Source organism: Labrys sp. LIt4, assembly GCF_017813775.1.
Classification (GTDB): Bacteria; Pseudomonadota; Alphaproteobacteria; order Rhizobiales; family Labraceae; genus Labrys; species Labrys okinawensis_A.
The window spans coordinates 1-57,191 of the sequence record NZ_JAGIPY010000023.1 but is presented as its reverse complement, the minus strand read 5'-3'; the positions used below and the strand labels follow the sequence as shown (position 1 = coordinate 57,191).

The 57,191-nt window shown below is 62.4% G+C and carries 53 protein-coding genes and 1 pseudogene (1 of these 54 running past the window's edge); 31 read left to right on the top strand and 23 right to left on the bottom strand.

Features of this window, described 5'->3' with window-relative positions; genetic code table 11:
- From J8I29_RS27305 to J8I29_RS27290, 4 genes are all read right to left on the bottom strand, one after another.
- Nucleotides 1–1,165 carry the 5' portion of a sugar ABC transporter ATP-binding protein gene (locus J8I29_RS27305; protein WP_209434068.1) on the bottom strand. It extends 404 nt beyond the left edge of the window, so 1,165 of the gene's 1,569 nt are visible here — the first part of the coding sequence; its start codon is at nt 1,163–1,165; its stop codon lies off the left edge, out of view.
- Nucleotides 1,166–1,349: 184 nt separating this feature from the next.
- Nucleotides 1,350–2,348 carry an autoinducer 2 ABC transporter substrate-binding protein gene (locus tag J8I29_RS27300; RefSeq protein WP_209434067.1) on the bottom strand — a complete coding sequence of 333 codons (999 nt, stop codon included), beginning with the start codon at nt 2,346–2,348 and terminating at the stop codon, nt 1,350–1,352.
- A gap of 90 nt (nt 2,349–2,438) precedes the next feature.
- Nucleotides 2,439–3,428 (bottom strand): ABC transporter permease, encoded by a 990-nt coding sequence (locus J8I29_RS27295; RefSeq protein ID WP_209434066.1) that lies wholly within the window; start codon nt 3,426–3,428, stop codon nt 2,439–2,441.
- Nucleotides 3,415–3,630, bottom strand: coding sequence for a hypothetical protein (locus J8I29_RS27290; RefSeq protein WP_209434065.1), 216 nt, complete (start codon nt 3,628–3,630; stop codon nt 3,415–3,417). The genes J8I29_RS27295 and J8I29_RS27290 overlap by 14 nt, the downstream gene beginning before the upstream one ends.
- A 179-nt stretch (nt 3,631–3,809) precedes the next feature.
- Here J8I29_RS27290 and J8I29_RS27285 point away from each other — a divergent pair, with 179 nt between their 5' ends.
- The 8 genes from J8I29_RS27285 to dhaL (J8I29_RS27250) all read left to right on the top strand — a co-directional run bounded on the left by J8I29_RS27285 (nt 3,810) and on the right by dhaL (J8I29_RS27250) (nt 12,870).
- A complete protein-coding gene (locus tag J8I29_RS27285) occupies nt 3,810–5,288 on the top strand; it encodes a sugar ABC transporter ATP-binding protein (RefSeq protein WP_209434064.1) in 1,479 nt (492 codons plus the stop codon).
- 44 nt (nt 5,289–5,332) lie between these two features.
- Entirely contained in the window at nt 5,333–6,337 is a 1,005-nt protein-coding gene (locus J8I29_RS27280; RefSeq protein ID WP_209434063.1) for an ABC transporter permease, read from the top strand.
- Between the two features lie 84 nt (nt 6,338–6,421).
- Nucleotides 6,422–7,414: a substrate-binding domain-containing protein gene (locus tag J8I29_RS27275; RefSeq protein WP_209434062.1), complete on the top strand. Its 993-nt coding sequence runs from the start codon at nt 6,422–6,424 to the stop codon at nt 7,412–7,414.
- A gap of 55 nt (nt 7,415–7,469) precedes the next feature.
- Entirely contained in the window at nt 7,470–8,243 is a 774-nt protein-coding gene (locus J8I29_RS27270; RefSeq protein ID WP_209434061.1) for a GolD/DthD family dehydrogenase, read from the top strand.
- 33 nt (nt 8,244–8,276) lie between these two features.
- Nucleotides 8,277–9,269 (top strand): dihydroxyacetone kinase subunit DhaK, encoded by a 993-nt coding sequence (locus J8I29_RS27265; protein ID WP_105864835.1) that lies wholly within the window; start codon nt 8,277–8,279, stop codon nt 9,267–9,269.
- A 12-nt stretch (nt 9,270–9,281) separates the two neighbouring features.
- Complete coding sequence (dhaL, locus tag J8I29_RS27260) at nt 9,282–9,923, top strand: dihydroxyacetone kinase subunit DhaL (RefSeq protein ID WP_209434060.1); 642 nt, start codon at nt 9,282–9,284, stop codon at nt 9,921–9,923.
- 142 nt (nt 9,924–10,065) lie between these two features.
- The gene (locus J8I29_RS27255) at nt 10,066–12,192 is read left to right on the top strand and encodes a bifunctional sugar-binding transcriptional regulator/dihydroxyacetone kinase subunit DhaK (protein WP_209434059.1); all 2,127 of its coding nucleotides are present in this window, start codon (nt 10,066–10,068) and stop codon (nt 12,190–12,192) included.
- A gap of 30 nt (nt 12,193–12,222) precedes the next feature.
- The gene (gene dhaL / locus J8I29_RS27250; protein ID WP_209434058.1) at nt 12,223–12,870 is read left to right on the top strand and encodes a dihydroxyacetone kinase subunit DhaL; all 648 of its coding nucleotides are present in this window, start codon (nt 12,223–12,225) and stop codon (nt 12,868–12,870) included.
- A gap of 236 nt (nt 12,871–13,106) precedes the next feature.
- Here dhaL (J8I29_RS27250) and J8I29_RS27245 read toward each other — a convergent pair whose 3' ends face one another.
- Nucleotides 13,107–13,535 (bottom strand): hypothetical protein, encoded by a 429-nt coding sequence (locus tag J8I29_RS27245; protein ID WP_209434057.1) that lies wholly within the window; start codon nt 13,533–13,535, stop codon nt 13,107–13,109.
- 440 nt (nt 13,536–13,975) lie between these two features.
- On the opposite strand from J8I29_RS27245, the gene J8I29_RS27240 reads away from it, so the two are divergent.
- The gene (locus J8I29_RS27240) at nt 13,976–14,176 is read left to right on the top strand and encodes a hypothetical protein (RefSeq protein ID WP_105864830.1); all 201 of its coding nucleotides are present in this window, start codon (nt 13,976–13,978) and stop codon (nt 14,174–14,176) included.
- 214 nt (nt 14,177–14,390) lie between these two features.
- Here J8I29_RS27240 and J8I29_RS27235 read toward each other — a convergent pair.
- A pseudogene (locus J8I29_RS27235) lies at nt 14,391–14,999 on the bottom strand (NADPH-dependent F420 reductase); the annotation flags it as partial.
- Nucleotides 15,000–15,015: 16 nt separating this feature from the next.
- A complete protein-coding gene (locus J8I29_RS27230; protein ID WP_209434055.1) occupies nt 15,016–15,750 on the bottom strand; it encodes an SDR family oxidoreductase in 735 nt (244 codons plus the stop codon).
- Between the two features lie 187 nt (nt 15,751–15,937).
- On the opposite strand from J8I29_RS27230, the gene J8I29_RS27225 reads away from it, so the two are divergent.
- Nucleotides 15,938–16,828: a LysR family transcriptional regulator gene (locus J8I29_RS27225; protein ID WP_209434054.1), complete on the top strand. Its 891-nt coding sequence runs from the start codon at nt 15,938–15,940 to the stop codon at nt 16,826–16,828.
- A gap of 358 nt (nt 16,829–17,186) precedes the next feature.
- Here J8I29_RS27225 and J8I29_RS27220 read toward each other — a convergent pair whose 3' ends face one another.
- A complete protein-coding gene (locus J8I29_RS27220) occupies nt 17,187–18,086 on the bottom strand; it encodes an SDR family oxidoreductase (RefSeq protein ID WP_209434053.1) in 900 nt (299 codons plus the stop codon).
- Nucleotides 18,087–18,132: 46 nt separating this feature from the next.
- Nucleotides 18,133–18,870, bottom strand: a complete 738-nt coding sequence (locus J8I29_RS27215) for an SDR family oxidoreductase (protein WP_209434052.1) — start codon at nt 18,868–18,870, stop codon at nt 18,133–18,135.
- 117 nt (nt 18,871–18,987) lie between these two features.
- On the opposite strand from J8I29_RS27215, the gene J8I29_RS27210 reads away from it, so the two are divergent.
- On the top strand, nt 18,988–19,890 hold the full coding sequence (locus J8I29_RS27210; protein WP_209434051.1) for a LysR family transcriptional regulator: 903 nt from the start codon (nt 18,988–18,990) through the stop codon (nt 19,888–19,890).
- Nucleotides 19,891–20,074: 184 nt separating this feature from the next.
- Here J8I29_RS27210 and J8I29_RS27205 read toward each other — a convergent pair whose 3' ends face one another.
- The 7 genes from J8I29_RS27205 to J8I29_RS27175 form a co-directional block, all read right to left on the bottom strand.
- The gene (locus J8I29_RS27205) at nt 20,075–21,076 is read right to left on the bottom strand and encodes a sensor histidine kinase (protein WP_209434050.1); all 1,002 of its coding nucleotides are present in this window, start codon (nt 21,074–21,076) and stop codon (nt 20,075–20,077) included.
- A 482-nt stretch (nt 21,077–21,558) separates the two neighbouring features.
- A complete protein-coding gene (locus J8I29_RS27200; RefSeq protein WP_209434092.1) occupies nt 21,559–21,939 on the bottom strand; it encodes a DUF6481 family protein in 381 nt (126 codons plus the stop codon).
- Nucleotides 21,940–21,975: 36 nt separating this feature from the next.
- Nucleotides 21,976–22,200, bottom strand: a complete 225-nt coding sequence (locus tag J8I29_RS27195; protein ID WP_209434049.1) for a hypothetical protein — start codon at nt 22,198–22,200, stop codon at nt 21,976–21,978.
- Nucleotides 22,201–22,335: 135 nt separating this feature from the next.
- On the bottom strand, nt 22,336–22,545 hold the full coding sequence (locus J8I29_RS27190; RefSeq protein WP_105864885.1) for a cold-shock protein: 210 nt from the start codon (nt 22,543–22,545) through the stop codon (nt 22,336–22,338).
- A gap of 389 nt (nt 22,546–22,934) precedes the next feature.
- On the bottom strand, nt 22,935–23,312 hold the full coding sequence (locus J8I29_RS27185; protein WP_105864827.1) for a response regulator: 378 nt from the start codon (nt 23,310–23,312) through the stop codon (nt 22,935–22,937).
- A 30-nt stretch (nt 23,313–23,342) separates the two neighbouring features.
- Nucleotides 23,343–24,371: a sensor histidine kinase gene (locus J8I29_RS27180; RefSeq protein ID WP_209434048.1), complete on the bottom strand. Its 1,029-nt coding sequence runs from the start codon at nt 24,369–24,371 to the stop codon at nt 23,343–23,345.
- 7 nt (nt 24,372–24,378) lie between these two features.
- Nucleotides 24,379–25,818 (bottom strand): ATPase domain-containing protein, encoded by a 1,440-nt coding sequence (locus J8I29_RS27175; protein ID WP_105864825.1) that lies wholly within the window; start codon nt 25,816–25,818, stop codon nt 24,379–24,381.
- A gap of 466 nt (nt 25,819–26,284) precedes the next feature.
- Here J8I29_RS27175 and J8I29_RS27170 point away from each other — a divergent pair, with 466 nt between their 5' ends.
- From J8I29_RS27170 to J8I29_RS27135, 8 genes are all read left to right on the top strand, one after another.
- A complete protein-coding gene (locus J8I29_RS27170; protein WP_209434046.1) occupies nt 26,285–27,331 on the top strand; it encodes an MsnO8 family LLM class oxidoreductase in 1,047 nt (348 codons plus the stop codon).
- Nucleotides 27,332–27,357: 26 nt separating this feature from the next.
- Complete coding sequence (locus J8I29_RS27165; protein ID WP_209434045.1) at nt 27,358–28,701, top strand: LLM class flavin-dependent oxidoreductase; 1,344 nt, start codon at nt 27,358–27,360, stop codon at nt 28,699–28,701.
- A complete protein-coding gene (locus tag J8I29_RS27160; protein ID WP_209434044.1) occupies nt 28,701–29,900 on the top strand; it encodes a M20 aminoacylase family protein in 1,200 nt (399 codons plus the stop codon). The genes J8I29_RS27165 and J8I29_RS27160 overlap by 1 nt, the downstream gene beginning before the upstream one ends.
- Nucleotides 29,897–30,508, top strand: coding sequence for a GNAT family N-acetyltransferase (locus tag J8I29_RS27155; RefSeq protein WP_209434043.1), 612 nt, complete (start codon nt 29,897–29,899; stop codon nt 30,506–30,508). Before J8I29_RS27160 ends, J8I29_RS27155 begins: the two co-directional genes overlap by 4 nt.
- 83 nt (nt 30,509–30,591) lie before the next feature.
- On the top strand, nt 30,592–32,391 hold the full coding sequence (locus J8I29_RS30340; protein WP_209434042.1) for an amino acid ABC transporter permease/ATP-binding protein: 1,800 nt from the start codon (nt 30,592–30,594) through the stop codon (nt 32,389–32,391).
- Nucleotides 32,392–32,487: 96 nt separating this feature from the next.
- Nucleotides 32,488–33,423: an ABC transporter substrate-binding protein gene (locus tag J8I29_RS27145; RefSeq protein WP_105864819.1), complete on the top strand. Its 936-nt coding sequence runs from the start codon at nt 32,488–32,490 to the stop codon at nt 33,421–33,423.
- Nucleotides 33,424–33,815: 392 nt separating this feature from the next.
- Nucleotides 33,816–34,895 carry an LLM class flavin-dependent oxidoreductase gene (locus tag J8I29_RS27140; protein WP_209434041.1) on the top strand — a complete coding sequence of 360 codons (1,080 nt, stop codon included), beginning with the start codon at nt 33,816–33,818 and terminating at the stop codon, nt 34,893–34,895.
- Nucleotides 34,896–34,955: 60 nt separating this feature from the next.
- The gene (locus J8I29_RS27135) at nt 34,956–35,987 is read left to right on the top strand and encodes a cysteine synthase family protein (RefSeq protein ID WP_209434040.1); all 1,032 of its coding nucleotides are present in this window, start codon (nt 34,956–34,958) and stop codon (nt 35,985–35,987) included.
- A gap of 162 nt (nt 35,988–36,149) precedes the next feature.
- On the opposite strand, the gene epsC is transcribed toward J8I29_RS27135, so the two are convergent.
- Nucleotides 36,150–37,112: a serine O-acetyltransferase EpsC gene (gene epsC / locus J8I29_RS27130; RefSeq protein ID WP_209434039.1), complete on the bottom strand. Its 963-nt coding sequence runs from the start codon at nt 37,110–37,112 to the stop codon at nt 36,150–36,152.
- Between the two features lie 266 nt (nt 37,113–37,378).
- On the opposite strand from epsC, the gene J8I29_RS27125 reads away from it, so the two are divergent.
- From J8I29_RS27125 to J8I29_RS27115, 3 genes are all read left to right on the top strand, one after another.
- Entirely contained in the window at nt 37,379–37,783 is a 405-nt protein-coding gene (locus tag J8I29_RS27125; protein WP_105864815.1) for a hypothetical protein, read from the top strand.
- Nucleotides 37,784–37,947: 164 nt separating this feature from the next.
- Nucleotides 37,948–38,895, top strand: coding sequence for a family 2A encapsulin nanocompartment shell protein (locus J8I29_RS27120; protein WP_209434038.1), 948 nt, complete (start codon nt 37,948–37,950; stop codon nt 38,893–38,895).
- 182 nt (nt 38,896–39,077) lie between these two features.
- Entirely contained in the window at nt 39,078–41,039 is a 1,962-nt protein-coding gene (locus J8I29_RS27115) for a family 2A encapsulin nanocompartment cargo protein cysteine desulfurase (protein ID WP_209434037.1), read from the top strand.
- A 61-nt stretch (nt 41,040–41,100) separates the two neighbouring features.
- Here J8I29_RS27115 and J8I29_RS27110 read toward each other — a convergent pair whose 3' ends face one another.
- Entirely contained in the window at nt 41,101–41,967 is an 867-nt protein-coding gene (locus tag J8I29_RS27110; RefSeq protein ID WP_209434036.1) for a sulfurtransferase, read from the bottom strand.
- Between the two features lie 160 nt (nt 41,968–42,127).
- Here J8I29_RS27110 and J8I29_RS27105 point away from each other — a divergent pair, with 160 nt between their 5' ends.
- From J8I29_RS27105 to J8I29_RS27095, 3 genes are all read left to right on the top strand, one after another.
- Nucleotides 42,128–43,732, top strand: a complete 1,605-nt coding sequence (locus J8I29_RS27105) for an ABC transporter substrate-binding protein (protein ID WP_209434035.1) — start codon at nt 42,128–42,130, stop codon at nt 43,730–43,732.
- Nucleotides 43,733–43,746: 14 nt separating this feature from the next.
- The gene (locus tag J8I29_RS27100; protein ID WP_209434034.1) at nt 43,747–44,097 is read left to right on the top strand and encodes a DUF3088 domain-containing protein; all 351 of its coding nucleotides are present in this window, start codon (nt 43,747–43,749) and stop codon (nt 44,095–44,097) included.
- A gap of 91 nt (nt 44,098–44,188) precedes the next feature.
- Complete coding sequence (locus J8I29_RS27095; protein ID WP_105864812.1) at nt 44,189–44,428, top strand: hypothetical protein; 240 nt, start codon at nt 44,189–44,191, stop codon at nt 44,426–44,428.
- Between the two features lie 71 nt (nt 44,429–44,499).
- On the opposite strand, the gene J8I29_RS27090 is transcribed toward J8I29_RS27095, so the two are convergent.
- The 5 genes from J8I29_RS27090 to J8I29_RS27070 form a co-directional block, all read right to left on the bottom strand.
- Nucleotides 44,500–45,480 carry an ABC transporter permease gene (locus tag J8I29_RS27090; RefSeq protein ID WP_209434033.1) on the bottom strand — a complete coding sequence of 327 codons (981 nt, stop codon included), beginning with the start codon at nt 45,478–45,480 and terminating at the stop codon, nt 44,500–44,502.
- Nucleotides 45,477–46,535 (bottom strand): ABC transporter permease, encoded by a 1,059-nt coding sequence (locus tag J8I29_RS27085; protein WP_209434032.1) that lies wholly within the window; start codon nt 46,533–46,535, stop codon nt 45,477–45,479. The genes J8I29_RS27090 and J8I29_RS27085 overlap by 4 nt, the downstream gene beginning before the upstream one ends.
- The gene (locus J8I29_RS27080; RefSeq protein WP_209434031.1) at nt 46,525–48,054 is read right to left on the bottom strand and encodes a sugar ABC transporter ATP-binding protein; all 1,530 of its coding nucleotides are present in this window, start codon (nt 48,052–48,054) and stop codon (nt 46,525–46,527) included. Before J8I29_RS27080 ends, J8I29_RS27085 begins: the two co-directional genes overlap by 11 nt.
- A 174-nt stretch (nt 48,055–48,228) precedes the next feature.
- Nucleotides 48,229–49,260: a sugar ABC transporter substrate-binding protein gene (locus J8I29_RS27075; RefSeq protein ID WP_209434030.1), complete on the bottom strand. Its 1,032-nt coding sequence runs from the start codon at nt 49,258–49,260 to the stop codon at nt 48,229–48,231.
- 376 nt (nt 49,261–49,636) lie between these two features.
- Nucleotides 49,637–49,849, bottom strand: coding sequence for a hypothetical protein (locus tag J8I29_RS27070; protein WP_209434029.1), 213 nt, complete (start codon nt 49,847–49,849; stop codon nt 49,637–49,639).
- 390 nt (nt 49,850–50,239) lie between these two features.
- Between J8I29_RS27070 and J8I29_RS27065 the strand changes: the two genes are divergently transcribed.
- The 6 genes from J8I29_RS27065 to J8I29_RS27040 are packed head-to-tail and all read left to right on the top strand — an operon-like array spanning nt 50,240 to nt 57,005.
- Nucleotides 50,240–51,994 (top strand): EAL domain-containing protein, encoded by a 1,755-nt coding sequence (locus J8I29_RS27065; RefSeq protein ID WP_348536184.1) that lies wholly within the window; start codon nt 50,240–50,242, stop codon nt 51,992–51,994.
- 41 nt (nt 51,995–52,035) lie between these two features.
- Entirely contained in the window at nt 52,036–52,560 is a 525-nt protein-coding gene (locus J8I29_RS27060; protein WP_209434028.1) for a ubiquinone biosynthesis methyltransferase UbiE, read from the top strand.
- A complete protein-coding gene (locus tag J8I29_RS27055) occupies nt 52,557–53,741 on the top strand; it encodes a class I SAM-dependent methyltransferase (RefSeq protein WP_209434027.1) in 1,185 nt (394 codons plus the stop codon). The genes J8I29_RS27060 and J8I29_RS27055 overlap by 4 nt, the downstream gene beginning before the upstream one ends.
- The gene (locus tag J8I29_RS27050) at nt 53,738–56,086 is read left to right on the top strand and encodes a SpoIIE family protein phosphatase (RefSeq protein ID WP_209434026.1); all 2,349 of its coding nucleotides are present in this window, start codon (nt 53,738–53,740) and stop codon (nt 56,084–56,086) included. The genes J8I29_RS27055 and J8I29_RS27050 overlap by 4 nt, the downstream gene beginning before the upstream one ends.
- Nucleotides 56,087–56,090: 4 nt before the next feature.
- The gene (locus J8I29_RS27045) at nt 56,091–56,651 is read left to right on the top strand and encodes an ATP-binding protein (protein WP_105864803.1); all 561 of its coding nucleotides are present in this window, start codon (nt 56,091–56,093) and stop codon (nt 56,649–56,651) included.
- Between the two features lie 3 nt (nt 56,652–56,654).
- Complete coding sequence (locus tag J8I29_RS27040) at nt 56,655–57,005, top strand: hypothetical protein (RefSeq protein ID WP_105864802.1); 351 nt, start codon at nt 56,655–56,657, stop codon at nt 57,003–57,005.
- Nucleotides 57,006–57,191 lie beyond the last annotated feature (186 nt).

The window sequence follows — 57,191 nt, the reverse complement described above, 5'->3', positions numbered from 1 at the left end:
TGATAATGCCGAGCGCGTTGCGCAGACGGTCCAGGATCGGCAGCGTTATGTTGTCCTGGATCGACTTTTCAAGAAACAGGCCCTCGGTAAGCCGGTCTTCGGGAACATAGCCAATGCCGTGTTGTATGGCCTGTAGCGCCGATTGGGGCGTGACCGTCTTGCCGGCGAGGCGTATCTTGCCGCTCAACGCCGGCTTTACGCCGGCCAGCGCCAGAGCCAGCTCGTTGCGGCCGGAATCCAGCAGCCCCGTGACGCCCAATATCTCGCCCTTTCTCACGCTCAGCGAGATATTTCGAAAAGCCCGGCCATCATCGAGAGTCTCGACCTCGAGCAGGACATCGCCGAGCTTTGGGTCGGTTCGATAGCGTGTCTCGCCGATCTCGCGGCCCGTCATCCACCGGCTGAATTCAGCCTTGCTGTGATCGGCGACGTCGAGTTCGGCGACCTTCAGCCCGTCACGCATGATGATTGCGCGGCCTCCGAGCAGTTTGCACTCGTCGAGCTTATGCGTGACGAACAAGACCGCGACACCTTTGGTGCGCAGCCGCTCGACGACGCCAAGCAGGTTTTCGACTTCCTGCCGGGTTAGCGATGTCGTTGGCTCGTCCATGATGACCAGGCGTGCTTCGGACGCGACAGCGCGGGCGATGGCGATCAACTGGCGCGTCGCGAGCGGCAGCGTATCCGTGCGACGCGTGAGAAAATCAGCGTTGGTCGGAAGATGCACCTCCGCCAAGGCCCGGCGCGCGGTTTCATGGAGCGCCGTGACGTTCAGCCTGCGGGCCAGACGCCCCGACGCCTCGACGAGTTGCTCGGTAAACGCGACGTTCTCGGCAACCGACAGATTGGGGAGGAGCGACAGGTCCTGATAGACCGTCTCGATGCCGGCCCGCAGCGCCCCGATCGCGTCCAGATCGCCGGCCCTGCTTCCGGTCGGCCGGCCATCGATCAGGATTTGCCCCTCATCGGCAAGCTGAGCGCCGGAAAGGATCTTGATCAGCGTGCTCTTGCCGCAGCCATTCTCCCCCATCAGGTGATAGATCTGCCCCGCCTCGATCGTCAGGCTGACATCCTTCAGCGCCATGACGCCGCCGAAGGATTTCCTGACGTTTCTGACCTCGAGAAACGGCGGCAAAGGGGGCGGCGCAGGATCGGTCGCGTGCATGGCAAATTCCCATAGCGTTTTGCGATTGGGCGGCGGCACCAAGAATCGCAAAGACGCGTCGAAACAAGGAGATAGAGCAAATAAGCGTTCACGCTTGAACGCGCTCTGTTCCAGAACTCCCGGCGCGTCCTCCGGTGCGGCATCGATGCCCGTCGGAAGACGCGTCGGCGAGCGATGCTCGTTGTCAGAACGGGAACTTCTTGTAGTTCGACTTGTCGACATCAACCCAGGCTTGGCCCTGCATGATGATGCCCTTGCCGGGCCCCTTGATGACGGTCATCTTTTCGTAGCCCGGCACGCCGAGATTGATCCCGTCCTTGATCTCCTCACCCTTCAGGACCATCTCGGAGACCTTGTTCATGACGTAGCCGGCATCCTTGGGATCCCAGAAGAAGATCTGATTGACGGCGCCGCTTTCCAGATAAGGTCCGGTATCCTTGGGAAGGCCGAGGCCATAGACGCAGACCTTGCCCTGAAGGCCGGCTTCTTCCACGGCCCGGCCGATACCGATCACGTCAATGGCAGAAGAACCCTGGAACCCCTTGATGTCCGGATATTTGCGCAGGATCTCCTTGGCCTTTTCATAAGCGCGATTGGCGTCGTTGAAGGATTCGTTCTTGGCGGCAACCAGTTCCATGCCCGGATATTTCTTGGCGTTTTCGGCGCCGGCATCGACCCACTGGTTATGCGTCAAACTGCCCAGCGAGCCAACGAACGACGTCCATTTGCCCGACTTACCCATGCAGGCGGAGAGCTTTTCGTTGATACGCGCACCGAAGGCCTTGTTGTCGAAAGCTTCGATGTCGACATCGGTGTTCTTCAGGCTGTCACCCTCATGGGTGATGACCTTGATCCCGCGCTGAGAAGCTCGGCGAAGGACGCCTTCGAGTGCGGAGGGGTCCATCGGAACGATCGCGATCGCCGACACTTTCTTGGCGACGAGATCTTCGATGATGCGGGCCTGCTGAGCCGCATCCGCTTTGGCGGGGCCGATCTGGCTGGCGCTCAAGCCGGGGTTGTCCTTGCCGAAGGCATCCACGCCTTCGTTCATGCGGATGAACCAGTTTTCGCCCGTGACCTTGACCACGGTCACGATGGATGGCTTGTCCTGGGCGAACGAAGCCCCGGCCATCAATATGCCTGCCAGCATCGTACAAGCCGCCAGCTTGGTAATCTTGCTCATAGTTTCCTCCATTTAAGCAAAATCGTCTTTTAAGATCGGCACTGCCGGTCCTGTTGGATCTTCACGGTGCCGAGCGGATCGCGAACCGGGCTATCGTCGCTTCGGCGTGAACCAGACGCCCAGATGCACCCGTGAGAAGGCCAGGAGGGCGAGCAGCAGGACGCCCCAGGCAAGGTCTCGGAAAAAATTCGAAATGTTCATGAAGTTGAACAGGCTGGAGAGAATCTGCAGCGCCGTCGCAGCCAGCAGCACGCAGATCACCTTGCCATATCCGCCTTCGGGCTTAACGCCGGCCAGAACGGCAATCAGAATGGCGATCAACACATAAGAGCCGCCATAGTCCCATTTCACCGAGGAATTGCGGGCCGCGATAATGATCCCGGCCACGGAAGACAGCACGCCGCAGAGGGTATAGGTAACCAGCAGCATGCGCTTTTCATTGATACCCCCATAACGCGCCGCCTTGGAATTACTTCCCAGCAACATCAATTTCATGCCGAACGGCGTGTATTTCAAAAGAAAAGCCAGTCCGGCTGCTATTGCCAGAAACAACGCAAAGCACACGGGAACGCCGAGTACCGGCATGTTGCCGAAGTCATCCAGTGGCTCGATGAAGCCCATGGTGATCGCGGAGCCGTTCGTCAGGAACACCGCAATGCCGGTGAACAGCAGCTGTGTTCCCAATGTCGCGATCAGGGGCGTCAGCCGCGCATAGGCGATCACGCTTCCGTTTACCAGGCCGCCGATCAGGCCCACGAGAAGCGCTAGGCCGGTGAAACCCCAGAAAAACAGGGTCGGTGCGTCGTCGGCCACGATGAAATGGCTCGTCACCTGAAAGGCGGCGATGCCGGCAAGATTCGCCAGGGCGATGCCCGACAGATCGATGCCGCCATTGCCCGAGATCATGGCCAGCATGACGCCCAGCGCCAGAAGGCCGAGTTCGGGAACCTGCGACGCCATGGATTGCAGATTGTAGCTGTCGATGAAACTGGAGCCAGCCAATAGAGCTCCGGCCGCGAGAACCGCGGCATTGATCAACAGCAGAAAAGGCGCCTGCCGGTTCAGGCTATAGGACGACACGTTTTCCTCCGGTTTGCGAAGAGTACAGCCCCCGATCGTGTTCTCCGTTGACCACGCTTTCGGCGAGGACCTTTGAGATGTCGGCGTAGTGGCCCGGCCGGCTCAGATCCGTGACCGTGATGTCGCCCCTGCCCGCCCAATGATCCGCGATGGCATCGAGCAGGGGCCTGCCTGCGCCATCCGCGCCAAGCGCAATCGTCATTGATGGCTCCCTCCCGAGGCAAGCCGGGTGCCCGACGGCCACGGCTCTTGTCTGTTTTGCAGTTCTTGACATTTGTCGATCCTTCTTTGACAATTGTCAATATCGACGCTCGGATTTGGATCCGATGACGTCGATGTGCCCCGCCGGCCAGGCGGCGAGCGCATATGAGGAGAGGAAGCGTGGATCTCTTGCTTGAGGTGGAAGGGCTCAAAAAGTCCTTCGGCGGCGTTGCTGCCTTGCGAAATGGCGCCTTCAAGCTCCATGCGGGGTCCGTCCATGCCCTGTGCGGCGGCAACGGCGCGGGCAAGTCCACCTTCCTGAAGATCCTGATGGGGCTGCATCGCAGAGACGCCGGCGTGATCTGCCGCCGCGGCAAGGCCGTGGAATTCTCCACTCCGGCCGAAGCGCTGGCTTCCGGCATTGCCATCATCGAACAGGAACTCAGCCCGGTTCCCCACATGACGGCGGCCGAGAACATTTTCCTCGGGCGCGAACCGTCTGCACGCTTCGGCGGCATCGATTTCCGAAAGATGAACCGGGAAGCCCAGGCGCTGTTCGATCAGCTCGGCTTCAATATCCGTGCCAGCCAATACATGATGAATCTCTCCGTGGCGCAGATGCAGCTCGTAGAGATCGCCAAGGCGCTGAGCCACGACGCCGAGGTCATCTTCATGGACGAGCCGACCTCCGCCATCGGCGAGAAGGAAGCCCAGCACCTGTTCTCGGCCATCGAGCGGCTTAAGGCCGTGGGCAAAGGCGTCGTCTATGTCTCCCACCGGCTGTCGGAAATCTTCCAGATCGCCGATTCCTATACCGTCTTCCGGGACGGCAGTTATGTGGGCAGCGGGGGCTTGGCCGATATCACCCGGCCCGAGCTGATCCGCATGATCGTCGGCCGGGAACTCGGGGAGGAATATGTCAAGACCAACCGTCCCGCCGAGACGATCAGCTTCGAGGTCAGCGGTCTCACCGCTCCCGGCAAGATCGAGGACATTTCATTTTCGGTGCGCCGGGGTGAGATCTTCGGCATCTACGGCCTCATGGGATCGGGTCGTACCCAGATCTTCGACTGCCTGTTTGGCCTGGACAGGCCGACAGCCGGCAGTATTACCCTGGACGGCGAGAAGCTGGCCATTTCTCGTCCCGCTGACGCCATGCGCGCGGGTATCGCGCTCGTCACCGAGGACCGCAAGCTCACCGGCCTCAATCTTTCCGATAGCGTGCGCAACAACATCTGCTTGGCGAGCCTGCCGGAGTTGAGCCCGGGTTTCATCATGCAGCACCGGCGGGAACGGGCGGCCTCGGCCGACATGATCGCGCGGTTCGGTATCAAGGCAGCGCGCGATACCATGCCGGTTTCCGGCCTGTCCGGTGGCAACCAGCAAAAAGTCGTGCTCGGCAAGTGGTTCCTGCGCCAGCCCAGGCTTCTCCTGCTGGATGAGCCGACGCGCGGCGTCGATGTCGGCGCCAAGCGCGAGATCTACCGCATCATCTGCGATTTCGCGGCGGCCGGCGGCACGGTCGTGATGATCTCATCCGAAATAGACGAAGTGCTCGGCATGTCCGACCGCATCCTGGTGATGCGGCAGGGTCGGTCAGCCGGGATCCATCGGCGCGAAGAAACCGACGCGCAGTCGCTCGTGCATCTGTCCACCTGAGATCGACGTCCCGGTGTATCGGCCGGCACAAGAAGGAAATCCACGTGTCCGCTAACCAGAATCCTTCGACCAGCATCTGGCCCGGCAAGGAACATCGTCGGCTGATCGTCCAGGAATATGGCATCTTCATTGCCTTCTTGTTGCTGGCCTTGATCCTGTCGTTCTCCAACCAGTACTTCCTGACCGCGGGCAACATTTCCAACGTGCTGTTGCAGACCGCCATTAACGGCGTCCTGGCTGTTGGCATGACTTTCGTCATCCTGACGCGGGGGATCGATCTGTCGGTCGGCTCGGTAGCGGCGCTCACCGGCATCGTCGCCGCCAGTTTCGCGACCACGTCGGCAACAGCGGGCCTGCCGGGCGCGCCTTACCCGTTCTACCTCGCCTTGGCGGTGGGTCTTCTGGTCGGCCTTGCCTGTGGTGCGGTTTCCGGTGTCATCGTTTCGCGTTTCGCGGTTCCGGCCTTCGTGGCCACGCTCGGCATGCTCTCGGCGGCGCGCGGCCTGACACTCATTTATGGCGGAGGCCGGCCCGTGCCCGCTCTCACGCCCGAATTCCGCTGGATCGGCACCGGCAGCCTGTTCGGCATTCCTGCACCCGTCATCCTGCTTGCTGTTGCGTTTGCCCTGTCCTGGTGGGTCCTGAACCGCACGCGCTTCGGCCGCTATATCTATGCGGTGGGCGGCAACCCGCATGCCGCCAAGACCTCGGGCATCAACGTTGCCCGCATCCGTTTCAGCGTCTACGTCATCTCCGGCGGACTTTCGGGCCTGGCGGGCATGATGCTGGCGGCCCGCACCGGCTCCGCCCTGCCCCAGGCCGGCATCGCCTACGAGCTCGATGCCATCGCGGCCGTGGTGATCGGCGGCACCAGCCTGTCCGGTGGCGTCGGTCGTATCACCGGCACGCTGATCGGCGCCCTGATCATCGGCGTGATGAACAACGGCCTCGATCTGATGGGCATCCAATCCTACTACCAGCAGGTTCTCAAGGGTGCCCTGATTGTCGGTGCCGTGATGCTGGACCAGAAGAGAAACCAGGGCGAGTAAGCCCCGTGCCATCCGGACGCTCGCGCCCGCGATCCAGAACCGCGTGCCGTCAAGGCTGCGGCATTTTTTCGGAGGAGAACGACCATGAGGAAACTGCTTTTCGCCCTGGCCGCGGCCACGGCATTGCTGGTGACGCCAGCCCAGGCGCAGGACAAGAAAATCAAGATCGGCGCGGCCCCCTACGGCCTCAACGCCGAGTTCATGCAGATCTGGACGGCGGCGCTGAAGGAGCATCCCGCCGTCAAGAGCGGAGAGGTGGAACTGACCGTGTTCGACGGGCGCTACGATGCGCTCGTGCAGCAGGAACAGTTCAACACGATGATCACGCAGAAATTCGACGCGATCATCTTCGTGCCCATCGACATCGAGGCCGGCGCCACCGCCGTCCAGGCCGCGCATGATGCCGGCATTCCCGTCGTCGGCTCGAACACGCGCGTCCACTCCGACCTGTTGTCGTCCTATATCGGCTCCGACGACACGATCTCCGGCTATCTGGAAGCCAAGAGCGTGCTCGACAAGATCGGCTGCAAGGGCAATGTCGTCATCATCGAGGGCCCGATCGGGCAGTCGGCACAGATCTCCCGCCTCGAAGGCAACAAGAAGGCCTTGGCGGAATGCCCGAATGTAAAGGTTATTGAAGACCAGACCGCCAACTGGTCACGCGCCGAGGCGCAGACCCTGATGGAAAACTGGCTGACGGCACATCCCGGCCAGATCAACGGCGTCATCGGCCAGAATGACGAGATGGCGCTCGGCGCGATCGAGGCCATCAAGGCGGCCAAGCTGAACGTCAAGGATTTCGCGATTGCCGGCATCGACGGCGTCACCGACGCGCTCCATGCGGTCAAGCAGGGCACGATGACCTCGATCCTGCAGGATGCCCGCGCCCAGGCGCAGGGAGCCCTGGACCTTGCCATCTTCCAGGCCAGGAAGGGCAACTACAAGCCGCAATCCGATATCTGGGCCCAGTATCCCAGCATGCCGTTCAACAATGGCACCGCCAAGGAATACAACGTGCCGTGGACGCCCGTCACCGCCGACAATGTCGACAAGCTGCTCGCCGCTCGCAGCAAGTGATTCTTACGCGGGGCATCGCCTCGCCCCGCGCCTTCCGCCGACAGGACCCATCGACATGACCGATATCGCGCCTCAAATCGACCTGACCTTTCCGCTCTCCGGCAAGGTCGCCCTCGTCACCGGAGCCGCCTCCGGCATCGGTGCGGCCATTGCAGCGGCTTTCGCCGCCAAGGGAGCCCGGGTCGCCGTTCTCGACATCAACGCCGAACTCGCCGCCGCGCAGGCGGCCAAGCTTGGGAATGGTGCACGAGCATTCGTGTGCAATGTCACCGATCCTGAATCCGTCAATGCCGCGATCACGGGTACGAAGGCTGCGTTTGGTGGCATCGACGTCGCGGTCAACAGCGCCGGGGTCGTGTTCCTGGCTCCGGCCGAAGATCTGTCGCTGGACCACTGGACCAGGACGATCGACATCAATCTCAAAGGCAGCTTCCTGGTCACGCAGGCTGTCGGCCGGGAAATGATCGGTGCCGGCAAGGGCGGCAGGATCATCAATCTCGCTTCGCAGGCGGGCACTGTCGCCATCGAGGAGCATGTGGCCTATTGCGCCTCGAAATTCGGCGTGATCGGCATGTCCAAGACCTTTGCGGCCGAGTGGGGCAAATACGGCATCACCGTCAACACGCTTTCCCCCACCATCGTGCTCACCGAACTGGGCAAGAAGGCCTGGGCGGGAGAGAAGGGCGATGCCGCCCGAAAACGCATTCCCGCCGGTCGGTTCGCCTTTCCCGAGGAAATCGCGGCTGCGGCCGTTTTCCTCGCTTCCGCCGGTGCGGATATGATCAATGGCGCCGACTTGCTGATCGATGGCGGCTACACGATCCTTTGAGCCGAAGCGCTCCAGGAACCCATAGGAGAAATCATGCAGCGGTTCGTCAACAATCCCGACGAAGTCGTCGAGGACACGGTAAAAGGGTTCGTCAAGGCCCATTCCGATATTGTTCGCCTCGCCGACAATCCCCGTGTCATCGCCGCCAGGAATGCGCCTCGTGCTGGCAAGGTAGGCGTCGTCACGGGCGGCGGCTCCGGCCATGAGCCGGCTTTCATTGGCTATACCGGCGAGAACATGCTCGATGCCGTCGCTGTCGGAGAACTGTTTTCCTCCCCCACGGCCAAGAGTTTCTACGATGCCATCCGTGAGGCCGATGGCGGAAAGGGCGTAGTCTGCCTTTACGGCAATTATGCCGGCGACAACATGAACGTGAAGATGGCGATCAAGCTCGCCGCAAAGGACGGCATCGAAGTGGCGACCGTGGTTGCCAACGACGATGTCTGCTCGGCGTCCCGCGACGAGCGCGAAAAACGCCGGGGCGTCGCTGGCGAGATCTTCATGTGGAAGGTTGGCGGCGCCAAGGCGGCAAAGGGCGCCTCGCTCGAGACCGTTCGCGCGACTGCGCAAAGGGCGATCGACAATTGCCGTTCGATCGGCGTGGGCCTCGGTCCCTGTACCCTGCCGGCTGTCGGCCATCCGAATTTCGAGATCGCACCGGGCACGATGGAGGTCGGCATTGGCCATCACGGCGAGCCGGGCGTCCGCGTGGAGCCGCTGAAATCCGCGGCCGAGATCGCTCGCGACATGTGCACGATCGTTCTCGACGACCACGATCTTCCCGAGGGCACCGAAGTCGCCGTGCTGGTTTCCGGCCTCGGTGCGACACCGCTCAATGAACTCTACATCCTGAACGATACGATCGAATCCGAGATCGTCAAACGCGGCCTGAAAATCCATCGCACCTATATCGGCAATTACTTCACCTCGCTGGAAATGATCGGCGCAACCCTGACGGTCATGGCTCTTGACGACGAACTGAAGGAACTGCTCGATACGGACGTGCGCTGCGCTGCAATCTTGTAAAGAGAACGCCTCATGCAAACCCTGAACAATGCGGAAGCCGGCGACATCGTTCTGGCCATGGCAGAACGCATTATCGAAAATCGGGCCTATCTCAGCGAAATCGACGGCAAGATTGGCGACGGCGATCACGGCGTCAACATGGCGAAAGGTTTCAACCTGGCTGCCGAGCGGCTCAAGGGCAAGAACGCCTCCCTTTCAGGCTCGCTCGACACGCTGGGCACCGTCCTGATGACCGAAATCGGCGGTTCGATGGGACCGCTCTATGGCGTGATGTTTACGGAATTCGCCGAAAAGATCGAGGGTGTCGAGGCCATCGACGCCGCCGCCTTCAGCCGCATGCTGCATGCGGGCCTCGAAGGCATTCAATCCATCGGGTCCGCCAAAGTAGGCGACAAGACGCTTCTGGACACATTCGTTCCGGCCCTTGCCGCGTTCGATGATGCAAACGCTGCCGGCAGATCCTTTGCCGAAGCCCTGGATGCGCTTGTCGAAGCAGCAGAAAAGGGGCGCGATTCCACCATAGATTTGGTGGCCAGGATCGGACGCGCCAGCCGTCTGGGCGAACGGTCCCGCGGCGTCCTGGACGCCGGGGCAACCTCCTGCGCCATCATTCTCAAAGAATTGTCACTCGGCGCCCGCGAGCAACTGCAATAAGAGACGGCCGATTTGCGCAACATGGCGGCCCCCCTTTATGCTTGGAAGGTTGGGCCGCTTTTTGTTTTGAATCTTCGCAAAACGAGACAAAGGCATTGTCCTGCAAGCCTTCCCGACCGACGCAGGAGCAATGGCAAACAAGATGGCGCTGAGTAAAAAAAACGCCATGACCAAGCCTGGTCAGGCGGAATTGGCCGATGTCATACCGCTGCGATATGCCGACGATCCCTATGTGTGGGCCTGCTGGCTTTATTACGAGGACGGACGCACACAGGGCGATATCGCCGAGATAATGGGAATCTCGCGCGCAACGGTCAACAGCTACCTTGCCGAAGCGCGCAGCCGCGGCATCGTCAGCATTTCCATCGAGCCTGCGCGGCTGAGCTCCCTGGTCGTCGCGCAGGAGCTGAAACAGCATTTCGGATTGACCGACTGTCTCGTCGTGCCCGACGATGACGGATCGCGAACCTTGATCGACCGCCTGGGAGCCGCCGGCGCGCAAGCCGTTGCAAAGCTGCTGAAATCCGGCGACACGGTGGCCGTCGCATGGGGGCGCACAGTCCTGTCCATCGCCGAAAACCTGCATGTCTCCAATCTGCAGGACGTGACGGTCGTCCAGGCCACCGGCGGCACCCGAGCCGGTTTCGCCTATACGCCGGAGCTGTGCGCGGCGGCGCTCGCCAAAGCCACGAATGCCCAACTCATCAACATCACCGCGCCGGCTATCGTGTCGAATGCGCAGGTCAAATCGGCTTTCTTGGACGAGCCGGTCATTGCCGAGCAATTTCAAGCACTGACCCGTGCCAACAAGGCACTTTTCGGCATTTCGTCCCTTCGGCCGAATTCGACGATCCATACCAGCGGATTCTTCGAGGACGTCTCGATCCAGGACTATCTGGCCAGAAATGCAGTCGGCGTGATTGCAGGCCGTTTCATCGACGCCCATGGCCACCCCGTTTCCGGACCTCTGGACGACAGGACCATCGGCATTTCACTCGATCGGCTGCGCGATAGCAACATGCGCATTGCGGTTGCCGGCGGTTTCGACAAGGTGCCGGCCATTCTGGCGGCGCTGAGAGGCGGCTATGTCAGCGTGTTGATCACCGATGCGGCGACCGGACGCGGCATCCTCCATGCCGACGGGGTGGCGCAGATCCACAGCAAGCCTGCCCAACGCTTGCGGCAGGAACCTTCGGCTGTCCCGCCCAGCCATAACCGCACCCATATCAAGAAATTTCTCAACAACCCCGATGACGTTGTCGATGAAATGCTTGACGGGGTCATCAAGGCGCATGCTGCTCATGTCGCGCCGATCAACGGCTCGAAGCGTGCACTGGTTGCGCGCCATGGCCCGCGTGCGGGCAAGGTCGGCCTGGTCATCGGCGGCGGTTCCGGCCACGAACCCTGCTTTCTCGGTTACGTCGGCAAGGGGCTGGCCGACGCGGTGGCGATCGGCAACGTCTTCTCCTCGCCTCCCCCTGTTCCGATCCTCGAATGCGCAAAGGCTGCCTCGGGCGGAGCGGGTGTCCTTTTCGTCTACGGCAACTATGTCGGCGATGTCATGAACTTTGAAATGGCGGCCGAGCTGGCGCAGGAGGCGAACATACCCACTCGTACGGTGCTGACGACTGACGATATCTCCTCCTCACCGGTCGAGGATCGCGACGGACGGCGCGGCGTGGCGGGCAATTTCTTTGTCTTCAAGATCGCCGGCGCCGCCTGCGATCGCGGGCTGTCGCTCGAGGAATGCGAGGCCATTGCGCGCAAGGCCAACAGGCGCACCTATACGATGGGGGTCGCGCTGGAACCATGTTCCCTGCCGCAAACCCGCCGGCACAACTTCGAGATCGGTCCTGACGAGATGGAAATCGGCATGGGCATTCATGGCGAGCGGGGCGTCATTCGCGAGAAGATGATGCAAGCCGACGAAATCGTCGACCGCATCATGGACAGGGTCTTTTCCGAAATGACTGCCGGCCCGGGAGACCAGGTGGCGGTGCTGGTCAATTCGTTCGGTTCGACCCCCCTGATGGAACTCTACATCCTGTTCAAGCGCGTGGAAGAGCGCCTCAGCGCCAAGCGGATCAGCATCGCGGCGAACTGGGTCGGCCATTACTGCACGTCGCTCGACATGAACGGTGCATCCATATCCATCCTGCACCTGGATCAGGAACTCTCCGATCTCCTGTCGCACCCTTGCGATACCGCCTTTCTTCGGGTCACCGCAAAAGGGGCGCCTCCTGCAGGATCGCTACCTGCGGTCCAATGAGAATTCCACGCTGTTCGGGAGATCAATGCAATGCCGGAAACCGCAGCGCGCCGCCTCAGCTGGATGTTCCAGCTGATTGCTCTATCGATAAAGGCGGAGAAGGAATATCTGTCCGACCTCGACGGCGCGATCGGCGACGCCGATCACGGCATCAGCATGGCCTTGGGGTTTTCGGCCGTCAACGGCGCGCTCGCGAGACTCGATCTTGATCAGGCCACGCCCTCCGAGGTCTTCGCGGCAGCGGCCTCCGCCTTTCTCGACGCCGTCGGCGCATCCACCGGCCCCCTTTATGCAACCGGTTTTCAAAACGCATCCAAGGCCTTGAAAAGCCAACTGACCCTCGACCTGCCGGAACAGGTCGCCATCGTCGAAGCCATTACCAAGGGTATCCAGCTGCGTGGCAAAGGGCAGCGCGGGGACAAGACGATGCTCGACACATGGATTCCGGCAATGGAGGTCGCCGTTCACGCCAAGGCAAACGGCCTGACCATCGGGCAGATGTGGCGCCATATCGTGGAGGCCGGCGCAGAAGGCGCGCAATCAACGAGGTCCATGGTCGCGACCCGCGGCCGCGCCGCCCGGCTTGGAGAACGGTCCCTGGGCCATATGGATCCCGGCGCAGCGTCCGCCCTGATCATTCTGCGGGCGATGCAGGAAGCCTTTGCTGAAAGGGACTAGCCTCCTGAGGCGCCGTGGAAACGGCATCGAAGCCAACAAAGGGCAAGAAGACCATGAGCCCCTGCGGACCCTCTGGATCCTTCGGCGAGCCCTCGGGAAAGCTCCGATTATCGGTCTCGGCAGCACTTGCGCCGGAATATGATCGACTGCGGCCGCGGACGACCGCCGGGACATCTCGGAGGCCGTCTTGCTTCCAAGCCGCATATGTGTCGGCCGCGATGTCGTGCGTTTTCCGATTACTGCCGGAAAACCCAGTTCAGGACATGTCGGAAGATCCCATTCTCAGCCGCGCGCAGCCTGGCAGCGACCTTTGGTCCCGTCATCGTACCACGATAATGGCAGTCGCACAGCAGACGATGGGCCAGCCCCTGGCTGAGCTCGAAATAATTGCAAGCATCGCCGAATGTGTCGCCGGCCAGGCCGTCGGCACGCAGGACCCGGTCATCATAGGCGAGAGCGACGGGACCTTGGTCAACGCGCAAGGTGCCTCGCGCCACTTTCGAATAGGTTTCAATACGCAGGAAGGGCACAAGCGGAGCGTCATGCCTGTCCAGGAGCAAGGCCCAGCGCTCCCGTCGTTCGGCGCGCGTCAGCGCTTTGCGCTCGGCCTGAAGCGGTACGATGTCGGCCTTGAGCCGGAGTTCGTCCAGACTTTGGTGCAGCATGGAAACCTCCATTGGCTTGGTGATGGCGCAAGCAGCGATGCTGAGCGCCGGGACCGTCGAGGGGAAGCGCTCGGCGACTTCCGCTACTCCTCGACCCTGTTGCCATGCCCGCCGTTATGGCTCGGGCATGGGACGCCACTCGACGCGCCGGCGTCGTTCAGTTCGGAATGCTTCGGGCGTCCGAACACCACTGTAGACCCTTTGTTCCTCGTCTCTGCTCAGCAGCATTGAAATTTCTGGGCCGAGACCCAGGAGAAAACGCCAGTGGCGGGAACAGGCGCTGACGCCATTTGTTGGACCCATACATCCGACCGACTTGCCCGCCGGCGGTTGCTCTCAGTCGGCGGGTATTTTCCTGCTCAGGATAGCTCTGTGGGCAGGGAAGGTCTCCAATCGTGCATGCAGACCCATGACCAGCGAAGAAACGAGGTTCTCTGGAGATGAATGCGGAGAACATGAACGAGCGACCACTCGAGGCCAAGGCGGTCACGGCAGTGATCGAGGAACTCGAAAGACAGGCTGCCGAAAACCCGTCGAAGCTGAAGGTTCGGCGAGATGGCGACACGACCATCGTCGATGGTGAAGTCGACGTGGATGCGGTCGTCATGGTGGTCGTGGGGTCCATGGCAGGCGGTCCCTGAAGCCAGCCGAATGGTGACGAAATGGACCAGCGGCCGGCGCTCATAAGATTAGCAGCACGGCCGCGCTGGATCTGACGGGTACCGGCGAATACTAGATTCCGGTTCTCCGTCCACAGGGAGAACCCGCCCCACATGAGTGACGCCGAGGGCCTCTACCCCAACTCCCAACATTGAGGCGAATGGCGCTCACGCTCCATTCGCCTTCGCTTCAAAATCAGCCGTCGAACTTGACGAGGTCCTTGAAGATAAGCCGACCCCAGATATTGCCATGGCCCTGCACAAGCAATCCGCCTTCGGCAAGCCTGCCGAGTTGAATGGGTGCGAAGCCGAGCTTGTCCGCCAGCGCGCCGATCTCGGCAGCCGCGCCGTCATCGTCGCTCGCCAGAAACACGACTCGCCGGCCGCCATGCGAGGCTGGATCCTCCGCCAGAATGGGGGCGGCCAGATGATTGAAGCCCTTGACCAGCTTCGCGCCGGCGAAGGCGTCGGCGACGATCCTCGCGGAAGGCTGTCCGCCCAGCTCCTCGTCAGGCACGCCATAGGCGTTGGTCACATCGACGATGATCTTGCCCTCCCAGCTGGGCAGCGCCTTCGCCACATTCGGGTGCGACTGGAAGCGCACCGCCAGGAAGACGACATCCGCCTTTACAGCCTCGGCGAGCGTCTTGGGAATGACTCCGGGCCCGATCGCTGCCGCAGCGGATGCGAAGCTTTCCGGATCGCGGGTGGTAGCCACGGCTACTTCGATGCCCTTGCGGGCGAATGCCTTGGCCAGTGCCTGGCCAACTTCGCCGAAACCGATGATCGCGTAGGTCATGTCTGTTCTCCTTCGATCAAGGTCAGAGTTGCGCCAGGCCGCCGTCGACCGCGACTTCGCTCGCCGTCATGAAGCTGCTGTCCGAGGATGCGAGGAAGGCGGCCACGGCACCGATCTCGGCGGGGTCGGCCATGCGCTGGAGCGGGGTCATCGAGGCGAATACCGCCTGGCCTTCCTCTCCCAGTGCTTCCTTGGCGAGTTCGGTCGCCGTCGCCCCGGGCGAGAGCACGTTCACCCGGATGCCGGTACCCTTCAGGTCCTCGGCCCAGGTCCGGGCGAGATTGCGCACCGCGGCTTTGCTCGCGCTGTAGGCGGTGAAACCGGGCGCCCCGGTTGTGCCGGCGCTCGAACCAGTGAGGATGATCGAACCGCCCGGCCCCATGAGCGGCAGCGCCTTCTGCACCGTGAAGATCGTGCCCTTCACATTGGTGTCGAAAGTTTCGTCAATATGCTCGGCAGTGATCGCGCCGAGCGGAAGCGGACTTCCAGCTCCGGCATTGGCGAAGACGATATCGAGAGTTCCGCGCTCGGCCTTCACCGCGGCGTAGAGCCGGTCGAGATCAGCCTCGTTGGAGACCGAACCCTTTATTGCGCGGGCACTGGGGCCGAGGCTGGCAAGGGCCGTGTCGAGCGCATCCTGCCGCCGGCCGAAGATGAAGACGAAGGCCCCCTCATCGAGGAAGCGCTTTGCCGCGGCGAGGCCGATGCCGGTCGCACCCCCCGTGATGACTGCAACCTTACCGTCGAGCTTTCTCATGACTGTTCCTCAAATACGATGTCTGATCGTGCGGGGCATGCCCCGGAGGATTGGGAGATGGGTCCGCAAGCGCCGGCCGTTGAGTGCGGAAATCCGCACATCCGTGGTGCGAAATCGATCCAGTGAGTAAGCGCGAAAAACGAACATCGGTGCTGGAAAGGTGCCTTGCATGGCGCAAGAATGCACCATGATCGATTGGGACGACGTCCGTTACTTTCTTGCTGTCGCCCGCAGCGGTTCGGTGCGTGCCGCCGCGACGCGGCTTGGCGTGAATCATTCGACCGTGTTGCGACGCGTTGCCCAGCTCGAGGGGCAGCTTGACGCTCGGATGTTCGAAAAGCTGCCCTCCGGCTACCGGCTTACGGCTGCCGGCGAAGAAGTCCTCGAACTGGCCGATCAGATGGAAGCGTCATCCCATTTGCTGGAGACGCGGGTGTTCGGGCGTGACCAAACGGTGCGTGGGCGCCTGAGGGTCACTCTGGCTCCGAACCTTGCCGCACACTTGCTGATGCCCGACTTTGCCGTATTCGCGCGTCGTCATCCGGATATCGAGATGGAGATCCTGTCGTCCGGCGAACTGGCCAATCTCACCAATCGGGAGGCCGATGTCGCGATCCGCGTCGTCTACGATCGCCAGACGCTTCCGCCCAATCTCCACGGCCTTAAGGGACCGGACATTTTCGGCGGCGTCTACATTTCCCGCGATCTTCTAACCGAATGGCGTGAAGATACGCTTGATTCGCTTCGGTGGATCGTAATCAGCATGCACGGCATCTCGAGCTGGGCCAGCGCAGGTGACATTCAGACTGCCGAGATTTTGTTTAGGGTCACCGATGGCGAGGGGCAGCTTGCCGCAGTCCGGCAGGGGCTGGGGATCACGACCCTGCCGTGCTTCATCGGAGATGCCGATCCGCAGCTTGTGAGAGTACCTGGTACGGCGCTGCATCAATACGGGACCATCTGGCTTCTCACGCAGGGGGAGACGCGCAAGACGAAGCGCGTCCGGCTGTTCACGGAATTCATGTCCCGCAGGCTGGCTGATTACCAAGCCCTTCTCGCGGGCGTGTCCCGGTCTTGAGACGCAGCGCACGCAGTAACTGCCCGCTCGCGACCGCGGCCTGGGGCAAAGCGGTCGGACGAGAGCCTCCAGCGGCAGCCGTTGCCCTATCGCTGAACGAACGGCGGGTTTGCGGGGTAAGCCGGTCGAGCCCGAACGACCGGAACGGGACGCAAAGCAAACCAGCTAAGCCCATGGTCTGCGCGGAACGGTGTTCTGTCGGTGTGGCGACGATGTCTCTTTTGTAAGCCATGGCATCTAATCGCTCACGCACCCACCCGCGGGTTTTTTGCTTGAGATCGTTCTTCGCTCGCTAGGAGATTGCCGATCGGTTCGCCGTCGCGCCCATCGGAGCGCAACAGCGAATGCGCCCGGGCGTTCAGGCGTTGATGCGGGGACTGAGCAGATCCTTGAGGCCGATGTTCTGGAACATCTCACGCCGCATGCGGTCGCCGATGCGGAACACCTCCTCGGCGCCGTCCTGCGACGGATCGATGAAGACGCGGTAGGGACGCTTGCCGAAGGGCGCGTTGACGATGTCGGCGATCGCGGTCGCGACGGCACCGGCATCGGCATCGGCCGGCTCCAGAGCCGCAAGGCCTTGCAGCGCCTTGTCGGCGACACCGGCATAGGGTCCCTGCGCATAGGCATCTGCCACCCCTTTGTCGTCCGGGCTGCCCGAATGGGCGAAGTGATTGGTGCCCTTGGTGAAAGCGCCGGGAACGACGATGGAGGTTTCGATGCCCCAGCGGGCCACCTCGCTGGCATAGGAGACCGCAAGCGAATCCATTGCGGCCTTCGCCGCGAAATAGGGCGCCAGGAACGGCGGCGTGCCGCCGCGTGCCGAGGAAGAGGAAACCCAGACCAGCAGTCCGCGGCCCTGCTTGCGCAGCTGTGGCAGGATCGCGCGGTTCACGCGCTGAGTGGACAGCACGTTGATGTCATAGAGCTGGGCATATTGTTCGGGTGTGAAGGCCTCCGCCGGGCCGAACACCATATGCCCGGCATTGTGAACGATGACGTCGAGCCTGCCGTTCTCGGCGATCACCGTCTCGACACCGGCCTTGACCGAGGCGTCGTTGCTGACATCGAGTTCGACGGTCCGCAGATCGACGCCATGTTCCTTGGTATAGGCGGCGACGGAGGCGACCTGCGGTGCGTTGCGCCCCGCGGTCTCGCGCATCGAAGCGTAGACGGTGTGCCCTGCCTTGGCGAGGACTTGGGCGGACAGGAGGCCGAAGCCCGAGGACGCGCCCGTGACGAGAATGACTTCCTTCATGGTTCTTTCCTTTGAGAAACCGTAGGACCTGCCGAGTGGTCGCCGCTCAGCACATGCCGCCATTGGCGCGGAGCGTCTGACCGTTGACCCAGCCACCCTCTGGCCCGGCCAGGAACGAAACGAGGCGAGCGATGTCCTCGGGCTGGCCGAGCCGTTCCAGCGGATTCATCTTCGCCATGTGGTCGATCAGCTCAGGGCTCTTGCCGTGCAGGAACAGCTCGGTGGCGACAGGCCCGGGAGCGACCGCGTTCACAGTCACGTTGCGGCCGCGCATCTCCTGAGTCAGCACCTGGGTCATCGCTTCGACCGCTGCCTTGGTGGCGACGTAGATGCCGTATGTCGGCAACCGCATCCCGATGACGCTCGTCGATATATTGATGATGCGGCCGCCATCGCGGACTGTCTTGGCCGCCTCGCGGCAGACATTGAATGTGCCTTTCACATTCACCGCCATGCTCCGGTCGAACATCTCGTCGTCAAACTCCGCGATCTTCGCCTGGAGCATGACACCGGCTGAATTCACGACGACATCCACGCCGCCAAAGGCTTTCTGCGCCGCATCGAACATGGCGATCACTTCGGCGGGATGAGCGACGTCCGCCTGCACGGCGATGGCCTCGCCGCCATTCGCGATGATCTTTTCGACCACGCTCTCGGCTGAACCGGCGCTACCGGCGTAATTCACGACGACTTTGAACCCGTCGCAGGCGAGATGGCGGGCGATTTCAGCCCCGATGCCGCGCGACGCTCCTGTGACGATGGCAACCCGGTCTGACGTGTTCATGTCTTGCTCCTTGTTTTTCGGCGCCGCGCTGGCTGGCGGCGAGGAGCAAGTTAGGCTGGTTACGACAGAAAAAATAATGCATAGATATCACATTAAGAATGACTAAAAGTATGTCTTATGACATTTGACAGTAGACTTCTCAGTGGGGTCGGTGTTCTCCTGGCCGTGGTCGAGGCCGGCAGCTTTGCGCGTGCCGGCGAAGCCATGGGACTGACACAACCGGCGGTCAGCCGTGCAGTCGCCCGCCTGGAGGAGCGGGTCGGCATCCGCATCTTCAACCGCACGGCGCGTGCGATCTCGCTGACCGATGAAGGCCGTCGCTTCTACGAGGCGGTGGCGCCGCATCTGGCCAGCATCGAAGACGCGGCGGTGGCGGCTGGAGGGGCCAAGGCGGCGGTACGCGGGCGACTCAGGGTCAACACAGACGGTACTTTCGGCCATTATGTGCTGGCGCCACGAATAGGCGAGTTCCTTGACCGCTACCCCGAGCTTTCCGTCGAATTGAGCGTGCGGGACAGAATGGGCGATCTCGTCGCCGATGGCTTCGACGTCGCGATCCGCTTCGGTGAACCGGAACCCTCTTCGTTGAAGGCCCGATTGCTCCTTGAGACGCGGGTTCTGACCTGCGCTTCAGCGGACTACGTCGCTCGACATGGTGAACCCCGGCATCCGGAGGATCTCGCAACCGGGCATCAATGCGTGCTGATCCGCGATCCTGCGACTGGACGGCCGTTTGAATGGGAGTTCCAGCGCGGCAAGGAGGTTGTTCCGCTCACGGCCGCGGGCCGCCTGATGGTCAACGACACGGGTTCGCTGCTTGGCGCCTGTCTGGGCGGTGCCGGTATTGCCCAATTGCTGGAACTCTATGCGAGGGATCTGGTCAGCCAGAAAAAAGTCGTTCTGCTCCTGCCGGACTGGGCGGAGGAGACCTTCCCGCTCTACGCCTATCACCACGCTTCCAATCTTGTATCGGCCAAGGTCAGGGCTTTCCTCGATTTCGTCGGCGAACTCACGGGCTGATCTCAAATCCGCTGCGGCAGCGGCCGCTTCTCCAGCGAGGGTCAACGATCTCATTCTTGCGTCCCGGATATCGCCGTCGACGTGTTTCGCCGGCAGATGAGCGAAATTCGGAGACGGCACTCTGGCCGGCCGCACGCCGGTCTCCTCAAGGGGCACCCACGAGCAGGAAAGTGGTCGAACGACTTTACGAAGCCAATTTCCCCGCCTTGAGCCTGAGAACGACGACAACCCCTTCCGGAGACCAATTATAGGTGATTGTGCCGCCGAGTTGGCCGGACACGCTCCGATGGACGAGTTTACTGCCATATCCGCCATTGCCGTCGGGTGGCTGGACAGGCGGTCCGCCCCGTTCGGTCCATACGAGCTCGACATGCTCTTCGTCGGCGGAGCCGGAAACATCGAGTATTCCGGTATCGACCGAGAGCGCGCCATATTTCAGCGAGTTCGTCGCAAGTTCGTGGAAAACCAGCGACAAAGCGGTAGCCGAGGCTTCGCCGACGCCCATGCGAGGCACGGCCACGCGAATACGGCTTTTGAACGCACCCAGATCTTCATAAGGGGAGAGCAAAACCGAGAGGAGGTCTCCCAACAAAGCCGCACGCCCCTGGTTGCCTGGAAGCGGACGAACAAGATCGTGCGCTCGTCCAAGAGCCGTCAGCCGCGCTGTCAGTTCCTCGGCCATTTCCCTGGCGGTGGTTGTGGAGTGGGAGGTGATATTGGTCAGGCCAGTCGCAATGGCCAAGAGATTCTTCACCCGATGACTCATCTCACCGGCTAGGAGTTCGTGGCCTTCTTCTGCTTGTTTGCGTCCGGTGACGTCCAAAAATATCCCGAACATCTGCCCCTCATGGAGCGCGGTGTCGTCGCCCAAGCCGCGCGCCGATATCCACCGAATTTCCTGCTCCACCAGAATGCGAAAGTCGATTTCATAGGATCCGACGATTCCCCGTGTCGCCGTAAAGGCAGCGCGCACCCGGTCCCTGTCGGCGGGGTGAATGCAAGCCGATAGATCCTCGAATTTTACCTCTCCGCTTTTTACCAGCCCCCAGAGTTTATAGGCTTGTTCGTCCATCGCAAACCCGTCGTCGATGACGTTCCACGACCACAGGGCAACCCCCGCTGCATGAATGGCGCGACGAAGGTTCTCTGGTTTCCAAAGCGGATGCAGTGGGTTGCTAAAAGGCATCGAACATCCCCCTCGTCGAGGCTAACCCCTTGCTCTCACATCGAAAGCTTGGAGTTGTGTGTATTCTCACCATCCTTCCGGCGGAAGGACGTCAACCCGGTAATGCCGGGTCCGGTTACAGACATCCAAGGTTTATTGCTTGGAAATTACATTATCTGCATGGACGTTAAGTGAACACCTGAGAATGCAAGTTTTAGCGATGCTGTGGTTCGCGATGGAACATAGGCAATAATTGCACCGGACAAAGATGAATCCCGGAACGGGTAATCACTTGAACAAAGTGCAGTTTCTTCAAATCGTGTTTTCTCTATGAATATTTTCTTTGAGGCGTGTTCTTTGCCAAAAAGCCTATCTGCTCCTCTGGAAAAAGCTCCAGCGTGAGCAAGGCCAAAAGGCCATAAGTACGATTCTATGAGGCCGCGTTCCACGAGCGCCGTGACGAGCTTGCAAGGCGAAACACGGCGCCCGTTCCTCGGTGGCCTTCAGGCCCGGCGAGCTTTCCGGTTGGCATATCGGCGGTCGCGCTCAGCCTTGCGGGCTGCTTCGTCCTGAAGGACACGGGCGATGCGGTTCTTGGCGGCCAACTCGCGCTCCTCGGCCTCCGCCCTCGCGGCCGCCACAATCATGGCCTCGCGTGCGGCCATCTCGGCCTCGACTCGGGCTTGTTCGGCAAGCTTTACCTGTTCGCGCTCGGCACGGCGAAATTCCCGTGCTTCGGCGAATGCAATTCGTTCCGCCTGCCTGGCCTCTCTGCCGGGTTCGGCAGCCTCCTTGGCGGCACGATAGGCCTGAAGCAGAGCTGCTTTGGCGCTGACAGCCTTGCCACGGCGGTCCGAAAGTTCATCGTCTCTGATGTTTCTCAAATTTCCATTCCAGTTGTGCAGCAATTCCGACCCACGTCATGGTTTTTTGGCTCGTTTCGACGCGGGCTTGACTGCCAGCGTAACGCCGTCCTGCACCAGTCGGGCGAGACGAGCCTCGCGCAGCCTTGAGGTTTTTTCGTCGCGTGCGACCACGATCGAGTTCAGTTCTTCGAAGGCGCGTTTACGCGCGAAGGACTGAGACTGCGTCTTTCCGAAAGCGATCTCGGCCTGCTGACGCGGTTTGCTGTAGCTCTCGGTCATGACTTTCCTCGTAAAGGGCGCTCAGCGGGTGAGCTGCAACAAAAAAGGTCAGGCAAATTGCCTGACCTCGCTCGGTCTCATGCTTTCGGCAGTGCCAGTACATCCGTGGTCAAGGGAAAGCAGATCCCGGATTTATCAGGCTGCCTGCAGGTTGCAGGCCGACATCTTGCCCGACTTGTTGTCGCGCTCGAGGTCATAGGCCAGCTTCTGGCCTTCGACGATTTGGCGCATGCCGGCGCGTTCGACGGCCGAGATGTGGACGAATGCGTCCGGGCCACCATCATCAGGCTGAATGAAACCGAAGCCCTTGGTGGAATTGAACCATTTAACTGTGCCAGTGGTCACGAAGAACCCTTTCTTAGCAAGATAGACGACCGCAGCGCGCAAGCACTGCAGATGATGATAACGATGCTTTAAAGGGAGGTTCGCTCAAAACGCGGTTGCCAAATCGCGCGGTAACCAAAGCTCGGCAAGAAAAGATCGATAATCTTTGATATAGGTTTTGTATCGTGCCGTCAATTTTTATTTTCAGAACTTGGTACAGGGATTGTGAGTCGCCTGGCTGGCAGGCATAAAACTGACGTTACGCCGCACTTCGGGCAAAAATAATTTCGAAGCAATAGGTGCTTTACTGCGCCGTCCCTTGCGCGACCAAATGGCGATCTCACCGCGCATTACCGCCCACAGAGGGGCGGACAATACTGTACGGCCAGAGAGACGGTCGTCGGCAGGCATCAGCGGCTTGCGCGGCGGCGAATTAACTCCAGCTTGTCGGCGAGGTCTTCGACCGAAATCGGTTTGGCGATCACGCCGAGCGAGGGCAGCGGGTACTCGGCCGCGAGCCCGACCTGGCCGGTGACGAAGATGCTGGGAATACCGCGCTCGTGCAGCCAGGCGGCAGCGTTGGGGCCCGTACGTCCGTCGGCAAGATCGATATCGACCAAGGCGGCGTCCATCTCGAACGCATCGAAGCTCGATACCAAGTCGGCGAAGCTGCCGACCGAGCCGGCAAAGACAAATCCGAGGTCCTCGATCATGGTTTCGACATGGAACACAATCAGCGGATTGTCTTCCAGATAGAAGATACGAAGTTGTGGTGACTGCGCGCCCATCGTCCTAAACTGTTTTCTGACCTCGACGTTTCAGCAAACGCGAGAAAAAGGTCCGGCCGCGATGCAACGCAGCCCTCGCGGATCAAAAATGATCTGAGGCGGAGAGCCGAACAGGCCTCGCAAAGCCGAGCGGATGAAGCGCATCCCGTAGCCGGGCTTTGACGGCTCGGCGGCTGTTGGCCCCCCGCTTTCGGTCCACCTTAAGGTCAAGATCGAATTGCTTTCGGACGATAACGCCCACTCCAGGCGGACCCTGCCATCCGAACGCGATAATGCGCCATATTTGAGCGCGTTTGTCGCAAGCTCGTGAAAGCACAACGCAAGGGTCATGCCTGCATCTCGCTTGATCTTGATGGGCGGCCCGGCGAATGTAATGCGGTCGTCTCCGTCATTGCGATAGGGCGAGCAGGTCCGTTCAACAATCTCGGTGAGGTCGGCCGCTTCGCCGCCTGCCTCGAATACGACGGAATGAACCTTCGACAATGCAACGAGCCTACCGGAAAAATCCTTCGTCATTTGGTCGAACGACGTCGCGCTGCGACGCGTCATTTCAAAGATCGCGGTCACGCTCGCGAGAATGTTCTTCACCCGGTGATTAAGTTCGCGGCGGAGCTCAACCTCACGCTCGATGTGATCCCTGACCTCGCGCTGCCGGAGCCTGGCCAGCAGTGCCGATTGTATGCCGCTCATCAATTCCAGCGTCGCCACGGGGCGTTGGTAAAAGATCTGCCGTGAACCTGACCATTTGGCGTTGAGTTCCGCGCGGATGCGCGCATGCGGGGCTGCCTTGTCGAGAAGCACGATGATCGGCATCTCGGACCAACTCGGCTGGTCGGCGACATGCGCCGCGATGATGCCGAGTGCCGCCGGACTTAAGGCTTCATGCGTGACGACAACGACGCCCGGTTCCTCAGCGAGTTGTTTGGCGACCTCTCGCGGGCCTTCGGCCCGCCGGACGATCACATCGTGCTGCTTGAGTAGCGTCTCAAGATACTCGGCATCCCGCCGATATGGCGCAAGGATCAGCACCCAATCGAGAGAGGAGTCGGCGCCCAACACGGCGGCCTCACGCCTCCGGAAGCGGGTTATAGGGGACCACCATGACGCCGGAGCTTTGGATGAACAACTCGCGCACGTCGAGATCGTGCGGGCCGTGCCGCTTCTTCACGACCGTGATGCTGCGCCGCAGGCGCCCATCATGCTCCATGATCCGCAGCAGGAGCACGGTGTCCCCCAGGAAGCTCACATCGACATCGATGCCGACGCCCTGCCCCAGCAAGCCATGCTGGGCGACGATCAGGATTGTCAGCACGCCAGCGCGGGCCAGGTATTTGAGCAATGATTGGATATCGCGCACCGCCTTGTCGCGATGCGGGAGCGAGTTGAGATAACCAGTGAAGCTGTCGATCACGACGACCCGCACATTTTCACCGCGCACCGCTTGTTGGACGATCTGCCCGAATTCGCCCGGGGAGATCTCGTTAGGATTGAAGTCGCTGATGATGAGTTGGCCGTCTTCGTGGAACTGGCGCAGATCCATGCCCAGCCCTTCGGAGCGCCGGAAAAAAGTCTCGATCCGCTCCTCGAACAGAAACAGGGCGACGCTTTCCCCGCGTTTGAGCGCAGCGGTCGCGTAAAGGGACGCCATGGTCGACTTGCCAGTGCCAGCCTGCCCGATGACGAGGGTCGTCGTGCCGGATTCCTGCCCTCCGCCGAACATTGCATCAAGTTCGTCGACGCCTGATTTGATCAATTGCGGCTTGACGGTCTGGGCAGCTGCGCCCGGTAGGATCCGTGGGAACACGACCACGCCTTCGCCCTCGCGGATCGCCATGTCGTGATACCCGTCGGCAACAGGCACGCCGCGCATCTTGCTCACTTCGACGCGGCGCCGGATCGCGCCATATTCTTCCAGCGACTTGTTCAGGCAGATCACGCCATGCGCGATGCCTTCAACCTCTTCGCCCGAATGTTGGGCATCGGGAACCTGCGTATCGAGCAGGAGCGCCACCACGTTGCGCTTGGCGAGAAATGCCTTGAAGGCGATCAACTCGCGACGAAAACGCGGCGTGTCCCCCGTGATCAGCCGGATCTCGAGGAGGGAATCATAAACGAGCCGGCTCGGCTTGTGTTCCTCGATGGCGGTCTCGATCGCCTTGCGGGTCTCGTCGAGGCGAAGCTCGGCCGTTTGAAAGATCGTCTGGTCGGTGGCGCCGTTGACCGCATCGGAGGCCGACAACTCCTCTACGCGAATCCCATCCAGCGTCCAGCCGTGCGACAAGGCGATTGCTTCGAGTTCGGCCTTCGTCTGCGACAAGCTGACATAGATGCAGCGGTCGCCTGCTGCCACGCCGGCGCGCAAGAATTGAAGCGCCAGGGTGGTCTTTCCCGATCCTGGCGCGCCTTGAAGAATATACAAATTGGAGGCTGGAAGGCCGCCGCGCAGAACCTCGTCAAGGCCGCCAGCGCCGGTGCTCACCAAGGCCTGCATCTTGCGCTCAGCCATATCATTTCCCAATGAACCCAACGAACCTAAGCCTGGTGCAAGTTTGAACGTTTGGTTGGAAGAATCGTTCCGCAGCTGCTTCGGCATCACGTGGGCATCTGGCCGACATTCGTGAGCGTTACGCTCTTGTTCAGCAGCCATTGCTGCGTGCCGTTCCGTTCGTCCACCCGAGAACGATCGCGCATGGATGCCATTTGCGGCCGGCTTGATCCTGACCGCTGTTTTGCAAGATCGGCGGCCATTTCCGTTTGTGGCACCGCGAGACAGGAAAACCGCCGATGGCGATTTTCTTGCCCGCTTTGAGATGCGCCACGGAAGATCCTCAACGAACGGTGTACGAGAAATCCACCGCGCCGCCGCGACGCGGCCTCAGAAAATTTATATTTAATATATAGAAATAGTAGTCTATTGTGACTCATTCTTCCGGCGACACCTCGGCGCCGCACTGTAATCGAGATAAGGCACGATGCGCTACAGGCTGAGTTTGCTCGACAAAAGCCCCCTTTCTCCCGGTGACAAAGCCGCCGACGCCCTCAGGCGAACCCTGGTCCTGGCCCGGGAAGCGGAGCGGCTCGGCTATCATCGCTTCTGGGTCGCCGAGCACCACAATGCCCCTGAACTTGCCAGTTCCGCTCCCGAAGTTCTGATCGCCTTCCTGCTGGCCAACACCGCACGCATTCGCATCGGCTCGGGCGGTGTGATGCTGCAGCACTACAGCGCCTACAAGGTCGCGGAGGTCTTCAATCTCCTCGCCTCGCTGGCGCCCGGACGGATCGATCTCGGCATCGGCAAGGCGCCGGGCGGGCTGCCGCTGGCGACGCGCGCGCTGCAGGGCGCCTACGATCCCGCCCGCAAGCCGGGCTTTGCCGAGCAGCTCGAGGATCTCGGCCGCTTCCTGGAGGGACCGGTCGCGGCCGGCGACACGCTAACCGGATTGAGCGCGACCCCGCACCCGCCGGTGGCGCCCGAACGCTTCCTGCTGGGCGCCAGCGTGGAAAGCGCTGGGCTCGCCGCCACCCGGGGTTGGCAGTTCGTGTTCGCCCGCCACCTCAATGGCGACGATGCGCTGCTAGCCGATGCCGTGGCCGCCTATCGCAGCGGGACCGGGCGACCACCCCTGGTGGCCGTGGCCGCCATCGTCGCCGACAGCGCCGCAGAGGCCGCACGCCAGGCCGCCGGCCTGCAGCTCTTCAAGGTGCACGTCCCCGGCGCACAGAGCGTCACAGTCGGCAGCGAGGCGCAGGCCGAGGATTATGCGCGCCAGGCGGGTGCAGCCGACTATCGCATCGAACCGAAGGCGCCGAGCGTTCTCGCCGGCACGGCGGCTGACGTGGTGGCGGCGCTCGACCGGCTGCATGAGCGCCACGGCATCGAGGAGTTCATCGTCGAGCCGGCCGTGAAGGGCGATGCACGGCTCACTTTGGTCGAGCAGCTCGCACGGGAACACGATGCCGCCGTGCGGCGGCCTCCGGTCACGCAGCAGCCGGCGCTGCGCCAAGTCATTCGCGCCTGACCGTTCATCCATTTGAGGAGAGAGATTTGAGCAGGAAACGCATTCCCTTCGGTGTGATGCTGCAAGGCCCGGGCGGCCATATGAACGCCTGGAAGCATCCGAGCGTGCCGGCCGACGCCAGCATCAATTTCGAGCATTATGTCCGCACCGCACGCCAGGCCGAAAAGGCCGGCATCGCCTTCGTCTTCATTGCCGACGGCCTCTACATCAACGAGGTCTCCATTCCGCATTTCCTCAACCGGTTCGAGCCGATCGCCCTGCTTTCGGCCCTGGCCGCCTCGACCGCAAGCATTGGGTTGGTCGGCACGCTCTCGACCTCCTATTCCGATCCCTTCACCGTGGCCCGGCAGTTCGGCTCGATCGACGTGATCAGCGGCGGCCGCGCCGGCTGGAATGCGGTGACCTCGCCGCTGGAAGGCTCGGCCCGCAACTACAATCGCGACAAACATCCCGACCATGCCCTGCGCTACGAAATCGCCGGCGAGCACATCGAGGTGGTCAAGGGGCTGTGGGACAGCTGGGACGACGACGCCTTCCCGCGCAATCGCGAGACCGGCCAATATGCCGATTTCACCAAGATGCACCGGCTCGACTTCAAGGGCCGCTTCCATGCCGCCGAGGGGCCGCTCAACCTCGGCCGCTCGCCGCAGGGCCAGCCCGTGCTGTTCCAGGCCGGCGCTTCGGATGACGGCATCAAGCTGGCCGGCCGCCATGCCGATGCGGTGTTCGCCGGTTCCGAATCCTTCGAAGACAATCGCGAATTGTCGCGCAAGCTCAAGCAGAGCGCGCTGGCCCATGGCCGTTCGGCCGAGCACCTGAAGGTGTTTCCGGGGGTTGCCCCGATCGTGGGATCGACGCAGGAGGAGGCCGAGCGCAAATATCAGGAAATCCGCGCCCTGGTGACGGATCACGAGGCGCTGCTCTATCTCGGCCGCTTCTTCGACCATCACGACTTCACCGCCTACCCCCTCGACGAACCCTTTCCGGATCTCGGCGACATCGGCGCCAACAATTTCCGCGCCCATACCGACCGCATCAAGCGCGTGGCGCGTGAAAAGAAGCTCACTTTGCGCGAGATCGCGCTCGATGTCGCGACGCCGCGCACCAGTTTCATCGGCACGCCGGAGGCGATCGCCGACGAGCTGGTCCGTTGGGTGGAGGGAGGCGCTGCCGATGGCTTCGTGCTCGGCTTCCATGTGCTGACGGCCGGCCTCGATGATTTCGAGGCGCATGTCCTGCCGATCCTGGAGGCGCGCGGCCATCACCGCCCGGCGCAGTTCGGTACCACGCTCCGGGACCATCTCGGCCTGCCCTATCGCGAGAGCCGCTATGCGGTGCCGAGGGCCGATACCGGCGAGGAGGCGGCCTGATGACGGCGCAGTTTCCCCTGCCCTCGGCCGCCGCGGCCGAGATCGCGCTGCAGGGCGACGAGTTCATCGCCCTGCGCCGCAAGCTGCACACTCAGCCCGAACTCGCCTACAGGGAAGAAAAGACCAGTGCCCTCGTCGCCGGCTATCTGGAGGGCTGGGGCTACGAGGTGGCGCGCAATGTCGGGGGCACCGGCGTGGTCGGCACGCTCAGAAGCGGCAGGGGTGGGCGAGCCGTCGGCATCCGGGCCGACATGGATGCCCTGCCGATCACCGAGGCCACGGGCCTGCCCTATGCCAGCACGGTGCCGGGAGTGATGCATGCCTGCGGGCATGACGGCCACACCGCGATCCTGCTGGCGGCGGCCAAGCACCTGGCTGAGACGCGGGCTTTTTCCGGCACGCTCAGGGTGATCTTCCAGCCGGCCGAGGAGAATGGCGGCGGCGCCCGCGCGATGATCAAGGATGGACTGTTCGAGCGTTTCCCGGTCGACGCCGTGTTCGGGCTGCACAATTGGCCCGGCGTGCCCGCCGGCGAATTCGGCTTCCTCACCGGGCCGGCCATGGCCTCGGTGGACCTTGCCGTCATCCGCATCATCGGCCAGGGCGGTCATGGCGCCAAGCCCCAGCAGGCGGTCGATCCGGTGGTGGCCTCGGCTTCGCTGGTGCTGGCGCTGCAGACGGTGGTTTCACGCAATGTCGACCCGCTCGAGGCGGTTGTCGTCACCGTCGGCTCGATCCATGGCGGCATCGCGCCGAATGTCATCCCCGACAGCGTCGAGCTGCAGCTGACCATCCGCACCTTCAATGACGAGGTGCGCGAAAGCGTGCGCCAACGCATCATCGAGCTCGCGCAAAGCCAGGCCACCGCCTTCGGCGCCCGCGCCGAGGTCCATTATCCGCGCGGCTATCCCGTGCTCGTCAACCATGCCGGCGAGACCGAGTTCGCCCGGCAGGTCGCGGCCCGCCATTTCGGGGAAGAGCGCATCCGCCAGCGCTTCCGGCCGATCACCGCGAGCGAGGATTTCGCTTATCTGCTCCAGGAGAGGCCGGGCAGCTATCTCTTCATCGGCAATGGCGACAGCGCCGACCTGCACAACCCCCGCTACGACTTCAACGATGCCATTCTGGTCGACGCGGCGCGCTATTGGGTCGCGCTGGTCCAGGACTATCTCTCCGATAACAGTGAGCCGGCAAAATGACAGACGTCTTCTTCTATACCACGCCGCTGGACGATAAGGCCCGTCCCCTGATCGAGGCGCTGACCTTCGAATATCAGTCGCGCTACGGCAATTATTGGGGCGAACCGGGCTCGGCGGAAATGAGCCGCTATCCCGCCGAACTCTTCGCCCCGCCCCATGGCAATTTCGTGCTCCTGCTGCGCGACGGCGTCGCCATCGCCGGCGGCGCCTTCAAGCGCTATGACGAGCGCACGGCGGAATTCAAGCGCGTGTGGACCCATGTCGACCTGCGCCGCCAGGGCCTCGCTCGCAAGGTACTGGTCGAACTCGAAGCGCAGGCCGCCCGCCAGGGCTATAGCCGCATCTATCTCACCACCGGCTTTCGCCAGCCGGAGGCCGCGGGCCTCTACCTTTCCACCGGCTACACCGCCCTGTTCGACGTCACCAAGGATCCGGAGACCTATGGCTCGCTGCCCTTCGAGAAGGACATCTCCCATCTCGCCACCGCGGCCGAACCGGTGACAGGCGATGTGCCGCTGGCGGACGACAGGCTGGTCGCACTCAGCGCCGTCCGAGCCGCGCGCCAGGCCACGCCGGATCGTGGGCAGGCGGGACGAAAGGCGGGCTGACGGGTATCATCAGTACAGCCTCTTTTCGCCATTTAATCTACTTTTTCTATGGACTAAGTGAATCAAAACAAGGGAAGGGCGAGATGGCCTCCACCACGGATTTCGACGGTGTCCTTGCAGGGCCCCAGATCGCTGGCCCTCAGGCGAGCGGCGCGTCTGACTATTCGCGCTACCGCGTAGTGCCGGCCCGGCATCCCTGGCGTGCCGTCGGCACGTTGGTGGCCGTCCTCGTCCTTGGTGTCACGCTCTATTCGATCCTGACCAATCCGAAATGGGGCTGGGGCGTCTTCGCGCAATATTTCGTCTCCGAGCCCGTCCTGGTCGGGCTCGCCCGTACGGTGCTTCTCACCGTGCTGGCTTCCTTTTTCGGCTTCCTGCTCGGGGGTACGCTCGCCTTTGCACGCGTCTCCAAATCGCCGCTGCTCGCCGGGATCTCCTGGGGCTATATCTGGCTCCTGCGCTCGGTGCCGCTGATCGTGCTGCTGCTGATCCTCAACAATCTCGGCTATCTCTACGCCACGCTGGATATCGGCGTCCCCTTCACCGGAATCCTATACGCCCAGTATAATCTGGTGGAGGTCCTCAGTCCGTTCGCGGTGGCGCTGATCGGCCTCAGCCTGAACCAGGCGGCCTTTTCCGCCGAGATCATCCGGGGCGGCATCCTGTCGGTCGACCAGGGCCAGCACGAGGCGGCCGCCGCCCTCGGCCTGTCGCGGCGCCGGCATGCCCTCGGCATCGTGCTGCCCCAGGCGATGCGCGCCATCCTGCCGAGTGGCTTCAACGAGATCATCGGCTTGGCCAAGTCGACCTCCATGGTCTATGTCCTGGCGCTGCCGGAGCTGTTCTACACCGTGCAGGTGATCTACCGGCGCAATCTCGAGGTCATCCCGCTGCTGATGGTGGCCACGGTCTGGTACCTCATCATCATGAGCGTGCTCTCGCTCATCCAGCTGAGGATCGAGCGGCATTATGCCAGGGGCGCCCTGCGCACCGCCCCAGCGTCCCTGCTGGGCCGCCTGACCGGCCGTGACAATCGCCGCCAAAATAAGGCGACCGCGATCTCCCAGCCGGCCGCGCCAGCCATTCGCAAGCCGCTGGTTTCGGCGTTGCGTCCGGCCCGCCAGGAAGGACTGATCGAGATCCACGGCCTGTCGAAGCGCTATGGCAGCCACACCGTCCTGGACGATGTCAATCTCACCATCCGGCCCGGCGAAGTCACGGCCATTCTCGGCCCCTCAGGCGCGGGCAAGTCGACCTTGCTGCGCGCGATCAATCATCTGGAGCGCGCCAATGAGGGCTTCATCGCCATCGACGGCGAACTGATCGGCTATGAGCGCCGCGGCGCCGTGCTCTACGAGCTGAAGGAGAGCGCCATCCGGCGGCGGCGGTCCTCGATCGGCATGGTGTTCCAGAACTTCAACCTGTTCCCGCATCTGACGGTGGTGGAGAACATCATCGAAGCCCCTGTCTCGGTGCGGAAGGTGCCGCGCGCCGAGGCCGTCGAGCAGGCCCGCGACCTTCTGGCCCGTGTCGGCCTCGCCGACAAGGCGGACGCCTATCCCCGCCAGCTCTCGGGCGGGCAGCAGCAGCGCGTCGCCATCGCCCGAGCCTTGGCGCTCAAGCCCAAGGTCATCTTGTTCGACGAGCCGACCTCGGCCCTCGATCCGGAACTGGTCGGCGAAGTGCTGGCGGTGATCAAGGAGCTCGCCAGCTCCGGCACCACCATGGTGATCGTCACCCATGAGGTCGGTTTCGCCCGCGAGGTCGCCGATACAGCGGTGTTCATGGAGAACGGCCGCATCCTCGAAGTCGGGCCGCCGGCACAGCTTTTCAATGCGCCCGCCCATTCCCGCCTCGGTGAATTCCTCGCCAAGGTTCTATGACGCCCAAGGTTCTGTGACGCCAAATTTCATCGACGTCCGTGCCGGCGCGACGGCCGCCGTTGCCCTTCCTCCCCCCAAGCCCGATCAGGAGCCCCCATGACGACCCGCTTTGCTTCCATCGCCCCCGGAGCCCTCGCGGCTACGCTGGCCCTCGGCCTCAGCTTTGCCGCCTTCGCCGGCGAGTTCGACCTCAGCCCTGAGCAACCCGGCCGCCTGCGCGCCGAGAAGAACGAAGAGGCGATCAAGGCGATCTCGAAGGACGCCAAATTCGCTCGGGACGGCAAGTTCGTGGTGGCGGTCGATCCCGGCCTGCCGCCGATCGCGACCTATGCCACCGATTCCAAGACGCCGGTCGGCTTCGATCCCGATCTTTCCCAGCTTGTGGCCGACAGCCTCGGCAAGGAACTGGTGCTGGAAACCGTGGCATGGGCGGATTGGCCGCTCGGCCTGTCCTCGGGCAAATATGATGCCGTGATCACCAACGTTACCGTGACCGAGGAGCGCAAGGAGAAGTTCGATTTCTCCACTTATCGGCGCGACGTGCTCGGCCTCTATGTCAAGGCGGACAGCCCGATCACGGCGGTGAAGGAGCCCAAGGACATTGCCGGCCTGAAGGTGATCACCGATGCCGGCACCAACCAGGAGAAGATCCTGCTGGCCTGGGACAAGCAGAACCAGGCCGCCGGCCTCAAGCCGATCGAGGTGCAGTATTACGACGACGATGCGGTGAAGACGCTCGCCCTGCAGTCCGGCCGCGCCGACATCACCTTCAGCGTCAACGCCACCCAGGCCTTCCAGTCGGCGCAGACCGGCAAGACCAAGCTGGTCGGCACGCTTTCGGGCGGCTGGCCGCTCACCGCCGACATCGCCGTCACCACCCGCAAGGGCGGCGGCCTTGCCGATGCCGTGACGATCGCCATCAACGGCCTGATCAAGGACGGCAAATACGCCAAGACGCTCGCTCGCTGGAACCTGAGCGCCGAGGCGGTCGAGAAGTCCGAGACCAATCCGCAAGGCCTGCCGAAGAGCTGAGGGGTCGCCGCAATGGGATGAGGTCAGTACCATCGCGCCGCCCCTCACCCCTAGAGCAAAGCGCGTTCAAGCGTGAACGCTTATTTGCTCTAACTCATTGTTCTGACGCGTCTTTGCGATTCTTGGTGACTCCGTCTAATCGCAAAACGCTATAGCCTCTCCCCGCATGAGGCGGGCGAGGGGGACTTCGATGGAGCGGCTCAAACCGAAAGCGATTCTATCTCGCCCAACCGTCGGGCGAGATGCAGGGCCAAACGGGAGACCACAACGCTTGCGTCCCCCTCGCCCCGCCTCTTGCGGGGAGAGGGTAAGGGTGAGGGGCAGCATAGGGTTCTCTCGCCTTGATTCCGACGCCGCCTATCCAGCAAGCCAAAAAGGACATAAGGACATTCATGCCTTCTCCCCTCGTCAGCCATGTCGGCTTCCTGTCACCGGGGAGCTACCCGGACGATGATCCGGCGGGCGGGCTGGAGCGCACGCTGCAGCTGTTCGAGTTCGGCGAGAGCCTCGGCTATGACAGCGCCTGGGTGCGCCAGCGCCACCTGGAACCGGGCGTCTCCGCCGCCGCGGTCTTCCTGGCGGCGGCGAGCCAGCGCACCCGCCATATCCAGCTCGGCACCGCGGTGATCCCGATGGGGTATGAGAGCCCCTATCGCCTGGCCGAGGATCTTGCCACCGTGGACGTGCTCTCGCGCGGGCGCCTCAATGTAGGCCTCAGTGCCGGTACGCCGCCGCATGCCGAATTGCTGGCACCCCTGGTCTTCGACGGCGAGTGGCGCGGCCATGACTTCTCCCATGCAAGGGTGCAGCGGCTGGCGGACAATCTGCGAGGTCATTATCTCGGCGCGCCCGACAGCCTGATCGACATTCCCGGCGGGCGCATCCGGCCTCGCCTGCAGCCCTACGCCAAGGGGCTGGTGGAGCGCCTGTGGTATGGCGGCGGCTCGCTGCGCTCGGCTGAATGGGCCGGCCGCAGCGGCTTCAACCTCTTGATGGGCAATGTCACCACGGGCGAGGGCACCGACGATTTCTTCGAGGCCCAGGCGCGCCAGCTCGAAACCTATCGGAAGGCTTCGGCGCGGCCTCGCGTTGCCCTCGGCCGCGTCATCGTGCCCTATGACAGCGCCGATCGGGCGACGCGGCAACGCTATGCCGATTATGCCGCCAGCCGGCAGGCCCGCACGCTGGCGCCCAACGGTCCCCGGCGCACGCTCTATGCCGCCGATCTCGTCGGCCCCTCCGAGCAGATCCTGGAGCGCCTCGCCGCCGATCCGGTGCTCGCCGGCATAAGCGAGTTCCGGCTGGAGCTGCCCTATGCCTTCGACCAGCACGATTACGAGCAGATTCTCACCGATTTCATCCGGCACATCGCGCCCGAACTTGGCTGGGGAACTGGGAGCGCGGACTTCTCAGCGACAGGCTCGTCTGTCGCGATATCCGCTTCCTCTTCAGCCCGTGGCCCGCACTTGTGAAAGGACGATGCGGACTGAAAGTCCGCTCCAAGGCCCCCACTAAGACAGTCGAGACCTGACATGAATTCCGGCACTCTCCACACCGCCGCGGCCAAGCCCGGCCGCATCCACGACAACCTCACCGACCTGATCGGCAATACCCCGCTGCTCGAGCTGCACAACTACGCCCGCAACCGCAACTTGTTCGGGCGGATCGTCGCCAAGATCGAGTTCTTCAATCCCGCCGGCAGCATCAAGGACCGGGCGGCCTGGGCCATCATCGCCGAGGCCGAAGCGGCCGGCCGCCTGAAGCGCGGTGATCTCATCGTCGACGTGACCAGCGGCAACACCGGCATCGGCCTTGCCGCGGTGGCCGCCTCGCGCGGGTACCGGGCTAAGTTCTATGTCAGCGACAATATCAGCCAGGACAAGGTCAAGCTGCTGCGCCTCTACGGGGCGGAGATCGTCACGGTAAAGAACGCGTTCTTTCTCGATCCGGAGGCGATCGACAAGATCACGCAGCGCATCCGCGAGGAAAATCCCTCGGCCTTCTTCGCCGACCAGCTTGCCAATCCCGCCAATCCGCGGGCCCATTTCGAGACGACAGGCCCCGAGATCTGGCGCGACACTGCCGGCACGGTCGACATTCTGGTCGGCGGCGTCGGCACCGGCGGCACCACGGCCGGCGCCGGACGCTTCCTCAAATCGAAGAAACCGGGCCTGAAGGTGGTGATCGCCGAGCCGGCGGAGGGATCCATTCCGACCGAGGAGACCCCCTATCCCGACGAGATCGACGGCGTGCACAAGGTGAGCGAGGTTCCGCCCGAGCAGCTTCCGAAGAATGTCGACACCGGGATCGCCGACGAGATCATCGCGCTGAGCACGGCGCAGGCCCGGCGGACGGCATTGGAACTGGTGGCGGAAGAAGGCGTCTTCGCGGGCACCTCCTCGGGCGCCGTGCTCTGGGCTGCCACCCAATTGGCGGCGCGGGCGGAGAACGCCGGCAAGATCATCGTCGCCATCCTGCCCGATACGGGCGAGCGCTATCTCGCCTCGACCTGGTGGCCGCTCGAGACGGCGCCGGGGGTTGAGGGGCCGGGACCAGCGGCGTAGTTGAGTTGAGATTATGAGAAGGCCATGGAATTGACACGCAGCGTCATTGCGAGCGCAGCGAAGCAATCCAGTTTTTCGCGTCCGACCAGCTGGATTGCTTCGCTGCGCTCGCAATGACGAGAACCATTATCGGCCAACATTCAGTGGTCGTCGGCAGCATCGTCAGTCGACCTGACCGTTGCTGCGAGCGTGGGCCTGGGTGATCTGGCTGCCGGGCGGGACGCTGCGGGTCAGCCAGACATTGCCGCCGATCGCCGAGCCCCGGCCGATGGTGATGCGGCCGAGCACGGTGGCGCCGGCATAGATGACGACGTCATCCTCGACGATCGGATGCCGGGGACTGCCCTTGACGAGCGCGCCGCTCTCATCGGTGGGAAAATGGCGGGCGCCCAGCGTCACGGCCTGGTAGAGGCGCACGCGCTCGCCGATGACGGCCGTCTCGCCGATGACCACGCCGGTGCCGTGATCAATGAAGAAGCTGCCGCCGATTTCGGCACCGGGATGGATGTCGATGCCCGTCTTCGAGTGGGCGATGTCGGAGATCAGCCGAGCCAGGAAGGTGGCGCCCAGCCCGTGCAGGGCATGGGCGAGACGGTGGTAGATGATCGCCGTCATGCCGGGATAGCCGAGCAGGATCTCGGGGAAATTTGTGGCTGCGGGATCGCCGCGGAAGGCTGCGGTGAGATCGCTGACCAGCACGCCCCGAATGGAAGGCAGCCGGCTGGCGAAATCGCCGGTGATGGCCAGGGCCTGCTCGCGCAGGCTGGCCTCCGGCGGGGCATCGTCCCGCGTGAAGGCAAGGCTGCGCCGCACCTGCTCGGTCAGCAGGATCAGGGCATTGTCGAGCGTCGAGCCGACGAAATAGTCGATGTTGCCGGCCCCGATCTCCGACTGCCCGTAATGGCTGGGGAAGAGGGCCGCCTGCAGCCCGTCGAGGATCGATGTCACCGTCTCGCGCGAGGGCGTGCGGCGGATGCGGCCCTGATGGCGGATATTGTGGGTGATCTCGCGCGAGAGCCTGAGTTGCGCCACCAGGGCATCGAGGTTCCAGCCCGGCGCAAGCGGCCGCGCGGCAGCCGGTGCCTCTTCCTGCAAGGCGACGGCATGCTGCGTGATCTCGGTCATGGCAGGCCCTTTCCTGGAGCGTTCTGCGACGAGGCGGCAGGGGCGAACAGGCGGCGGATAGGCCACCCTTCATCACCTTCACCGCTCTTAGTTTTATTGTCTACTATTTCTATAGACAAATTGTAAATTTCAATCAAAGCTGGATTCTCAAGATTGCACCCATCTCACGGAAAGCCCCATGACGCCTGCCTTTGCTCCGCCGCCCTCGACCTGCTCCAGCCCCGATCGCGGGTCAGCCGGCCCCGCGGCGGAGACGGAGGCTGGCCGTGGCTAAGGCGCGTTATTGCCCGCGCACGGCCTATCTGCGCAGGTTGATCGACCAGGGACGCGTCATCGCCGCCAAGCAGCAGGCAGGCACATGGCTGCGCGAAGCCTATGCCTCGCCACAATTCCTCAGCCTGGTCGCCGAACTGCTCGATCCGGCCAAGCCCGATCGCAGCCGCCGCAACCGCCGGCCGCCGGCGCAATGGCTCGATATCGGCGAGGCCTTCGACGCCTTGCGCGGAGATGGTTTCACCCGCGATCAGGCCATCCTCATCCTGTCGGACCGCTTCCATTGTTCCAGCGGGCTCATCGACAAGGCCCTCGACTTCTACCGGGACGCCCAGCGGCCCTTTGGGATGGCGCCGAGGGAGAAAGATCCCCTCATCGCCAGCGTGGCTGGAGAATAGGCAGGGAATGGCGGGGTTGAAGCCTATTTCACATCTTGCCCACGATGTTTGCCGAAGCCACGCGGCATATCGGTTGTTAGGGCATTTGTCCGGGGCTCCGCCGCGCTGGATATACGTCGAATCAAGACTTCTTTCCGCAGCATGAACCAGATGAGGAGCACCGCATGGCCGACGAACCTGCCGTCCGCCGGACATTGAACGAAGCGGCGGCAAGGCAGCTTGCCAATGCCACCAAGACAAGGGCACAGTGGTCCGGCATCACGCCGCGCTGGCTGGTATCCTTCCTGCCCTGGACGCCCGTCGAGGCCGGCATCTACCGCCTGAACCGGGTCAAGGAAGACCAGGGCGACATCAGCGCCGAGGTCGAGTGCTCTCCCCGCCGCGACCAGGATCCGGACCTGCCGGAGACCTTCGTCGACTATGAGGAGGCCCCGCGCGAATATTCGCTCAATGCCGTCACCACGGTGCTCGACGTGCAGACCCGCGTCTCCGACCTCTACAGCCACCCCTACGACCAGATCCAGGAACAGCTGCGGCTCCTCATCGAGAAGGTGAAGGAGAAGCAGGAGAACGAGCTGGTCAACAACAGGGAATACGGCCTGCTGCCCAATGCGCATGCCAGCCAGCGCATCAAGACCCGGACCGGCGCGCCCACGCCCGACGATCTCGACGAGCTGATCACCAAGGTCTGGAAGGAGCCCTCCTTTTTCCTGGCCCATCCGCGCGCCATCGCCGCCTTCGGCCGCGAATGCACCCGCCGCGGCGTGCCGCCGCCAACGGTCACCCTGTTCGGCACGCCCTTCCTGACCTGGCGCGGCCTGCCGCTGGTGCCGAGCGACAAGCTGGAAGTCGATGCCAAGGGCAAGAGCAATATCCTGCTCCTGCGCACCGGCGAGAAGAAGCAGGGCGTCATCGGCCTGTTCCAGCCCGGCGTGCCCGGCGAGGTGCAACCCAGCCTGTCGGTGCGCTTCATGGGCATCAACCGCAAGGCGATCGCTTCCTACCTGATCTCGCTCTACTGCTCCTCGGCCATCCTCACCCACGATGCCCTGGCCGTGCTGGAAGGTGTCGAGGTCGGCAAGTACCATGACTATCCCGACAAATATGTCTGAGCGGGACTAAAGCGGCGAGATTCACGCGGTCCTGGACGCGACGCGACATATCGTGCCGCGGTGCAGATCCGGGACCGCGTGAGGAAAAAAACGCCATTCTGTTAGCGGTTCCGAGTCTGCACCGTAGCATTTCATGCCGCGGTGCTGACCCGGAATGACCAAGTCCAAGGAGCTCCCGCTCGATGACGACAGGCATTTCCTCTCCCCCGTCCTGGCCGGATCCGGCGGTGCTGGCCGATCTTGCCAACGCCCTGTTCCAGGCGCCGCCCAGCCAAGGTACGGTGCCGCTGGCGCCGACCGTGCCGGCCGTCCCCCCGAGCCCGACCCTGGCGCCGGCGCCCTCCATCACCACCAGCGTCGCCCCTCAGGCGCCGGCCCGGCCCCCCGTCGGCCCGCCGGACGTGCCGCCGGTGACCATACCCTCCATCGTGCCGACGCCGAGCCTCCCGACCGCGCCCGCCACCGCGCCGCAGCCTTTGTCGGGCGCCTCGGCCATTCCCTCGGACGTGCCGCAGCCCGGCGGCTCGGCCGGCCCCTTCGTGCCTGCTGTGCCCACCCAGATCGATTTTTCGGTATTGCCCGCCGGTATCGCTGAATTCCTCTCGCTGCTGCGCCCGGATGCGGCGGCCTCGGCGCCCCTGCAGGGGCCATCAACGGCTTCCATCCCCGGCTCAATCGCCCAGCCGTCCCAGGACGGTTATTATTTCCTGCGCGACGGCCAGTCCCTGGCGCCTGCGCAGCTGCCTGCTTCGCCTGTTGCCGCTCCGCCCTCCGTTCCTCCCGTGCCGCAGAGCCCGCCGTCCGTTCCCGCCCAGGCAGCCTTGCCCGCCGTGCCGGCCGCCTCGCGCCTGCCCGATTTCAGTGCGGTTACCTTGGAATTGCGTCCCGACGCGGTGCCGGATCTCGCTCAGTCAGGCCGGCCGTTCGATGCGAACGCGGTCAAGCGGGACTTCCCGATCCTGCAGACGCAGGTGCATGGCAAGCCTTTGATCTGGCTCGACAATGCGGCAACCACTCAGAAGCCGCAGGCGGTGATCGATCGCCTCAGCCATTTCTATGAGCATGAGAACTCCAACATTCACCGCGCCGCCCATGCGCTGGCCGCGCGCGCCACGGACGCCTATGAGGGCGCACGCGAAAAGGTACGGCGTTTCCTCAATGCCGGCTCGACGCGCGACATCATCTTCGTGCGCGGCACTACCGAGGGCATCAACCTGATCGCGCAGGCCTTCGGCCGCCGCCATGTCGGGGAAGGCGACGAGATCCTGGTCACCTGGCTGGAGCACCACGCCAATATCGTGCCCTGGCAGATGCTGGCCGCCGAGAAGGGCGCCAGGCTGCGTGTCGCGCCGGTCGACGACACCGGCCAAATCATTCTCGAGGAATATGAAAAGCTCATCAATCCGCGCACGCGCATCGTCTCGATCACGCAGGTCTCCAACGCGCTCGGCACGGTAACGCCGGCCCGGGAGATGGTGGCCATCGCCAAGCGCCATGGCGCCACGGTTATTGTCGACGGTGCACAGTCGGTCTCGCATATGCGTACCGACGTGCAGGCGCTCGATGCCGATTTCTTCGTGTTCTCGGGGCACAAGGTGTTCGGGCCGACCGGCATCGGCGTGGTGCATGGCAAGCCCGACGTGCTGGCCCATCTGCCGCCCTGGCAAGGCGGCGGCAACATGATCGCCGACGTCACCTTCGAGAAGACGATCTATCACGGCCCGCCCGAGCGCTTCGAGGCCGGCACCGGCAACATCGCCGACGCGGTCGGGCTGGGCGCGGCACTCGACTATGTCGAGACCATCGGCATGGATGTGATCGGCCGCTACGAGCACGAACTCCTGGTCTACGCCACAGAGCACATGCTCACCGTGCCCGGCCTCAAGCTGATCGGCACCGCCAGGGAGAAGGCGAGCGTGCTCTCCTTCGTGCTCGACGGCTGCCGGACCCAGGATGTCGGCGTGGCGCTCGATCGCGAGGGCATCGCGGTGCGCGCGGGCCATCACTGCGCCCAGCCGATCCTGCGCCGCTTCGGCCTGGAAAGCACGGTGCGCCCCTCGCTCGCCTTCTACAACACCCATGAGGATGTCGATGCGCTGGTGGCGGCTCTGAGACGGATCCAGAGCGGGCGGGGTTATTTGTGAGAACTGGAGCGCGGACATCGCGACATGCAGGCATGTCGCTGAGAAGTCCTCGCTCCAAAACCTATTTCCCCAGCCAGATCGTGCCCGACGGATTGTCGACGGGCACGCCGACGGCATTGCCATATTCGGTCCAGGAGCCGTCATAGTTGCGGGCGTCGTAGCCCAGGATGCGCTTGAGGGCGAACCAGCTATGGCTCGAGCGCTCGCCGATGCGGCAATAGGTGATGATCGGCTTGGTTCCGTCGATGCCCTTGGCGGCATAGATGCCGCGGATCTCCTCGACGGGCTTGTAGGTGCCGTCCTCGTTGACGATGGTGGCCCAGGGCACGTTCTCGGCACCCGGCACATGGCCGGCGCGGATCGCGAGTTCCTTCACGCCCTCGGGCGCGAAGATCTTGCCGGCATATTCGTCCGGTGAGCGGATGTCGACCAGCTTTCCCTCTACCTTGCCCTGGGCAAAGCCGAGAACGTCGGGAAGCCGGGCACGCAGGGCCTCGTTGCGATCCGGCAGCGTGAGCGCGGAGGCTGCAAAGCTTGGCACCTGCGCGGTCAAGGTGAGGCCGCGGGCCTCCCATAGCTTGCGGCCGCCGTCCACCAGCTTGGCGCGCTCGCCGAAGCCATAGACATCGAGCACCCACACGCCCCAGGCGGCGAACCAATTGTTGTTGTCGCCATAGACGATCACGGTGGTGTCGTCCTCGACGCCCGCCTTGCGCAGGGTGTCCTGCAGCTTCTCGCGCGAGGCGATGTCGCGGTTGACGGTGTCGACCAGGTCGCGGTGCCAATCGAGATTGACCGCCCTCGGTATATGGCCGCGCTCATAAACGGCGGGATCGACGCTGACCTCGAAGATCCGCACCTTGGGATTGTCCAGGTTTTCGAGAAGCCAGTCCGCCGTAACCAGGGAATGGGAAGCCGGTGTCGTCATTGCGTGCCTCGCTGCAGGAGTGTCCGGAAGGCAAGCTTAGTTGATAAATATACTTAGTCCATAATTTTTATATAATAATCTTGACCATACTCCGTTCCCTGTCATTATCCCCCCCTATCGATCAAAAACGCCTCTTTCCTTGAAATTCGGAGCAGGCCGCATGCGACACAAGATCGGACTTCTCGGCCTTACGGCACTGATCTTCGCGCTGCAGGCGCCTGGGGCATGGGCGGAAACGCCGCCTGGAATTGCCGTGGTGGCGCAGTCCATCGACGACGTCACCAGCTTCGATCCGGCGGAGGCCTTCGAGTCGACGACGGGGCAGGTGGCCAACGCGCTTTATCAACGCCTCGTACAGGCCGATCGCGACGAGAGCGCCGCGATCAAGCCGGCGCTGGCCTCGAGCTGGGAAGCGGGTGCCGACGGCAAGAGCCTGATCTTTACGCTGGCCAAGGACGCCAGATTCGCCTCGGGCAATCCTGTCCGGCCGGAGGATGTGATCTTTTCCCTCACCCGCGCGGTGAAGCTCAACAAGGCGCCGGCCTTCATCCTGAACGAACTCGGCTGGACCGCCGACAATGTCGACGCCGCCATCGGCAAGGTCGACGACGGCAGGGTCAAGCTGAGCTGGCAGGCCGATGTCGGCCCGTCCTTCGTGCTGGCCATCCTCACAGCCAACGTCGCTTCGATCCTCGACGAGACCGTGCTCGCACCGCAAGCCAGCAATGGCGATTTCGGCAATGGCTGGCTGAAGTCGCACTCGGCCGGCAGCGGCGCCTTCAAGATCAGCGCCTATACCGCGCATGAGGCATTGGTGCTGGACGCCAACCCCACCTCGCCCGGCGGCGCCCCCAAGCTGCAGGGGCTCATCTTCCGCAATGTGCCCGATCCGGCAGCCCGCCGCCTGCTGGTCGAACAGGGTGATGCCGATATCGCCCGGGGTCTCGGCACGGACCAGATCGAGACGCTCAGGGACAAGAGCCAGGTCAGCCTCTATGCGACGCCCTCGGCACGGCTCGAATATCTTCTGATTAACACCAAGGCCAATCCGACCCTCGGCAATCCCGCCTTCTGGGAGGCGGCGCGCTATCTCGTCGACTATGAGGGCATCGCCCGGAACCTGCTGCGCGGGCAATATCGCGTGCACCAGGCCTTCCTGCCCGCCGGATTCCCGGGGGCCCTGAGCGATACCCCCTACAAGCTCGATGTCGCCAAGGCCCGGAAGATACTGACCGATGCCGGCATCGGCCCGACGAGGATCCGTTTCCCCGTCTTCAACGAACCGCTCTTCCTCACCATCGCCCAGTCCCTGCAGCAGACATTCGGCCAGGCCGGGCTCACGCTCGACATCCAACCGGGCGTGAGCAGCGAGATCTTCGCCAAGGCCCGATCCGGCCAGTATGAGGTGACGCTGCGCTATTGGGGGCCGGATTATTTCGACCCGCATTCCAACGCCAGCGCCTTCGCGGTCAACCGCGACAACAAGCACAACACCATCGCCAAGCAGGCCGGCTGGATCATCCCCGAACTCAGCGACGAGACGTCCGCAGCTCTCCGGGAACGCGATCCGGCGAGGCGCATCGCCCTCTACCAGTCGCTGCAGCGCAAGCTCCAGAAGAGCTCGCCCTATGTCGTGATCCTGCAGGACAGCGACCAGGTCGTGCTCGCCAAGGGCGTTACCGGCTATTTCCAGAATACCCAGGGGGACGTGTTCTACGATCGCGTCGAGAAACATCCGGCTGCCGTGCGCGCCGATACCAATTGACAGGAGACCCGAAGATGAGCCGCAGCCGCGACAAGCTCTTCCTGCTCGAAGCCGGATTCGAGGATCCCAATCATCCGGGCCAGCATTTCGTCTGCCCGCACAGCAACCAGATCGAAGGGCTGCTGGTGAGTTCTCCGGAACTTGCCGGTCGTCTCGACATCGAGCGCGTGCCCTTCGCCCGGCCACGCCGGGCGGTGATTGCCGAACTGGGCGAGGCCAACCAGTCGCTGCCGGCGCTGGTACTGGGGCAAGGGCCGATTCCCGAGGATGCGGAGCGCTTCGGTGATGTCGCCTTCGTCAAGCCGACCCGGCGCATTCTCGAACTTCTGGCCGAGCGGCATGGCTTTCCGCGCCTGCATGGCTGACGACGAGCCGGAGCAAGGAGGGAGAGCGGGGGCGTTTTCATCAGGGCGGACCCGGCTCCAGGAATGACGTTTTCACAAGGGGAACACGGCCATGCGTTTGAAGCGCCGGGCTCTGGATCAGCTCCTGCAGGGACGCCATGCCCATAAGGGCGGACGCACGCTGGCGCAGCGCGCCCGCAACCTGACGACGATTGCAACGGCCTATTCCTGGGACGAATTACTGGCCGAACGCGGCATCGGGCACGTCACGGCTCTCGAGGTCGAACGCTGGCTTGCGCTGAACGGGCTGCACTTGCGGCAAGCAGGACCCGGACCGTTCCGGCAAGGTTGAAGCCCATTGGGTTTAGCCCAGGCCATGGCGACATCCACCCGCCGGAGCGTGCCTGGCCCTCACATGCCCTTTCAATTCTCGCGCCGCCCGGCAAAGGCCAGCAGTAGAGCAAGGAAGATCAGGACGCCCGCGCCGACCTGCTGCCAGTAGAAGTTCCAGCCGATCAGGAGCAGGCCGTTGGAGACGAAGCCGAACAGCAATACGCCGAGGATCGTGCCGGCAATGCTGGCGCGCCGGTTGCGGCTGAGCGAGGTGCCGATGAAGGCCGCGCCGATGGCGTTGAGCAGATAGGCATTGCCCGAGTAAGGCACATAAGCGTTGACGTTGGAGGAGAGCAGGATGCCCGTCACGGCGGCAACGGCCCCGGAGAGGATATAGACGATCGCCAGGATCCGTCGCACCGGCAGGCCCGAATAGCGCGCGACCTCCTCCTGGGTGCCGACGGCGAGGACCGTGCGGCCGAAGCTCGATTTCTCCAGGAGGAGCCAGGCGCCGAGCGCCAGCATCGCGACGAGGAGCAGCGAGACCGGCACGCCGAAGAGGGTGCCATGGCCGATGAAGGCGAGCGCCGGCGGTATGCTGCCGGCCGGAACATAGACGGGATTGCCGCCATCGGTGGTGAGCTGTTGCAGGCTGTGGCCGATGAACAGCGTGCCGAGGGTCGCCAGGAACGGCGTAATCGACAGGCGCGCGATCAGGACGGCGTTGAAGAGCCCGGTGCCGATGCCCGCGCCCACGCCATAGAGACAGGCCAGCGTTACCGGCTGACCCGCGGACACCGCCGAGACGAAAGCGAGGCTGCCGAGATCCACCGCCGTACCCACCGACAGATCCGTGCCGCCCGAGGCCACCGTCAGGGTCATGGCGATGGCGACGATGGCCGTCAAGGCGACATTGTTGACCAGCACGCCGGTGATGTTGGCGAGCGTCAGAAAGCCCGGCGCCAATGCGGAGAAGACGGCTACCACCAGCACGAGCGCCAACGGAATGCCGAAGCGCAGCAGCTCCGCTGCCGGCCGGGTGCGCGGCCCTTCGGCCCCAACGGTGCTCATGACGCCCTCCTGCCTGCGAGATTGGCGGTAGCGGCGACGACGGCCAGGATCAGCACGCCCTCGATGCCGTTGACCCAGTAGGTCGAGACATGGAGGAGCTGGAATCCGTTGGTGAGCGCGCCCAGGAAGACTGCGGCGAGCAGCGTGCCGGGGATGGTCGGCACCAGCCGGCGCGAAAACATGAAGCCGAGAAAGGCGGTCGCTACCACCGGCAGCAGCATGTCGCCCGAGCCCCCGGTCGCCCCGTTGAGGAAGGCGACCGAGACGACACCGGCCAGCCCGCCAAGCAGCCCGCTGGCGACATAGGACAGCGCGACATAGCGGTCGACGGCGATGCCGGCGGCCTTGGCCGCCTCGCGGTGTCCGCCCACCGCATAGGCGCGAAGGCCGACGGGCGTGAGATGCAGCAATGCGGCAAGGACAGCGCACAGGGCCAGGAGCAGCCAGCCGAGCACGGGAATATCGACCGGTCCCGGCAGGCCGAGCCAGTCGATCAGCGGCGAGGCGGCGGGAATGGTGGTGTTCTCCGTCACCACCAGTTCGAGCCCGGCGCAGACATTCATGGCGGCCAGGGTGGCCAGCAGGGGCAGGATCCGGAGCCAGACCACGGCAAGGGCGTTGACCAGGCCGACGAGGAGGCCGACGCCGAGCGAGGCCGCCACGCAGGCCATGTCCGAGAAGCCGGCCTGGTTGAGCACAGCGAAGATCGCGGCCGAAAGCCCGAGCGTGCCGGCCAGGGAAAGATCGATGCCGCCGGCGATCACGTCCGAGCCGCCGGCGATCAGCACCAGCGTCAGGCCGAACCCCAATATGCCCAGCACCGCCGATTGCGACAGGATGAGACCGATATTGGCGGGCGAGACGAAGGAGGGCGTGTTGATGGCGAAGAAGGCCATCACGGCCAGGAAGAACAGCAGCCCGCCGGCCCGGACCAGGCGGGCGCCGGCACCGCCGGCAAGATCCCGCCAGCCCGCGCGCGTGCTGGTCTTGTCAGGGTCGCGGTGGATCGAGGGCGATGTCGCTGCGGCGATTGCCTCCAGGGTTTCATGCGGCATGGCTGGCTCCCTCCCCGGGGCCGGCGCCCGTCAGGGCCGCGGCCAGCAGCTGGTCGGACGATGTGACCGACGTTTCATAGGTGCCGACCACGCCGCCGCGATGCATGACAAGGACGCGGTCGCATACGCCCAGGAGTTCGTCGAGATCGGCCGAGAGCAGCAGGATGCCGGCCCCCTCCTCCGCCAGCTCGGCAATGAGGCGATAGATCTCGGCCTTGGCCGCGACGTCGACTCCCACCGTTGGCTCGTCGAGGACATAGATGTCGGAACGGCGGGCGAGCCATTTGGCGATGACCACCTTCTGCTGGTTGCCGCCGCTGAGGGTGCGCACGGGCGCCTCCTGGCCGCTGGCCTTGATCTTGAGCGCCTCGATCAGCCTGGACACTTTAGAACGTTCGCCTGAGCGGTCGAGCCAGCCCAGACGCGTAATCCGGCCCAGACTGGCGAGGGTGGCGTTCTCGCGGATGGAGAGGCCGAGCGCCACGCCCTGGGCCCGGCGGTCCTCCGGCACCAGAGCGAGGCCCGCCTGCGCCGCCGCCACGGGACTGGCGAGGCGCCGCGCCCGCCCATCGACCTCGATCGTGCCCGCCCGCGCCGGCCGCAGCCCGAACAGGGCCTGGACGAGTTCCTTGGCCCCCGAGCCGAGCAGCCCGGTCAGCCCGACCACCTCGCCGCGATGCACGGCCAGGGATACGTTGGCAAAGGCCGGCGGCGCACCGAGGCCCGCAACGGACAGCACAGGCTTGCCGCGGCTGGCGCGATGCCGGGGGAAGAGGTCCTTGACGTCGCGATCGACCATCAGGCGGGTGATCTCGCCGATCGTCGTGCGCGAGGGCTCGACATGGGCGACGTCCCGGCCGTTGCGCATGATGGTCACGACGTCGCAGATGCGCTCGATCTCGGCCAGGTAATGCGAGATGTAGATGCTGGTGAGGCCGCGCGCCTTCAATTGCGCGATAGCGGCGAACAGGCTCTCGACCTCGCGCTTGGCGAGCGCGGCCGTGGGTTCGTCGAAGATGATCAGGCGGGGCTTGGCCAGCAGGGCCCGCGTGATCTGGACGATCTGCTGCTGTGCCGTCGACAGGTCGCGGATGAGCGCGCCGCACGGCAGGGTGATGCCGAAGAAATGCCGAAGAGCCTCGTCGGCCCGGCGCTGCAGGCTCGCCTGCCAGACGCCGAAGCGCGATGCCATGGTTTCACGCCCCAGGAACAGTGCCTCGCCGACGGTGGCGGTCGGCACCAGCAGCCGGTCCTGATGGATGAAGGCGATGCCGAGTTGCTCGGCCTTCTGGGGCGAAAGATGGTCGAGCGGCCGGCCCTCGAATTCGATGCTGCCGGCTTCCGGGCTGACGAGACCGGCCAAAGCCTTGATCAGGGTCGACTTGCCGGCACCGTTCTGGCCGACCAGGCCGTGGACGGTACCGGGCGCGACCACGAGCGAGGCGTCGTCGAGGGCCCGGGTCGGCCCGAAGCTCTTGACGAGGCCGCGCATGGCCAGAAGGGGTGGTGGTGAGGTCATGGCATCGATCGTCGGTCAACGTCGCCGGCCCACCGGCCGGCTCAGCCCTTGTCCAGGAATGCGGCACGGTGCCGGCCACACGGAAGAGCCACCCCATCCGGGCTCGCGGATGGGGTGGCTGAGCAGGATGGTGTCAACGAGGGCACCCTGCGGGGTCAGTCAGATGTCAGGCCATCAGGCCTGGCCCAGCTGCTTTTGCACCTCGGCGGCGTTCTTCTTGTTGGCGATGACCGCCGGCAGGAAGGTCTGCGAGGGCAGCGTGGTATCGCCGTTGAGATAGCGGGCGAGGTTCAGCACCGCCTGGCGGCCGATGACCGAGGGCTGCTGGGCCGCCACCGCGCCGGCCGGCGCCTTGGGATCCTTGACCAGCGCCAGCACCTCGGGCGTGCCGTCGACGCCATAGGTGAGGATCTCGCTGCGCCCCGCCGCGATCAGGGCCTGGGTGGCGCCGAGCTGCGGAATGTCCCAGGCCGACCAGATGGCGGAGATCGATCCCTTCTCCGGGTACTTGCTGAGCAGCGCGGTGATCTGCGCATAGGCATCCTGCACCGTGTTAGGGATGACATCGCGCAATTCGGGCTGGATGATCTTCACCTCGGGATAGTATTTCAGCACATTGCGCAGCTGGGTGTAGCGGATCTCACAGACCGGGACGCCCGAAAAGCCGTTGAAGACCACGACATTGCCCTTGCCGCCGATATCGGAGACCAGCTGTAAGGCGAGTTGGGCGCCCAGGGAGAAATTGTCCGAGGTCGCCGTGTTGATGACATTGGTCGAGGGCAGATCGACGGAAAAAACGGGGATGCCGGCCTGGCGCAGCTTCTTCAGCCAGGGATCGACGACCGAGAGCGTGCCGAGCGTCTGGATCACCGCATCGGGCTTTTGCGTCACCAGGGTCTGCAGCTGGCTGACCAGCGTCTTGTCGTTGCGCCCGGCATCGAGGCCGATCGGCGTGCCGCCGAGTTCCTTCACGGTCTCGACCTGGGCCTGATAGGCCTTGAGGTCGAAAAAGTGGTCGGTGCCGGCGACGCTGATCGCGATGGTCTTGCCCTTGAGGGAAGGCAATCCCGCTTCGGGCTTGGAGGCTTCGGGCTTGGCGGCATCGTCGGCGCGGGCGGCACCGCCGAGGGCTGCGGCGGCAGCTAGGGCCGAACCCATTTTCAGGAGGGCGCGGCGCGCCAGCGGCGCGGAGGAAATCGTGGTCATCGTGTCGGTCCAGCTTTGACTTCGGCCCGTCTATCGAGGGCTTCGCCTGAGCACACACGTTCGCCGATTATATGTCAACTAAATTTATAGAATTAATATATTTAGATCGTCGAACACTCTCTGTGCCCACTGCGGAAATGCCCGCTGGCTACTCACCCGGCTGTCGCCAGCGGGTCGCGCAACATCGCTCGCTTGTCGCCTGATCCTGGACGAGCCGACTTGTTGGGCTCTTTGATCGATGCTCGTCCCGGGGTGCTGGCTTCTCGGCCGCTTCTCCGGTCGCATCGTCGAGCCAGGCCGGCATCTGCTCCTGTCGAACCAGAGCTTCGATGTCCAAGCATGGCGCGCGGGGATCGCCACCCTGGCGACGGCACCGTTATTTTCGCCAAGCGCTTTCGTTCTTCTGCTCGTAATCGCTGAATGCTTTCGAGAGGCCAGTAAGAACTTCGGCAGACGTCTCGAACATTGCCTTCAGCTGCGGCTCGTCCACCTTATCGATATCCTCGCGCAGATGGTCGGTAATCTCCCGCAAGCGAGCCTTCATCTGCCGGATGTGATGTCTGGGATCACGGTCGGTTTGGCTGACCATAGCTTGCTCCTCCTACACAGGCATCCCCCAACCCAGCCGGACATGCGGCTGGTAACCTAACCACATCGCCTCGGCACCCGTTCCCGATGATGCTAATGGGCTGAGCAGATTGTGACGTCCTGTCCACCTTCCGCAGACGCGCTGCATACGGCGAGGATGGATCAACGGGGCAGCCGGCGGTGGTAACGCCCATGGTTATGACATCGAGGAACAGTCGAGGAACCGATCGCAGCGGCCATCGATCCAATCATCTCAGACTGCGGCCTCGTCAATGCCGGCACTCATCGGCTGTGGTGCGGACAGATTGGAGATCGCCCGCCGCTCCAGCTTACAAAGCTAAATTCTGAATTGTATTCGATGTAAAATTTGGAGTAGGAATTTACCTCGAATGTGTGGCTGTCTGAGCAATCATCAGAGGACCAGGAATTGTTCCGCTTTCGGAGAAAGTCTAAGTTACCAAAAGGCACCCCAGTAAAAGTTAGAAAAATTACGTCTGACGAACAGGCTCTTTCAGAATTTCTTAAACATACACATGAATTAGCCTCTTTTTACGATAGCGATTTAAGCCTTATTCAATTCTCCGCACGGCTTGAGACTGTGCGCAGTGGCAACCTGCCCCTTGGTGCGAGCCTGTTCGATATCTATCCTGGCGCTGCTACAGGCGAAGCAAAGAGAGCCCTAGACAAGGTACTTCTTACCAGGGCTCCCACAACCTTCAATATTACCGCCGCGCCCAATCGCGAAGTGCAGGTCTGGGCATTTCCCGCCGCCGACGGGATCGGCCTGATCGAAGTGGCGAATTCTCCTGCGAGGGCCGCGGAGGCCGAACACAGCAAACTGATGTATCAGGCTAATCATGACGTGCTGACGGGCCTCCAGAACCGGCAGCGCCTGAGTGAGCGGCTCAAGGAAATCTTGACGCCGAATGACGGCCTGCACGTGCGTTCGGCCCTGCTGCAGATCGATCTTGATGATTTCAAATCGGTCAACGACACGCTGGGACACGGCACGGGCGACACGCTCCTCAAACTGGCCGCCGATCGGATTCGAGGTGTACTGCAGGAGGGCGATTCTGCCTTCCGCTATGCCGGCGACGAATTCGCGATCATCCAATATGGCAAGGACCCGAAAGAAGCGGAGAGTGTGGCGCAGGCTCTCGTCGACGCTTTCAAGATACCCTTCATCATCAATGGAATGCCGCTCTTTGTCGGGGCCAGTGTCGGCGTCGCCTTCGGTCCTCAGCATGGTACACAGGGCGAGGAACTGATGAAGGCGGCTGACATCGCGCTTTATGCTGCCAAGGGAGAAGGACGCGGCTGCGCGCGGACTTTCAATCGCTCGATGATGCTTTTGATCGAGCAACGCGAAAGCCTCAGGCGTAGCCTTCGATTGGCTCTGGAACGGCGAGAACTTCTGCTCGAATACCAGCCCCTGCTCCGCTCATCCGGCCAGATCGTTGGCTTTGAGGCGCTGTTGCGCTGGGATCACCCGGAAATTGGGCGGATAACACCCAACGTTTTCATTCCTATCGCGGAGTCGGATGGCCTGATGGAGGAAATCGGCCGTTGGGTGCTGGAAGAAGCCTGCCGGCAGGCAATGACCTGGCCAGACTCCCTGAACGTCGCCGTCAATCTGTCGCCCGCGCAGTTCCTCGGCGGGTCCATCACCGACGTCGTGGCTCAGGTCATCGACAGCACCGGCATCAACGCTGGCAGAATAGAATTGGAAATCACGGAATCGGTGCTGCTGGAGGAGACCGTGGATAATTTGGATACCCTGAACACGCTTAACGTGCTGGGTATCCGCATCTCGCTGGACGACTTCGGCACACGCTATTCCTCCCTCAGCTATCTGAAGAATTTTCCCTTCGATTCGTTGAAAATAGACAAGTACTTCATTCAAGATATCGAGAAGGAACACAAAAGTCAGACGATCGCTCGAGCAATTATTGCCATGGCACACGGTCTCGACATGATGGTAACAGCCGAAGGGGTCGAAACGGCCATGCAAGCTCGATGGCTGATCAACGAAGGGTGTGACATCCTCCAAGGCTATCATCTCGGCCGGCCCATGAGTGCGGAAAAGGCACGAATATTCGCATCCAAGGCCAGAGCCCCACGAAGGCGCCGCGAACGCATCAACTGAAGACGACACATTCCACTGGGATCTCAATAGCAGAGAAGCATATGGCGCCGAACGTCAATCATACCGCTACATTGGATCATGATTTTCACATCATGGTGCAAATTGATATGGAAATGGAGGCTTTCAACTCCAATTGGACGCATTGCGATTATATTTCAACCTTTCTAGCTCGGATGATAAGCCATAATCGGCCGGATTCCGTGCTATTCACGAACTTGTTTTCATCTGCACTCAATGAATTGCTGGAGATCACATTCCGAAGCAATCATGTCGGAGGGACTTTTGTCTGCAAGATTTCGCGCCAAGGTGACACCGAGAGGGTCGAACTCACCTTCACCTGCAGCCAAGATGAACGCGATTTCTTCAAGCAAGCGGTAGCTCGCCTTCGAAGCAGCCGCGCTGAAGCCGACTATATGGATTCATTGGCGGACGCCGCCGAGGTGGGCCGCGATATGCTCCTGGTCGAACTTGCCGTCAGCTACAGCGCTGCTGTGACCCTGACCACCGTTGGGGATGACACCATTACGCTCACTGTCGATCTGCCACTTGGAGGCCTCACACATTGAGCGCGGTTCCCTTCGCCTATGATGTGCGCTTCAAAGCGCAATTCGACCTTAGCAATCAGGAGTACTCGCTTTCGGGGACGCTGCGACCCCAGTCCTTGAACGAGTTGGCCTCGTGCCTGGGGTTATTGCGGGATTCGATTAATCGCGTAAGAGGCGTGTTCTATGTGAATGTCCGGCGGCTCTCCCAGATGAACAATCTGGCATTCCACGCCTTCGCGCGTGTACTGCTGGATGCCAGCCGGGACAGGCCGGACCTGCAATTTGTCATCGTGACCTCCAGCGTGGTCGGATGGACGACGGAGAAGTTCGGGCGTTTGAGCCGGATCCAGCCGGCCATCAAAGTCCAAGAGTATGACGCTAATTTCTACCCGGGTCAGAGCTTTCTCGAGGAAGGCGGCTTCATCCCTGTCCTGCGCACCCAGACCAAGATGACATGGCGGCACGAACGAGACATCTTGCCTCGTCACGGCATGCGTCCCGGGATCTACATGGCGGATATCTGTTGCGGTATCGGCGATTTCGCGGCGCTCGTTCAGCGAGAATTCACGCCCGCACGAATTGTCGCGCTCGATCACTCACGCTCGAGCCTTGCCTATGCACGCAGGGTAGCGTCGGAATTCAAGATCAGCGGGATCGAGTACGTCTATGGTGACGCCTCGGAGATGTTGCTGGAAGACAATCAGTTCGACCTCGTGACCTGCCGTCACTCCCTGCAGATATTTGACCGTCCGGCGCTAATTCTCAAGGAAATGTACAGAATCTGCAAGCCCGGCGGCCGCGTCTATATTACCAATGAAAAGATATCTCAATGTTTGGGAGAGCCCCGCGGTGAGTCCATTCAATGGACGTATAATGAACTGTCCAAGCTCTTTACTCATTTCAACATGGATCTCGAGCTGGGTCCCAAGAGCCGCCATTATCTGATGGATGCCGGTTTCGACGATATTCGTGCCGAGTCCATCATGGTAACCAATCTCGACGGAGATCCCCAGGACTTCGCCGATATGATTCATGCGTGGGAGAATACTTTCGCAGGAGAAATGTCCCAAAAACGCGGCGACGATCCCGAGTTCATCGAGCAGTTTCGCAAGGGCTTCCAGGATCATATCTTCGCGGCATTGCATCCGAAGGGATATGCAGGCTGGCCGATCTGGATTGCGTCGGGGCGAAAGCCGCTATGAGTAAGGAGCCAGGAAATTCGTCGCGATTTGGCCTGCGCTCATTCCGAGCGAAATTCGTGCTGGTTGTCGGTGGCGCAGTCCTGTTCGACCTGTTGATCAGCGGTGGACTTGCTCTTTGGAACGTGAACCGGCTTTCGGTGGATGCCACCCAGCAGATCGGCCTCGGCCTGACCAAGGCAACCGGCGAATACCTGCACAATTACATCGATACTACAGCCGAACGGACCGATCTGCTGCTCGACCAGGTCCATACGGAGGTCAACATTCTTGCCGCCTCGACGCAGGCCCTGATCGATCATCCTCAGATCGCGGCGAAGGTGGGTGAAGCGATCGAAGGTGACCCGACCTTCTCCACCCCTCTTGTCTATAACCCGTCCAGCAATTGGTGGCAGAACGAAGTTGGTGATCCGTCGGCTGTGACAGTTTGGGGCTATCTTCTCAACGCGACCAAAAATCTCCCGCCCGACGTTGCGAAAATTGTACGCGACAGCACGGCCTTCAACATCTTCGGTCCTGCTGTCCAGGCGAACGGCACCCGAAAGCTGCAGGTCTACTTCATCGGTCCAAAGAGTGCTCCAATTCTGCGTTCGACGCCCTACACCGATCAAGGCGCAACGTTCGACCGGGTCTACCCGGGCCACAATGCGACGAACTGGTGGGACTTCTTTTTTCCCGAACTTTACGAGGACTGGCAGCGCTGGATCAAAGATCCGGCAAGCAAGCCGGTCAATGAGAAGATCACCACGCTTTCCCCGTATAAAGATGGCGTTACCGGCAAGCTGATCGTCAGTTTCTTCGAGCCCGTCTGGACCAAGGACCGGAAAGACGTCGCCGGCGTGGTCGGTGCCGACCTCACGCTGGACCAGATGGCGGACATCGTGCAAAGCGTGAAAATCGCGGATACCGGCTTTGCATTTCTCGCCATGTCGAATGGCAATGTACTCGCCGTAACGCCCGAAGGTGAAAAGACGCTCGGTATCGGCAATTCAAGCCCGACGGTCTTCGACCGGTCTTTGCGAAAAAGTGCCGACGCGGCCGTGGCGGCGCTTCCCCTCGATCAGAACAACGATGGTGTCATTCAGACAATCCCGCTCAATCGCAATGGTGAAAAGGTCAACTACATCGTCGTCCTCAAGAAACTCAGGCCGACGAACATGTGGAGCGCAGGTCCCATAACTAAGGAAACGATGACGGTCGGCATCGTCGTTCCCGAACACGAGATATATGCCACGCTGATTGCGGCTCAGGATAGCATTTCCAAAGCGACCAACCGCATCCTTCTCTACCAGCTGGCGGCGATCTTCGTTGCGCTCTGTATCGTATTCGCTGCGGTATTCGGGCTGTCGAAGCGTATCACGGCCGGCCTCAGCGCCCTGGCCGGGGCGGCACGCAAGCTGCAGGCCAAGGATTATTCCGTCCGCGTCCACATTCCGACAAGAGACGAGGTCGGCGAGGTCGGCGTCGCCTTCAATCGAATGGCCGAGGAGATAAGTTACCATACTGAGAACCTCGAGAAGCTCGTCGAGGATCGCACACGCGATCTCGAAAATGCCAATCTGGAAATCTCCTCGCTCAACGAACAGCTGCGCAGCGAAAATCTGCGGCTCGGCGCCGAGCTCGACGTGGCCCGTCAGATCCAGAGAATGGTGCTCCCCAAAGAAGGTGAACTGAATGATGTGCCGGGGGTAGAGATCGCGGCCTATATGCGGCCTGCAGACGAGGTTGGGGGCGACTATTACGACGTGTTGCGGGACGGTCAGAAGCTCAAGGTCGGAATTGGCGACGTAACCGGCCATGGCCTCGAAAGCGGTGTTCTGATGCTGATGGTACAGTCGGTCGCACGGGCGCTGCAAGAAACAGGCGAGAATAATCCCACGCAATTCCTTGATCGACTCAATCGAGCAATATTCAAGAACCTTGAGCGAACCAATTCAGACAAGCATCTGTCTCTCTCCTTTCTGGATTATGAGAACGGCAAGCTGACGCTTTCAGGCCAACACGAGGAAGTTGTAGTGGTGCGTGCAGGTGGCGGCGTCGAGCGCATCGATACGATCGATCTAGGATTTCCGATCGGCCTCGAAAAGGACATTTCGCCTTTCGTCGCCACCCGCAACATAGCCTTCTCAAGCGGCGACGTGGTGGTGCTGCATACCGATGGCGTAACCGAGGCGGAGGGCGGAAAGGGCGAACTGTTCGGCTTGGATCGTCTCGTAGAGAGCGTACGCCAGCGTCATGGCTCGAGCGCCGAGGAAATAAAGAATGGAATTGTCCAGGATCTGATGGACTACATTGGAACTAGTAAGATTCACGACGACATAACACTCGTCGTTATCAGGCACAGGTAACATCATGACCACTTTGTACGGATCAAAAGATATTGTGATCGGTATGGACGAACGTGTCAGCCGCGTAAGCCTATTCGACGGGCCTCTCGACCTGAGATGGCATCATTGCGCGACGACATCGGACTTCATCGCCGACATATTCGCCCTGCCCTTCCGGACATCCCGAAACGACTATCGCGCGGTCCGGCACAATATTGGTTATCTCGTGAACGAGTTGATCGAGAATGCGGTCAAATTCCACGAGCCCGGCGAGATCAGAGTCGAGGTGGCCATGGGTACCGATGCCTTCAAGGTCAAGGTTTCCAATGTGATCAGTTCCGACACAGCCGCCTCGTTCCAGGCACTGCTGGCCGAGATCACGGTCGGCGACCCCGGTGACCTGCTCATTGAACGCATCGAGGCCAATGCGGCAGATCCGGAGACTTCCGGATCGGGCCTCGGGTTGCTGACTCTGATGAATGATTACGGCGCTCGCCTGGCATGGATTTTCAACCCCGTCGAAGACGGCAGCCGCGTGCAGGTCGGAACATTCGCCACCCTTCCCGTCACTCTGTTGCAACAGTGAATCATGAAGCCAAATACAGAAATCACGACCGACGAATATCGAGTCTGGACCGAAGACAACGTCATCCGTTTCTACGGCACGATGCGGCTGTCAGGAACGGATGCCTATGCTCCGATCATGACGCTCATGACTGACGTCCTGACAGCCTCACCGGCGACGATCGTTCTCGACCTGACCGATCTCGAATTTCTCAATTCTTCGGGGATCAACTTATTGGCAAAATTCACAATCGAGGTGCGCAAGCACCCGAATGTGGCACTCGTCGTGCGTGGCAGCTCCGAGATCCCGTGGCAAAGCAAGTCGCTACCCAACCTCAAGAAGCTGCATCAGGCGATCTCCCTGCAAATCGATTGAGCAATTTGTCACGCATCAATACGCGACCGCGCACGTGAAAACGCGTCCATGCTGGCCTCGTTCGCCAGCATGGATTCTGAATCGGAAATTACCCCTGCCGGGAATCCCATTAGAGCAGGGTGATTTTTGGTTGAATCGTTGGATTCCCAAATCGATTGAGAAGTGATTCAAGATAGCTGCGGGGGA

Bases quoted from the DNA above. Each gene is read 5' to 3' on its own strand.
- J8I29_RS27270 (WP_209434061.1), top strand. From the start codon at position 7,470: ATGACCGATATCGCGCCTCAAATCGACCTGACCTTTCCGCTCTCCGGC.
- J8I29_RS27195 (WP_209434049.1), bottom strand. From the start codon at position 22,200: ATGACCGAGAGCTACAGCAAACCGCGTCAGCAGGCCGAGATCGCTTTC.
- J8I29_RS27290 (WP_209434065.1), bottom strand. From the start codon at position 3,630: ATGACGATTGCGCTTGGCGCGGATGGCGCAGGCAGGCCCCTGCTCGAT.
- J8I29_RS27265 (WP_105864835.1), top strand. From the start codon at position 8,277: ATGCAGCGGTTCGTCAACAATCCCGACGAAGTCGTCGAGGACACGGTA.
- J8I29_RS27040 (WP_105864802.1), top strand. From the start codon at position 56,655: ATGAAGCCAAATACAGAAATCACGACCGACGAATATCGAGTCTGGACC.
- J8I29_RS27210 (WP_209434051.1), top strand. From the start codon at position 18,988: ATGACATTTGACAGTAGACTTCTCAGTGGGGTCGGTGTTCTCCTGGCC.
- J8I29_RS27140 (WP_209434041.1), top strand. From the start codon at position 33,816: ATGCCTTCTCCCCTCGTCAGCCATGTCGGCTTCCTGTCACCGGGGAGC.
- J8I29_RS27100 (WP_209434034.1), top strand. From the start codon at position 43,747: ATGAGCCGCAGCCGCGACAAGCTCTTCCTGCTCGAAGCCGGATTCGAG.
- J8I29_RS27160 (WP_209434044.1), top strand. From the start codon at position 28,701: ATGACGGCGCAGTTTCCCCTGCCCTCGGCCGCCGCGGCCGAGATCGCG.
- J8I29_RS27245 (WP_209434057.1), bottom strand. From the start codon at position 13,535: ATGCTGCACCAAAGTCTGGACGAACTCCGGCTCAAGGCCGACATCGTA.
- dhaL (WP_209434058.1), top strand. From the start codon at position 12,223: ATGCCGGAAACCGCAGCGCGCCGCCTCAGCTGGATGTTCCAGCTGATT.
- J8I29_RS27070 (WP_209434029.1), bottom strand. From the start codon at position 49,849: ATGGTCAGCCAAACCGACCGTGATCCCAGACATCACATCCGGCAGATG.
- J8I29_RS30340 (WP_209434042.1), top strand. From the start codon at position 30,592: ATGGCCTCCACCACGGATTTCGACGGTGTCCTTGCAGGGCCCCAGATC.
- J8I29_RS27240 (WP_105864830.1), top strand. From the start codon at position 13,976: ATGAATGCGGAGAACATGAACGAGCGACCACTCGAGGCCAAGGCGGTC.
- J8I29_RS27205 (WP_209434050.1), bottom strand. From the start codon at position 21,076: ATGCCTTTTAGCAACCCACTGCATCCGCTTTGGAAACCAGAGAACCTT.
- dhaL (WP_209434060.1), top strand. From the start codon at position 9,282: ATGCAAACCCTGAACAATGCGGAAGCCGGCGACATCGTTCTGGCCATG.
- J8I29_RS27115 (WP_209434037.1), top strand. From the start codon at position 39,078: ATGACGACAGGCATTTCCTCTCCCCCGTCCTGGCCGGATCCGGCGGTG.
- J8I29_RS27085 (WP_209434032.1), bottom strand. From the start codon at position 46,535: ATGCCGCATGAAACCCTGGAGGCAATCGCCGCAGCGACATCGCCCTCG.
- J8I29_RS27275 (WP_209434062.1), top strand. From the start codon at position 6,422: ATGAGGAAACTGCTTTTCGCCCTGGCCGCGGCCACGGCATTGCTGGTG.
- J8I29_RS27095 (WP_105864812.1), top strand. From the start codon at position 44,189: ATGCGTTTGAAGCGCCGGGCTCTGGATCAGCTCCTGCAGGGACGCCAT.
- J8I29_RS27175 (WP_105864825.1), bottom strand. From the start codon at position 25,818: ATGGCTGAGCGCAAGATGCAGGCCTTGGTGAGCACCGGCGCTGGCGGC.
- J8I29_RS27090 (WP_209434033.1), bottom strand. From the start codon at position 45,480: ATGAGCACCGTTGGGGCCGAAGGGCCGCGCACCCGGCCGGCAGCGGAG.
- J8I29_RS27060 (WP_209434028.1), top strand. From the start codon at position 52,036: ATGGCGCCGAACGTCAATCATACCGCTACATTGGATCATGATTTTCAC.
- J8I29_RS27080 (WP_209434031.1), bottom strand. From the start codon at position 48,054: ATGACCTCACCACCACCCCTTCTGGCCATGCGCGGCCTCGTCAAGAGC.
- J8I29_RS27220 (WP_209434053.1), bottom strand. From the start codon at position 18,086: ATGAAGGAAGTCATTCTCGTCACGGGCGCGTCCTCGGGCTTCGGCCTC.
- J8I29_RS27050 (WP_209434026.1), top strand. From the start codon at position 53,738: ATGAGTAAGGAGCCAGGAAATTCGTCGCGATTTGGCCTGCGCTCATTC.
- J8I29_RS27145 (WP_105864819.1), top strand. From the start codon at position 32,488: ATGACGACCCGCTTTGCTTCCATCGCCCCCGGAGCCCTCGCGGCTACG.
- J8I29_RS27230 (WP_209434055.1), bottom strand. From the start codon at position 15,750: ATGAGAAAGCTCGACGGTAAGGTTGCAGTCATCACGGGGGGTGCGACC.
- J8I29_RS27120 (WP_209434038.1), top strand. From the start codon at position 37,948: ATGGCCGACGAACCTGCCGTCCGCCGGACATTGAACGAAGCGGCGGCA.
- J8I29_RS27110 (WP_209434036.1), bottom strand. From the start codon at position 41,967: ATGACGACACCGGCTTCCCATTCCCTGGTTACGGCGGACTGGCTTCTC.
- J8I29_RS27215 (WP_209434052.1), bottom strand. From the start codon at position 18,870: ATGAACACGTCAGACCGGGTTGCCATCGTCACAGGAGCGTCGCGCGGC.
- J8I29_RS27225 (WP_209434054.1), top strand. From the start codon at position 15,938: ATGATCGATTGGGACGACGTCCGTTACTTTCTTGCTGTCGCCCGCAGC.
- J8I29_RS27155 (WP_209434043.1), top strand. From the start codon at position 29,897: ATGACAGACGTCTTCTTCTATACCACGCCGCTGGACGATAAGGCCCGT.
- J8I29_RS27185 (WP_105864827.1), bottom strand. From the start codon at position 23,312: ATGGGCGCGCAGTCACCACAACTTCGTATCTTCTATCTGGAAGACAAT.
- epsC (WP_209434039.1), bottom strand. From the start codon at position 37,112: ATGACCGAGATCACGCAGCATGCCGTCGCCTTGCAGGAAGAGGCACCG.
- J8I29_RS27255 (WP_209434059.1), top strand. From the start codon at position 10,066: ATGGCGCTGAGTAAAAAAAACGCCATGACCAAGCCTGGTCAGGCGGAA.
- J8I29_RS27300 (WP_209434067.1), bottom strand. From the start codon at position 2,348: ATGAGCAAGATTACCAAGCTGGCGGCTTGTACGATGCTGGCAGGCATA.
- J8I29_RS27135 (WP_209434040.1), top strand. From the start codon at position 34,956: ATGAATTCCGGCACTCTCCACACCGCCGCGGCCAAGCCCGGCCGCATC.
- J8I29_RS27105 (WP_209434035.1), top strand. From the start codon at position 42,128: ATGCGACACAAGATCGGACTTCTCGGCCTTACGGCACTGATCTTCGCG.
- J8I29_RS27075 (WP_209434030.1), bottom strand. From the start codon at position 49,260: ATGACCACGATTTCCTCCGCGCCGCTGGCGCGCCGCGCCCTCCTGAAA.
- J8I29_RS27170 (WP_209434046.1), top strand. From the start codon at position 26,285: ATGCGCTACAGGCTGAGTTTGCTCGACAAAAGCCCCCTTTCTCCCGGT.
- J8I29_RS27045 (WP_105864803.1), top strand. From the start codon at position 56,091: ATGACCACTTTGTACGGATCAAAAGATATTGTGATCGGTATGGACGAA.